Annotated in this window: 22 protein-coding genes and 2 pseudogenes (2 of these 24 running past the window's edge); 16 read left to right on the plus strand and 8 right to left on the minus strand. The window is 69.3% G+C overall.

Features of this window, described 5'->3' with window-relative positions:
- The 5 genes and pseudogenes from ACFVIV_RS02280 to ACFVIV_RS02300 all read left to right on the plus strand — a co-directional run.
- A pseudogene (locus tag ACFVIV_RS02280) lies at positions 1 to 13465 on the plus strand (non-ribosomal peptide synthase/polyketide synthase) (its annotated part extends 7136 nt beyond the left edge of the window); the annotation flags it as partial.
- 334 nt (positions 13466 to 13799) lie between these two features.
- Positions 13800 to 21182, plus strand: a complete 7383-nt coding sequence (locus tag ACFVIV_RS02285; RefSeq protein ID WP_379192940.1) for an amino acid adenylation domain-containing protein — start codon at positions 13800 to 13802, stop codon at positions 21180 to 21182.
- 129 nt (positions 21183 to 21311) lie between these two features.
- Positions 21312 to 38204, plus strand: a pseudogene (locus ACFVIV_RS02290) (amino acid adenylation domain-containing protein); the annotation flags it as partial.
- Between the two features lie 215 nt (positions 38205 to 38419).
- Positions 38420 to 39415, plus strand: a complete 996-nt coding sequence (locus ACFVIV_RS02295; RefSeq protein ID WP_379193110.1) for an alpha/beta hydrolase — start codon at positions 38420 to 38422, stop codon at positions 39413 to 39415.
- 260 nt (positions 39416 to 39675) lie between these two features.
- Positions 39676 to 39834 (plus strand): hypothetical protein, encoded by a 159-nt coding sequence (locus ACFVIV_RS02300; RefSeq protein WP_379192941.1) that lies wholly within the window; start codon positions 39676 to 39678, stop codon positions 39832 to 39834.
- A 213-nt stretch (positions 39835 to 40047) separates the two neighbouring features.
- On the opposite strand, the gene ACFVIV_RS02305 is transcribed toward ACFVIV_RS02300, so the two are convergent.
- Together ACFVIV_RS02305 and ACFVIV_RS02310 are read right to left on the minus strand one after the other, a co-directional pair.
- Positions 40048 to 41640 carry a nucleic acid/nucleotide deaminase domain-containing protein gene (locus tag ACFVIV_RS02305; RefSeq protein ID WP_379192942.1) on the minus strand — a complete coding sequence of 531 codons (1593 nt, stop codon included), beginning with the start codon at positions 41638 to 41640 and terminating at the stop codon, positions 40048 to 40050.
- A 153-nt stretch (positions 41641 to 41793) separates the two neighbouring features.
- The gene (locus tag ACFVIV_RS02310; protein ID WP_379192943.1) at positions 41794 to 43056 is read right to left on the minus strand and encodes a TetR/AcrR family transcriptional regulator; all 1263 of its coding nucleotides are present in this window, start codon (positions 43054 to 43056) and stop codon (positions 41794 to 41796) included.
- A 127-nt stretch (positions 43057 to 43183) separates the two neighbouring features.
- On the opposite strand from ACFVIV_RS02310, the gene ACFVIV_RS02315 reads away from it, so the two are divergent.
- Entirely contained in the window at positions 43184 to 43978 is a 795-nt protein-coding gene (locus ACFVIV_RS02315; RefSeq protein ID WP_379192944.1) for an enoyl-CoA hydratase-related protein, read from the plus strand.
- 33 nt (positions 43979 to 44011) lie between these two features.
- Here the strand turns inward: ACFVIV_RS02315 and ACFVIV_RS02320 are convergent, their stop codons facing one another.
- Positions 44012 to 45226, minus strand: coding sequence for an Nramp family divalent metal transporter (locus ACFVIV_RS02320; protein WP_379193111.1), 1215 nt, complete (start codon positions 45224 to 45226; stop codon positions 44012 to 44014).
- Between the two features lie 114 nt (positions 45227 to 45340).
- The gene (locus tag ACFVIV_RS02325) at positions 45341 to 46867 is read right to left on the minus strand and encodes an aldehyde dehydrogenase family protein (RefSeq protein WP_379192945.1); all 1527 of its coding nucleotides are present in this window, start codon (positions 46865 to 46867) and stop codon (positions 45341 to 45343) included.
- Positions 46868 to 47173: 306 nt separating this feature from the next.
- Here ACFVIV_RS02325 and ACFVIV_RS02330 point away from each other — a divergent pair, with 306 nt between their 5' ends.
- The 4 genes from ACFVIV_RS02330 to ACFVIV_RS02345 all read left to right on the plus strand — a co-directional run bounded on the left by ACFVIV_RS02330 (position 47174) and on the right by ACFVIV_RS02345 (position 51034).
- Positions 47174 to 48205 (plus strand): ATP-binding cassette domain-containing protein, encoded by a 1032-nt coding sequence (locus ACFVIV_RS02330; protein ID WP_379192946.1) that lies wholly within the window; start codon positions 47174 to 47176, stop codon positions 48203 to 48205.
- Complete coding sequence (locus ACFVIV_RS02335; protein ID WP_379192947.1) at positions 48202 to 49014, plus strand: ABC transporter permease; 813 nt, start codon at positions 48202 to 48204, stop codon at positions 49012 to 49014. The genes ACFVIV_RS02330 and ACFVIV_RS02335 overlap by 4 nt, the downstream gene beginning before the upstream one ends.
- Entirely contained in the window at positions 49011 to 49865 is an 855-nt protein-coding gene (locus ACFVIV_RS02340) for an ABC transporter permease (RefSeq protein WP_379192948.1), read from the plus strand. Before ACFVIV_RS02335 ends, ACFVIV_RS02340 begins: the two co-directional genes overlap by 4 nt.
- A gap of 143 nt (positions 49866 to 50008) precedes the next feature.
- Complete coding sequence (locus ACFVIV_RS02345; protein WP_379192949.1) at positions 50009 to 51034, plus strand: SDR family oxidoreductase; 1026 nt, start codon at positions 50009 to 50011, stop codon at positions 51032 to 51034.
- Positions 51035 to 51037: 3 nt separating this feature from the next.
- Here ACFVIV_RS02345 and ACFVIV_RS02350 read toward each other — a convergent pair whose 3' ends face one another.
- Positions 51038 to 52261 carry a lycopene cyclase family protein gene (locus ACFVIV_RS02350; RefSeq protein ID WP_379192950.1) on the minus strand — a complete coding sequence of 408 codons (1224 nt, stop codon included), beginning with the start codon at positions 52259 to 52261 and terminating at the stop codon, positions 51038 to 51040.
- Between the two features lie 119 nt (positions 52262 to 52380).
- Between ACFVIV_RS02350 and ACFVIV_RS02355 the strand changes: the two genes are divergently transcribed.
- Genes ACFVIV_RS02355 through ACFVIV_RS02370 form a run of 4 tightly spaced genes read left to right on the plus strand, consistent with a single transcriptional unit; the run spans position 52381 to position 55451 of the window.
- A complete protein-coding gene (locus ACFVIV_RS02355; protein WP_379192951.1) occupies positions 52381 to 52722 on the plus strand; it encodes a hypothetical protein in 342 nt (113 codons plus the stop codon).
- 4 nt (positions 52723 to 52726) lie between these two features.
- A complete protein-coding gene (locus tag ACFVIV_RS02360) occupies positions 52727 to 53068 on the plus strand; it encodes a hypothetical protein (RefSeq protein ID WP_379192952.1) in 342 nt (113 codons plus the stop codon).
- Positions 53065 to 54900, plus strand: a complete 1836-nt coding sequence (locus tag ACFVIV_RS02365; RefSeq protein WP_379192953.1) for an alpha/beta hydrolase — start codon at positions 53065 to 53067, stop codon at positions 54898 to 54900. Before ACFVIV_RS02360 ends, ACFVIV_RS02365 begins: the two co-directional genes overlap by 4 nt.
- The gene (locus ACFVIV_RS02370; protein ID WP_379192954.1) at positions 54897 to 55451 is read left to right on the plus strand and encodes a hypothetical protein; all 555 of its coding nucleotides are present in this window, start codon (positions 54897 to 54899) and stop codon (positions 55449 to 55451) included. Before ACFVIV_RS02365 ends, ACFVIV_RS02370 begins: the two co-directional genes overlap by 4 nt.
- A gap of 6 nt (positions 55452 to 55457) precedes the next feature.
- Here ACFVIV_RS02370 and ACFVIV_RS02375 read toward each other — a convergent pair whose 3' ends face one another.
- Genes ACFVIV_RS02375 through ACFVIV_RS02385 form a run of 3 tightly spaced genes read right to left on the minus strand, consistent with a single transcriptional unit; the run spans position 55458 to position 56494 of the window.
- Complete coding sequence (locus ACFVIV_RS02375) at positions 55458 to 55934, minus strand: hotdog fold domain-containing protein (protein WP_379192955.1); 477 nt, start codon at positions 55932 to 55934, stop codon at positions 55458 to 55460.
- Between the two features lie 42 nt (positions 55935 to 55976).
- Positions 55977 to 56285 carry a hypothetical protein gene (locus ACFVIV_RS02380; RefSeq protein WP_379192956.1) on the minus strand — a complete coding sequence of 103 codons (309 nt, stop codon included), beginning with the start codon at positions 56283 to 56285 and terminating at the stop codon, positions 55977 to 55979.
- Positions 56282 to 56494, minus strand: coding sequence for a hypothetical protein (locus ACFVIV_RS02385; protein WP_379192957.1), 213 nt, complete (start codon positions 56492 to 56494; stop codon positions 56282 to 56284). Before ACFVIV_RS02385 ends, ACFVIV_RS02380 begins: the two co-directional genes overlap by 4 nt.
- A 516-nt stretch (positions 56495 to 57010) precedes the next feature.
- Here ACFVIV_RS02385 and rpsJ point away from each other — a divergent pair.
- Both rpsJ and rplC read left to right on the plus strand, forming a co-directional pair.
- Positions 57011 to 57316, plus strand: coding sequence for a 30S ribosomal protein S10 (rpsJ, locus tag ACFVIV_RS02390; protein ID WP_003938093.1), 306 nt, complete (start codon positions 57011 to 57013; stop codon positions 57314 to 57316).
- A 14-nt stretch (positions 57317 to 57330) separates the two neighbouring features.
- Positions 57331 to 57671 carry the 5' portion of a 50S ribosomal protein L3 gene (gene rplC / locus ACFVIV_RS02395; RefSeq protein ID WP_067543715.1) on the plus strand. The gene runs 325 nt beyond the window's last position, so the window shows 341 of its 666 coding nt (coding positions 1-341); the start codon lies at positions 57331 to 57333; its stop codon lies beyond the right edge, outside the window.

The raw sequence follows: 57671 nt of genomic DNA on the forward strand, positions 1-57671 counted from the left end.
CAATTCGACCCTGTTCATGGTCGTGCACGCGGCCCTCGCGGTGCTGCTGGCGCGGCTGTCCGGCAGTTCGGACATCGCCGTGGGCGCCCCGATCGCGGGCCGTGGCGAGCGCGCGCTGGACGATCTGGTCGGCATGTTCGTCAATACCCTGACCCTGCGCACGCCGGTGAGCTCCGACGCCACCTTCGAGAGCCTCGTCGCGCTGGCGCGGGAAACCGACCTCAATGCCTTCGCCAATGCCGACATCCCCTTCGAACGCGTGGTGGAGGCGGTGGCTCCGGCCCGCTCCACCGCGCACAACCCGCTGTTCCAGGTGGCGCTGTCGTTCGACAATGCCGAGCAGGCCGCGCTGGAACTGCCGGGCCTGAGCATCGCGGCGCTCGACACCGGCGCGGCGGCAGCGAAATTCGACCTGCTGGTGCTCGCCGAACCCGGGCAGCGCGCCGACGGCACGCCCGGGGATCTGGTCATCTCCTTCACCTACGCGACCGATCTGTTCGACGAGCCGACCGTGGCCGCGTTCGGCCGCCGCTTCGGGCGGATTCTCGCGGCGGTGGCCGGTGATCCGGCCGTCGTCGTCGGCGATATCGACATTCTCGATGCCGGGGAGCGGCCCGTCGCGGCACTGCCCGTGGCCCGGGCCGCGACGGACATGCCGGTCGGCACCCTGCCGCAGCTGCTGGAAGCCGCCGTGGAGGCGAACCCGGACGGTCTCGCCCTGGTCTTCGCCGACGGCGATCGCACCCTGGCCGAGCTGGACTATCTCGAGCTCGACGCACGCACGTCCCGCCTGGCGCGACTGCTCATCGAGCGCGGCGTCGGGCCGGAAGACATTGTCGCGGTCGGGATTCCGCGATCCATCGAATCGGTGCTGGCCGTCTGGGCGGTCGCCAAGACCGGCGCCGCCTTCGTACCGGTCGACCCCAACTACCCGCCGGAGCGGGTGGCCTACCTGGTGGCCGACTCCGGCGCGCGGCTCGGCCTGACCGTGAGCGCGGCGCACGCGGGACTGCCCGAGGGGCTGGACTGGCTCGATATCGACGATGCCGCCTTCGCGGACGCGCTCGCGCAGCGGTCCGCCGCTCCCGTCACCGACGCCGATCGCGTGCGGCCCCTGCGCCCGGAGCACCCGGCCTATGTCATCTACACCTCGGGTTCCACCGGCCGCCCCAAGGGCGTGGTGGTGGCGCAGGCCGGTGTGTTCGCCTTCAGCGCCCACCAGCGCGAGACGCTGCACGCCATCGGGACAACCCGTACGCTGCACGTCATTTCGCCGTCCTTCGACGTCTCGGTGGCCGAACTGCTGCTGACCCTCGGCAGTGCGGGCACCATGGTGGTGGCCGCGCCGGAGGTGTACGGCGGTGCGGAACTCGCCGCCCTGCTGCACCGCGAGCGGGTGACGCACATGTTCATCACCCCGTCCGCGCTGGCCTCGGTGGATCCGGCCGGGCTGGACCGCCTGCGCACGGTGTGCGTGGCCGGTGAGGCCTGCCCGCCGGAGCTGGTGCGCCGCTGGGCGATTCCCGTCGCCGGCGGCCGCATGCGCCGGTTCGTCAACGGCTACGGCCCGACCGAGGCGACCATTATCGCCAATTACGGTGTGCAGGCGCCGGATCGGCCGGTGACCATCGGCCCGCCGGTGCCCGGCATGACGGAGTACGTCCTCGACGATCGACTACGGCCCGTGCCCACGGGCGTGACCGGTGAGCTGTATCTCGCCGGCATCCAGCTGGCCCGCGGGTACCTGGCGCGACCGGCGCTGACGGCGGATCGGTTCGTGGCCAACCCGTTCGGACCCGCCGGAGCCCGCCTCTACCGCACCGGCGACCTCGCGCGCTGGACCACCGCCGGCGAGGTGGAATACCTGGGCCGCAATGACTTCCAGGTCAAGGTGCGCGGCTTCCGGATCGAGCTGGGGGAAATCGACGCCCTGCTCGCCGGGCACGACACCGTCGACTTCGCCGTCACGGTCGGGCACCGAATGGACAGCGGCGCAACCATTCTGGTCGCCTACGTGCACGCCGCACCGGGCGCGGCGGTCGATACCGCGGAACTCACCGCCCTGGCCGCACGCACGCTGCCCGCGCACATGGTGCCCAATGTCATCATGGTGCTCGACACCATCCCGCTGACCCCGGTCGGCAAGCTGGATCGCCGCGCGCTCCCGGCTCCGCAGGTGCGGGCCAAGGAGTTCCGGGCCCCGGCGGGGCCGCGGGAGGAGCTGGTCGCGGAGGTCTTCGCGGCGCTGCTGCACCCGGACGATCCGGAGGCCCGGGTCGGCGCGGACGACGATTTCTTCGAACTCGGCGGCAACTCCCTGCTGGCCGCGCGGGCCATGGCGCGGATCAGCGCGGCGCTCGATACCCGGGTGCCCGCGCGAGTGCTGTTCGAGGCCTCCACCGTGGCCGGACTGGCCGCGCTGGTGGATCGGTCGGCCGGACAAGGCGACCGCAAGGCGCTGGTGGCGGGTCCGCGGCCGGAATCGGTGCCGCTGTCGCCCGCCCAGCAGCGCATGTGGCTGCTCAATCAGATCGATCCGGCCTCGGTCGCCTACAACATGCCGATCGCGGTGCGATTGTCGGGCGCATTGGACGTGGCCGCGCTGCGCGCCGCCATCACGGATGTGATCGCCCGCCACGAGATCCTGCGGACCGTCTACCCGCGCACCGAAACCGGTGCGGCGCAGGTGATCCTGCCCATCGCGGAGGCGACACCGGAACTCGACATCCGGTCCGTCACCGCCGATGGTCTGGTGGCCGAGCTGCGGCACCTGGTGGACACCGGCTTCGATGTGACCGCCGAAGTGCCGCTGCGCATCGCGCTGTTCGAAATCGACGGCGCCCCCGGCGAATTCGTGCTCGCACTGGTGATCCACCACATCTCCGGCGACGGTGCGTCGTTCGCGCCGCTCACCCGGGATCTGGTGACCGCCTACGCGGCTCGCACCACCGGGCAGGAACCCGCGTGGACGCCACTGGCGGTGCAGTACGCGGACTACACCCTCTGGCAGCGTGAGCTGCTGGGCAGCGAGGACGATCCGGAATCGCTCGCGGCCCGTCAGGTCGAGTACTGGCGGCGGACCCTCGCCGGTCTGCCCGATCAGCTGGAACTTCCGGCGGATCGGCCGCGCCCGGCGGTGCAGTCCTACGCCGGCGGCCGGGTGGAAATCGAGATCGACGCCGAAACCCACCGTGCGCTCGCCGATTTGGCCCGCACGGAAGGCGCGACACTGTTCATGGCCGTGCACACGGCCTTCGCACTGCTGCTGGCCCGGCTGTCCGGCACCGACGACATCGCCATCGGCACCCCCATGGCGGGCCGCGGCGAGGCCGTCCTCGACGACCTCATCGGCATGTTCGTCAACACCCTGGTGTTCCGCACCCGGGTCGACGACGGCGCGGCCTTCACCGACCTGCTGTCCCGCCAGCGCGAAGCCGACATCCAGGCCTTCGCCCACGCGGACGTGCCCTTCGAGCGCCTGGTCGAGGTGCTCAACCCGGTGCGCTCCGCGGCCCGGCACCCGCTGTTCCAGGTCGGCCTGTCGTTCCAGAACCTGGGCCGATCGGTCCTGGAACTACCCGGCCTCACCGTCGCCGGCCTGGACATCGACACCGAGATAACCCAGTTCGACCTGCACCTGATCGTCACCGACACCTACGACGCGACAGGCGAACCCACCGGCATCGCCGGCGTGTTCACCTACGCCACCGCACTGTTCGACCAGTCGACGGTGCAGGGCTTCGCGGATCGCTTCGTGCGCCTGCTCGGGGAGATCATCGCCGCACCCCACCGCGCGGTCGGGGATCTGGAACTGCTCGCTCCGGCCGAGCGAGCGGCGCTGTCGGCGTCCAACGCGACCGAACACCACGTGGACTCGGCAACGACCCTCGCCACCCTGCTGGACAAGGCCATGGTCGCCGCGCCCGATTCGGTTGCCCTCATTGCGGATTCGCCCGAAGGGCGGGTCGAGCTGACCTACGGCGAGCTGGCTGCCCGGGTGAATCGCCTGGCCCGGCACCTGATCTCGCTGGGCGTCGGCCCGGAGCAGCGGGTCGCCCTGGCGCTACGGCGGTCGGTGGATCTGGTCGTGGCCATGTACGCGGTCTCGGCCGCCGGTGGCGCGTACATGCCGGTCGACCCGGACCAGCCGGGGGAGCGGACCCGCTACATCCTGGAGACCGCCGCGCCGGTATGCGTGCTGACCACCGCCGCAGACGGTTTCGAGCTGGAACCCCTCAGCCAGGAGGCGCCCGGGAGCGATTCCCTCCGTCAGCCCGGCGCGCTTCTTGGCCGGGATCCGCGCCACGCTGGTGATGACGTCGCTGGTGTGGATTCCGGCCAACCCCATGCCGGAATGACGGATCAGGCAGCGGGCGAAGATCCGTCGGAGGCATTCCGCGAAGAGGCGCGCGGGAGCGATTCCCTTCGTCAGCCCGGCGCGCTTCTTGGCCGGGATCCGCGCCACGCCGGCAATGTCGTTGCGGGTGTGAATTCCGGCCAAACCCACGCCGGAATGACGGGGGCGGTGCTGCACGTCGATGCTCTCGACCTCTCGGGTTACTCGGACGCGCCGGTTACCGACGCCGATCGTGCTGCCCCGTTGCGGCCGTCCAATACCGCGTACGTGATCTTCACATCGGGTTCGACCGGCCGCCCGAAGGGCGTGGCGGTGTCGCATGCGGCCATCGTGAATCAGTTGCTCTGGAAGACGGCCGAATTCGGGCTGACGGCCGAGGATGCGGTGCTGCTCAAGACCGCCGCGACCTTCGATCTCTCGGTCTGGGAGTTCTGGTCGGCCGCCGTTGCCGGTGGCCGACTGGTGATCGCCGCGGCCGATGGACAGCGCGATCCGGCGTACCTGAACGAGCTCATTGCCCGGGAGCGCGTCACCACATTGCATGCGGTGCCGTCCATGCTCGACGTGCTGCTCACCGAATCCGGTGGAGCGCTGTCGGACTCGCTGCGGCGTGTGCTCGCCATCGGTGAGGCGCTGCCGCCCTCGGTGGCGCGGCGTTTCCGCGCCGCGAATGCCGGGGCCGGGCTGTTCAACCTGTACGGTCCGACCGAAACCGCCGTGTCGATCACCAGCCATGCCGTCGACGATGCCGACGAGCTGTCGGTGTCCATCGGTGCGCCGGTGTGGAACAGCCAGGTGCATGTGCTGGACCAGCGGCTGCATCCGGTGCCGGTGGGAGTCTCCGGTGAGCTGTACCTGGCCGGTGACCAGCTGGCACGGGGCTATTTCGGACGATCCGACCTCACGGCCGATCGTTTCGTGGCGAACCCGTTCCAGGACAATGGGTCTCGCATGTACCGCACCGGTGACTTGGTGGCGTGGAATGCCGCCGGTGAGCTGGAGTACCTGGGCCGCACCGACTTCCAGGTGAAGATCCGCGGCTTCCGCATAGAACTCGGTGAGATCGAGGCGGCGCTGCTGGCGCTGCCGGAGATCGCGCAGACGGCCGTGCTGGCCAGGGCCGATCAGCGCACCGGCGACCGCCTGGTCGCGTACCTGGTGCCCCAGCGCGCGGAGGGACGTCCCGCCCGTCATCGCGGCGCGCCGTTGACCGGGACCTCCGACAGCCTGGCGGATTCCGGCCGAGACCGCGCCGGAACGGCGACGGAAACCTCCGGCCGGGTGCTCGAGACGCTGGAGTCGGAGACGGATACCTCCGGCCCGGGGTTCGGGACGCTGGAGTCGAAGACGGATACGTCCAGCCCGGGGCTCGAGACGCTGGAGTCGGAGACGGAAATCTCCGGCCCGGGGTTCGGGACGCTGGAGTCGAAGACGGAAATCTCCGGCCCGGGGCTCGAGACGCTGGAGTCGGAGACGGAAAGTTCCGGCCGGGTGCTCGGCACGCTGGAGGCGGAGATCGATGTCGCGCGGGTGAAGTCGGCATTGTCGGCGGCGCTGCCGTCGTACATGGTGCCGGCGGCGTTCGTGGTGCTCGATGCGTTGCCGTTGAATGCCAATGGCAAGCTGGATCGGAAGGCGTTGCCGGAGCCGGAGTTCGAGGCCACGGTCTTCCGCGCGCCGACGACTCCGATCGAGCAGCTGGTGGCCGGTGTGTTCGCCGAGGTGCTGCACCTCGAGGGTGATGCGCCCATTGGTCTGGATGACGATTTCTTCGCGCGGGGCGGCAATTCGCTGCTCGCCACTCAGGTCGCGGCGCGGCTGGGTGCGGCGCTCGACACCCGGGTGCCGGTGCGCCTGCTGTTCGAGGCGGCGACGGTGGCGGCGCTGGCCGCGCGGGTGGAATTGGATGCGGGTTCCGGCGGGCGCAAGGCGCTGACGGCCGGGCCGCGGCCGGCGCAGATTCCGCTGTCGCCGGCGCAGCAGCGGATGTGGTTCCTCAACCGGTTCGACACCGAGTCGGCCGCCTACAACGTGCCGGTCGCGGTGCGGTTGTCCGGGGCGCTGGATGTGGACGCACTGCGGGCCGCGGTGGCGGATGTGGTTGCCAGGCACGAGATTCTGCGGACGATCTATCCGCAGACCGAGAACGGTCCGGTGCAGGTGATCCTGCCGCCCTCGCAGGCGGTGCCGGCACTCGAGGTTCGCGCTGTCGCGGTCGACGAGATCGCGGCCGCGGTGGTGGAGCTGAACTCGACCATCTTCGACGTCACCGTCGAGGTGCCGTTGCGGGTGGCACTGTTCGAGATCGCGGACGATGAATACGTCATCGCCATGGTCGTGCACCACATCTCGGCCGACGGTTCCTCGATGGGGCCGCTGACTCGGGATCTGATGACCGCGTACGCCTCTCGTGCCGTGGGCGTGGAACCGGCGTGGCCACCGCTCGCGGTGCAGTACGCCGATTACGCCGTGTGGCAGCGTGAACTGCTGGGCAGCGAGGACGATCCGGAGTCGCTGGCCGCCAAGCAGGTCGGCTACTGGAAGCAGGCGCTGGCCGGGCTGCCCGATCAGCTGGACCTGCCCGCCGATCGGCCCCGCCCCGCGGTGCAGTCCTTCCGGGGCGGTCGGGTCGAGGTGAGTATCGACGCCGATACGCATGCGGCACTGGCGGATCTGGCGCGCGCCGAAGGCGCGACGCTGTTCATGGTCGTGCACACCGCGCTCGCGGTGCTGCTGGCGCGGCTGTCCGGTACCGGCGATATCGTCATCGGCACGCCGACGGCGGGTCGTGGTGAGGCGGCGCTGGACGATCTGATCGGCATGTTCGTCAACACCCTGGTGTTCCGCACCGAGGTGGATGCCGGCGCGCCGTTCGCGGAACTGCTGAACCGCCAGCGGGAGACCGATATTCAGGCGTTCGCGCACGCGGACGTGCCGTTCGAGCGGCTGGTCGAGGTGCTCAACCCGGTGCGTTCCACCGCGCGGCACCCGCTGTTCCAGGTGGGCCTGTCGTTCCAGAATCTGGCCCAGTCCAGCCTGGAGCTACCCGGTCTCACGGTGTCCGGACTGGAGTTCGATACCGAACTCTCGCAGTTCGACCTGCATCTGATCGTCGCCGACCGATACGGCGAAACCGGTGCGGCCGAGGGCATTACGGGCTTCCTCACCTACGCGACCGACCTGTTCGATCATTCGACGGTGCAGGGCTTCGCGGATCGATTCGTGCGCCTGCTCGACGGGATCGTCGCCGCACCGCACACGGCCGTCGGAGATCTAGCTCTGCTGGCTCCGGCCGAGCAGCGGGAGCTGTTCGCGCGCAACGCGACCGAGCATATTGTGGATGAGGCGACGCTGGGCGCGTTGCTGGACAAGGCAGTTGCCGCTGCGCCCCGCGAGGTCGCGATCGTGGCCGACGGCCCGACCGACCGGGTCGAGCTGACCTACGGTGAGCTCGATGCCCGGGTGAACCGTTTGGCGCGGGAGCTCATCGCGCGGGGTATCGGTGCGGAAGATCGTGTGGCGCTGGCCATCCGGCGCTCCACCGATCTGGTGGTCGCGATGTATGCGGTGGCCAAGGCGGGTGCGGCGTATGTGCCGATCGATCCGGATCAGCCTGCCGAGCGGACCGGCTACATCCTGGAGTCCGCTGCTGTCGCGTGCGTGCTGACCACGAGCGGTGACGATTTCGAGGTCGATTCCTCTCGTCATCCCGGTCGTCATCCCGGCGCGCTTCTTGGCCGGGATCCACACGACGCCGGTGATGTCGTTGCCGGTGTGGATTCCGGCCAAACCCACGCCGGAATGACGGGGGCTGTGCTGCGCATCGACGAGCTGGATCTGTCGGGCTACTCGGATGCGCCGATCTCCGCCGACGAGCGGGTGCGGGAGCTGACGGCCGCGAATACGGCGTATGTCATCTTCACCTCCGGTTCGACCGGTCGCCCGAAGGGTGTCGCGGTGCCGCACGCTGCGGTGGTGAATCAGTTGCTGTGGAAGATGACCGAATTCGGTCTCGATCCGGCCGATGCGGTGTTGTTGAAGACGGCCGCCACGTTCGACTTGTCGGTGTGGGAGTTCTGGTCGGCTGTCGCGTGTGGTGGTCGCTTGGTTATCGCGACGCCGGATGGGCACAAGGATCCGGCGTACCTGAACGAGCTGATCGCGCGGGAGTGGGTGACCACGCTGCATGTGGTGCCGTCCATGCTCGACGCGCTGCTCACCGACGGGTTGCCGGATTCGCTGTGGCGCATCCTGGCCATCGGTGAGGCGTTGCCCGGTCCGTTGGCGCAGCGGGTGTTGCGGGAGAGCCCGCGTACCGAGCTGTTCAACCTGTATGGCCCGACCGAGGCCGCGGTCTCGATCACCAACCACCGAGTCACCGACGCGGACCAAGGATCGGTACCCATCGGCGCGCCCGTGTGGAACAGCCAGGTCTATGTCCTCGACGCGCGACTGCGACCGGTCCCGGCGGGGGTTTCCGGTGAGCTGTACCTGGCCGGTGCGCAGCTGGCGCACGGCTACTTCGGCCGCAGTGACCTGACTTCGGACCGGTTCGTCGCGAATCCGTTCGATGCCAATGGTTCTCGTATGTACCGGACCGGTGACCTGGTGGCGTGGAATGCCGCCGGTGAGCTGGAGTACCGCGGCCGCACCGACTTCCAGGTGAAGATCCGCGGCTTCCGCATCGAACTGGGTGAGATCGAGGCCGCGCTGCTGGCCCAGCCGGGGATCACCCAGGCCGTCGTGATCGCCAAATCGGATCGGCGTCTCGGTGACCGGCTCGTCGGCTACCTGGTATCCGCGGACGCGAATATCGATACGGCGCAAGTGAAGTCGGCGCTATCCGGCCTGCTCCCGTCGTACATGGTGCCGTCGGCGTTCGTGGTATTGGCGGCGCTGCCGCTCACCGTCAACGGCAAGCTGGATCGAAAGGCACTGCCGGAACCGGAATTCGAGACCACCGCCTTCCGCGCACCGGCCACCCCGATCGAGGAGATCGTGGCGGGCGTGTTCACCGATGTGCTCGGCGCCGAACAGGTGGGCGCGGACGACGACTTCTTCGCCCTGGGCGGCAACTCCCTGCTGGCCACCCAGGTGGCGGCCCGGCTCGGTGCGGCGTTCGGCGCCCGGGTCCCGGTGCGCGCCCTGTTCGAGGCGTCCACCGTCGCCGAGCTGGCCACGCATGTGGAGCGCTACCGCGATGCGGGCGACCGCATACCGCTCATCGCGGGACAGCGGCCCGAGCTGGTGCCGCTGTCCATGGCGCAGCAGCGCATGTGGTTCCTGAACCGGTTCGACAGCGCCTCGGCGGCCTACAACATCCCGGCCGCGGTCCGGCTGACCGGTGACCTCGACATCGCCGCGCTGCGGGCGGCGGTCCTGGATGTCGTGGCCCGGCACGAGGTGCTGCGCACCGTCTACCCGGATACGCCCACCGGCCCGGTGCAGCGGGTGCTGCCCGCCACCGCGGCGGCCCTGGAATTGACGCCGGAGGACGCCGACGCCGCGACCCTGCGCGAGCGGATCATCGAGGTGGTCTCGCGCGGCTTCGATGTCACCGCCGAGATTCCCTTGCGCGCCACCCTGTTCCGAATCGGCGACAACGATCATGTGATCGTGCTCGTGGCGCATCACATCAGCGCCGACGGCTGGTCCATGGCTCCGCTGACCCGGGATGTCATGCTCGCCTACGCCGCCCGGCTCGCCGGTGCGGCGCCGGACTGGGCCCCGCTGCCGGTGCAGTACGCGGACTACGCCATCTGGCAGCGCGCGGTGCTGGGCGCGGAGACCGATCCGGACAGCCTGATCTCCCGGCAGGCCGGCTACTGGCGCACCGCGCTGGCCGGGCTGCCCGATGAGCTGAGCCTGCCCGCGGACCGCCCGCGGCCGCCGGTGCAGTCCGGTTCCGGTGGGCGCGTGCACTTCTCGATCCCGCCCGAAATCCGGGAGGGGCTGCTGGAGCTGGCGCGCGGCCGCCAGGCCACGCCGTTCATGGTGGTGCACGCCGCCTTCGCGGCGCTGCTGGCGCGCCTGTCGGGCACCGACGATATCGCCATCGGCACCCCGGTCGCCGGGCGCGGCGAGGCCGAGCTCGACGATCTGGTCGGCATGTTCGTCAACACCCTGGTGTTGCGGACCCGCGTGCCCGGCGGAACCAGCTTCACCGAACTGGTCGAGGCCACCCGCGAGACCGATCTGCAAGCGTTCGCGCACGCCGATATTCCGTTCGAGCAGTTGGTGGAACTGCTGCGGCCGGAACGGTCCACGGCGCGCAATCCGCTGTTCCAGGTCATGCTGTCGTTCGCGAATCTGCCCGACACCACCTTGGAGCTGCCCGGATTGCGGGTCGGCGCGGTCGATTTCGACGCCGAGACCGAACAGGTCGATCTGTCGCTGACCATTCAGGACTCCGGAATCGCCGGCGGCGGCCTGGTCGCCATGCTGTCCTACACCCGGGATCTGTTCGACGAGAGCACCATCGAGCTGCTCGCCCAGCGGTTCGTGCGCCTGCTGGCGGGCCTGATCGCCGAACCCGACCGGGCGATCGGCGATATCGCGCTGCTGTCCGACCTCGAGCACGCCGAGCTGACCGGGATCACTGGTGCGCCGGTGGCCACCGCCGGACTCCTGCCCGAGTTGCTCGCCCATGGCGCGCACCGGTATCCGGATGCGGTCGCGGTCCGCGACCAAGGCGACTCGATCACCTACCGCGAGCTGGACGAGTACTCGAACCAGCTGGCGCGCTTGCTGATCGGGCGCGGTGTGGGCCCGGAGCGCTGCGTCGCCCTGGCCATGCCGCGGTCCTACGAGATGATCGCCGCCATCTGGGCGGTGGCCAAGACCGGCGCCGCCTTCGTGCCGATCGATCCGGGCTACCCCTGGGAGCGAATCCGGCACATGCTCGTCGATTCCGGCGCCGTGCTGGGTATCACCCTGTCCGAGTACAGCTCTCGGCTGCCCGGCGGCGTGGAGTGGTGGCTGGCCGATGATCCGGTCACCGAGGCGCTGTGCGAGAAGCGGTCCGCGGCGCCGGTCACGGACGCGGACCGGATCCGGCCGCTGCGGGCCGAGCACGCCGCGTACATGATCTACACCTCCGGCTCGACCGGCCTGCCCAAGGGCGTGACGGTCACCCACACCGGTCTGGGCGCCATGGTGGATGTCGCCGCCGGCCGGTATCGCCTCGAATCCGGGCACCGGATGCTGCAGGCCGGCTCGCCCAGCTTCGATCAGTCGATCGAGGAGTGGCTGGGGACCTTCCACCTGGGCGCGACGCTGGTGATCGTGCCCGCCGACATTATCGGCGGGGCCGAACTGGACGAGCTCATCGAGGCGGAACAGGTGACGCACACCGTCATCACCCCGGCCGTCCTGGGCACCCTGGACCCGGCGCGCGCGGACCGGCTCGAAATGGTCTCGGCGGGCGGCGATGTGACGACCCCCGAGCTGCTGGCGAAATGGCAGCCCGGCCGGCGGTACCTCAACGGCTACGGCCCGACCGAGATGACGATCGGCGCCACCTACGCGGAACTGTGTGCGGGAGAACGCATCACCATCGGCGAACCGGTCGCCGGTATGTGGGCGGCCGTCCTCGACGCCAGGCTGCGGCCGGTGCCCGCGGGCGTGGTCGGCGAGCTGTACCTCGCCGGTTCGGCCATGGCCCGCGGATATCACCGCCGGCCGGCGCTGACCGCGGAACGGTTCGTCGCCAACCCCTTCGACGCGTCCGGGGAGCGCATGTACCGCACCGGCGATCTGGTGCGCTGGGTCGGCACCAACGGCCGCCGCGAGCTGGAATACCTGGGCCGCACCGACTTCCAGGTGAAGATCCGCGGCCTGCGCATCGAACTCGGCGAGATCGACGCGGTGCTCGGGGCGCATCCGGACATCGCCTACGCGCACACGCTCGGCCGGGAGAACCCGTCCGGGGCAACGGTTCTGGTGTCCTACGTGCTGCCGGAACCGGACCGGATCGTGGATTCGGCCGCGCTGCTCGCGCACGCCGCCCGCAGCCTGCCGTCCCATATGGTCCCGGCCGCGGTGGTGGTGCTCGACGAGGTCCCGCTCACCCCGGTGGGCAAGCTGGACCGGAAGGCGCTGCCCGCACCGGTGTTCGCGGTCCGGGAGTTCCGCGCGCCGGGCACCCCGCGCGAGATCGCGGTCTGCGCCGCGTTCGCCGAGGTGCTCGGCACCGAGTCGATCGGGCTGGACGACAACTTCTTCGAGCACGGCGGCACCTCGCTCAGCGCGACGCGACTCGCGACCCTGCTGAGCGCCGCACTCGGCGAACGCGTTCCGGTGATGCTGCTGTTCACCGCGCCCACACCCGCGAATCTGATCGCCGCCCTGGGCGATTCGCCGGGCCTGCACGACGGCGAAGCCGCCTTCGAGGTCCTGCTCCCGCTGCGCGCCACCGGCACCGCACAGCCGCTGTTCTGCATTCACCCGATCGGCGGCATCGCCTGGTCCTTCGCGGGCCTGGCCGCGCACCTCGACGCGGATCGGCCGATCTACGGTCTGCAGTCCCCGGCGCTGCGCGCGGACGGCGAGCTGCCGGACTCGATCGAGGACTGGGCGCGCCGGTATGTGAAGGAGATCCGGGCCGTGCAGCCCGAGGGCCCGTATCACCTGCTGGGCTGGTCGCTCGGCGGTGTGCTCGCCCATGCCGTCGCGGTGCAGCTGCAGGACGAGGGCGCCGAGGTGGCGCTGCTGGCCATGATGGACAGCTACAACGAGAGCGGCGGCGAGTTCGCCGGTCTCGCGGACGCGCCCGCGATTCCGCTGGCGGAGGTGGCGGGCGGCCTGCTCGGCGAGCACGCGGCCGGGCTGGAGCTGGACGCGAATCTCGATCCGCGCGAGCTGGCCGGGCAATTGGCGCGGCTGCCGGAACCGTTCGCCTCGTTCGGATCCGATCGGATCACCCGGATCCTGGACGCGGCCTTGCGCTCGGCGCCGCTGCCGAGCCGGTACGCGGCACCCGTTTTCCGTGGTGACCTGGTGTATTTCAGTGCCGCCGAGGACGACCCGACGGGCCGCACGGGAGCGGCGACCTGGCAGAACGCAATCGAGGGCCCGGTATCGGTGTATCCGGTCCCGGCCACCCACTGGCGCATGACCGGTGAGCCCGCGCTGGCGCGAATTGCGGTGGTGCTGAGCGAAAGATGGGCGGGCGAGATCATGTGATGTGACGCAAATCACTTCTCTGCAACATGCCGAGGTCTTCGCGCCGATACAGGGTGAGTTCGCCCAGACCGTTCGGAATGCCGGAGCATGTACACGATGCGCACAGCGCATGGACGGTCGGGTGAGCCGTGTCCGCCACGGCGCGGGCTCGATACCATCAGTGCTCGGACCCGCGTTCGGCCGAGCGAGGATGAGGGACTTCGATCGGCCGGTCACCAGCGGCGCGGACCCAGCAAGACCGAGAGGTGAAGGTACATAGATGAACACTGCCCGCCGTTCCGTTCGCGGCAGCCGTCGTCGACGGTCGGGAGGCCTGCTGCTCGCGCAGCTGCTCACGGCCGCGGTCGAATCGGCGGCCGATGCGGTGGCGGTGCGGTTCAATGCCACCGGTGCGCCCGCCGACCAGCGTGAGATCACCTACCGCGACCTCGACGCGCAGTCCTCGCAGCTGGCACGGGCGCTGATCGCCAAGGGCATCGGTCCCGGCGATATGGTCGCCATCGGCATCACCCGATCCATCGAATCGGTGCTGGCCGTGTGGGCCGTCGCGAAGACCGGCGCGGCCTTCGTACCCGTCGATCCGGCCTATCCCGCCGATCGCATCGAGCATCTGCTGACCGACTCCGGCGCGGTGCTCGGCCTCACCACCGGGCAGTACCGGGCGGCGCTGGGCAATGCCACCTACTGGATCGAGCTCGACGATCCCATCCAGGCCGAGCGGATCGCGACCCATCCCGCGCATCCGGTCTCCTATGCCGACCGGGTGCGGCCGCTGACCGAACAGCATCCGGCCTATGTCATCTACACCTCCGGCTCCACCGGCAAGCCCAAGGGCGTGGTGGTCTCGCACACCGGCCTGGCCGGGCTGGTGGCCGCCGAGCGCGAGCACTACGACGTCACCGCGGATGCCCGCGTGCTGCACGTGTGCTCGCCGAGCTTCGACGTCTCGGTCCTGGAACTGCTGCTCACCTTCACCGCCGGGGCGACGCTGGTGGTCGCTCCCGCGGGCGTCTTCGGCGGCGTGGAGCTGGCGGAACTGCTGGCGCGCGAAGAGGTCACCCATGTGCTGATCACGCCCGGCGCGCTGGAATCGGTGGATCCGGCCGGCCTCGACGAGCTGACCACCGTGGTCGTCGCGGGTGACAAGTTCGGACCGGAACTGGTCGCGCGCTGGGCCACCGAGGACCGCCAATTCTTCAACGGCTACGGCCCCACCGAGGCCACGATTCTCGCCACCAGCACCGCGCCGCTGCTGCCGGGCGAGCCGGTGGTCATCGGCTCGGCCATTCCGGGCGTCGGCGCGTTCATCCTGGATTCGCGGCTGCGGCCGGTGCCCGACGGCGTGGTGGGCGAGCTGTACCTCTCGGGCCCGGCGCTGGCGCAGGGCTACAACCGGCGGCCCGGGCTCACCGCGGAACGCTTCGTGGCCAGCCCGTTCGGCGAGGCCACCGGGGTTCCGGGCGCGCGGCTGTACCGCACCGGTGACCTGGTGCGGCGTACCACCACCGCGAGCGGTGAATCGGATCCGGCCGGGGTCATCGAATACCTGGGCCGCTCCGATTTCCAGGTGAAGATCCGCGGCCTGCGCATCGAGCTCGGCGAGATCGACACCGCGCTGACCAGCTACCCGGAGGTGGATTACGCGGCCACGCTGGGCAAGACGCTGCCCTCCGGCGCGACCGCGCTCGTCTCCTATGTGCTGCCGCGCCCGGGCGCCACCGTCGACACCGCGGAACTGGCCGCCTTCGTCGGGGAGTCGTTGCCCGCGTACATGGTGCCCGCGGCCATTGTGGTGCTGGACGAGATTCCGCTGACGCCGGTCGGCAAGCTCGATCGCGACGCGCTGCCGGAGCCCGAGTTCGCGGCGCGGGAATTCCGGGCGCCGTCGACCCCGGCCGAGGAGGCCATTGCCGAGGTCTTCGCGACGCTGCTGATTCCGGACAACCCGGATGCCCGGGTGGGCGCCGACGACGATTTCTTCGAACTCGGCGGCAACTCGCTGCTGGCGGCGCAGGCCGCCGCCCGCATCGGCACCGCCCTGGACGTGCGGGTGCCGGTGCACGTGCTGTTCGAGGCGTCGACGGTGTCGGCGCTGGCGGCCCAGCTCGAGGGCGAGTCGGCTGCCGCCGGGCCCGCGCTGGGCGCCGTCGCGCGCCCAGAGCGGGTGCCGCTGTCGTTCGCGCAGCAGCGCATGTGGTTCCTCAACCGCTTCGATCCCGCCAGCGCCGTGGACAATATCCCGGTCGCGGTGCGCCTCAGCGGCGCCATCGATATCGAGGCGCTGCGCTCGGCTGCCGCGGATCTCGTTGCGCGGCACGAGGTCCTGCGCACCATCTACCCGGAAGTGGACGGCGAGGGCTACCAGCTGGTGCTGCCCCTCGACGATTCCCGTGCGCTGCCCGAACTCGCACTGCTCGAGGTACCGGCCGCCGAGGTCCCGGCACAGGTCGCCGCGGCCGTGGGCGCCGGCTTCGATGTGACCGCCGCACCGCCGATTCGGCTGCGGCTGTTGCGCATTGCCGACGAGGAGCATGTGCTCGTCGCGGTCATCCACCACATTGCCGGCGACGGCGTGTCCATGGGCCCGCTCACCCGCGATCTGGTGACCGCCTACGCCGAGCGCGCCCGCGGCGCCGCGCCGCAGTGGGCGCCGCTGGCCGTGCAGTACGCGGATTACGCGGTCTGGCAGCGGGAAACGCTGGGCCGCGAGGACGATCCGGAATCGCTGCTGGCCCAGCAGATCGGGTACTGGCGCGAAACCCTCGCCGATCTGCCCGATGAGCTGGTGCTGCCGTCGGATCGCCCGCGCCCGCCGGTCGCCTCCTACCGGGGCGGCACCTTCGCCTTCCGCATCGACGACGAGGTGTACGCGGCCGCACGGCATTTCGCCGAGGCCCGCAATATGACGCTGTTCATGGTCGTGCACGCCACCCTCGCGGTGCTGCTCGCGCGGCTGTCGGGCACCCGCGATATCGCCATCGGCACCCCGGTCGCCGGTCGCGGCGAGGCCGAACTCGACGATCTCATCGGCATGTTCGTCAATACCCTCGTGCTGCGCACCGATATCGATCCGGCCGCCGGCTTCGAGGATCTGCTGCGCCGGGTGCGCGAGGTGGACGTGCAGGCCTTCGGCCGCGCCGACGTGCCCTTCGAGCGCCTGGTCGAACTGCTCGATCCGGCCCGATCGCAGGCCCGCAACCCGCTGTTCCAGGTCATGCTGGCCTTCCAGAACATGGCGCAGACCCGGCTGGAGCTGCCCGGTCTCACCGTGGCCGCCGCCGATCTGGAGATCCCCTTCGCCAAGTTCGACCTGCAGCTCACCATGCAGGAGTCGCACGACGAGCGCGGCGAGGCCACCGGCCTGGCGGCCGAATTCTCCTATGCGCTGGATCTTTTCGACGAGGCCACGGTGGCCGGATTCGCCGAGGGCTTCCAGCGGGTGCTGGCCGCGGTGACCGCCGACCCGGCCAAGCCGGTCGGCGATATCCACCTGCTGACCGCCCTCGACCGGCAGCGGGTGCTCACCGACTGGAACGCCACACGGTTCGATGTGCGGACCGCGGTCGGACTGCCGCACGGCACCGCGCCGACGCTGGTGTCCATGTTCGAGGCGCAGGTCGCGGCCACCCCGGACGCGGTGGCGCTGGTGTTCGGCGATGAGCGCCTGACCTACCGCGAGCTGTCCGAGCGCGCCAACCGCCTGGCGCGCCGGCTCATGATGGGCGGCAACGGCCCCGGCCCGGGATCGCTTGTCGCCCTGGCCATGCGGCGCTCCACCGAGCTGGTCGTGGCCATGTATGCGGTGCTGCAGACCGGTGCGGGCTATGTGCCGCTGGACCCGGATCAGCCGCTCGAGCGCAATGGCCACATCCTCGACACCGCGCGCCCGCAGCTCGTCCTCACCACCACGCGCGACGGCTTCGTCGCCGGTGAGCACGAGATCCCGCTGCTGTACGTCGACGATATCGAGGAGGCGTGCCGGACCTACAGCCCCGCGCCGATCGCGAACTTCGAACGCACGCAACCCTTGCGGGCGGCCGACACCGCCTACGTCATCTTCACCTCCGGCTCGACCGGCCGCCCCAAGGGCGTGGCCGTCAGCCACGCGGCGATCGTCAACCGCCTGGTCTGGATGCAAGCCGAGTACCGGCTAAGCGGCGATGACGTCGTGCTGCAGAAGACCCCGGCCACCTTCGATGTGTCGGTGTGGGAGTTCTTCTGGCCCTTGCAGACCGGTGCGCGGCTCGTGGTCGCCAAGCCGGACGGGCACCGGGATCCGGTGTACCTGGCCCAGGTGATCGCCGAAGAAGCCGTCACCACTGTGCATTTCGTGCCGTCCATGCTCTCGGTCTTCGTGGGCGGTCTTCCATCCGTGGTTTCTGACCGGCCCAATCAACAGGACATTCCAGCCGGTGCATTGAAACTGCGTCAGGTGTTCGCCTCGGGCGAGGCGCTGCCCGCGCCGACCGCACACAAGCTGCGCGAGCTCACCGGCGCGCGCCTGCACAACCTCTACGGCCCGACCGAGGCCGCCGTCGACGTCACCTATCACGAGGTCACCGACGCCGACACCGTCTCGGTGCCGATCGGCCGCCCCGTCTTCAATACCCGGGTCTACGTGCTGGATTCGCGCCTGCACCCGGTGGCCCCCGGCATTGCGGGCGAGCTGTACCTGGCCGGCGACCAGCTCGCCACCGGCTATGTCGCGCGCACCGATCTCACCGCGGATCGCTTCGTGGCCAGCCCCTTCGGCCACGGCGAGCGCATGTACCGCACCGGCGACCTGGTCAAGTGGACGGCCACCGGGGAGCTGGAATACCTGGGCCGCACCGACTTCCAGGTGAAGCTGCGCGGGCTGCGCATCGAACTGGGCGAGATCGAGGCGGCGCTGCTGGCGCAGCCGGGCGTCGCGCAGTCGGTGGTGCTGGTGCGCACCGACGCCCACGCCGGCGATCAGCTCGTCGGCTATGTCGCGCGCGAGCCCGGCGCCGAGGTGGACGCCGATGCGGTGAAGGCCGCGCTGGCGCGCACTCTCCCGGCGTACATGGTCCCGGCGGCGGTGGCCGTGCTGGATGCCTTCCCGCTCAATGCCTCCGGCAAGCTGGACCGCAAGGCGCTCCCCGCCCCGGTCTTCGAGGCCAAGGTGTTCCGCGCGCCCGCCACCCCGATCGAGGAGATCGTCGCGGGCGTCTTCGCCGATCTGCTCGGCCTGGACCGGGTCGGCGCGGACGACGACTTCTTCGATATCGGCGGCAACTCCCTCGTCGCCACCCGCGCCGTCTCGCGCATCAACGAGGCCCTCGACGCCACCGTCTCGGTGCGCGAGCTGTTCGAGACCTCCACGGTGTCCGCGCTGGCCGGTCGCATCGTGCCCGGCGCCGCCGGCGGCGCGCGCCCGCCGCTGGTTGCGGGACAGCGCCCCGAGCGGGTGCCGCTCTCGCTGGCGCAGCAGCGCATGTGGGTGCTCAACCAGTTCGACACGGCCTCACCGGCTTACAACATCCCCATGGTCATCCGGCTCACCGGCACGCTCGACGTGGCCGCCCTGAGCCGGGCCGCCGAGGACGTGCTCGCCCGCCACGAGGTGCTGCGCACCCGCTACCCGGAATCCGGGCCGGGCGGCGCGCCGTACCAGGAGGTGCTGTCGGTCGCCGACGCCCTGCCCAGCGGCCTCGCGGTGGAGCGCGTCGGCGATATCGGCGCCCGGGTCGCCGAACTGGTCGGCACCGGATTCGATGTGGCCGCGGGCATTCCGGTGCGCATCGGCCTGCTCACCGGCGACGATCCGGACGACTACCTGCTCATCCTGGTGGCCCACCACATTGCCGCCGACGGCGCCTCCATGGCGCCGCTGGCCCGCGATCTGATGACCGCCTACCTGGCTCGCACCCGGGGCGAGAACCCGGGCTGGACCCCGCTCACGGTGCAGTACGCCGACTTCGCGGTGTGGCAGCGCGCCGTCATCGGCTCCGACGAGGACGCGGATTCCGTTGCCGCGCAACAGCTGGCGTACTGGCGCGAACAGCTGGACGGCCTGCCCGAGACGGCTCTGCTGCCGCTGGACCGGCCGCGGCCCGCGGTGGCCTCCATGGCGGGCGCCATTGTCGACTTCGCCGTCGGCGCCGAGGTGCACGCCGGGCTGAATCGCATTGCGCGCGAGCACAATGCCTCGCTGTTCATGGTGGTGCACGCCGCCATCGCGGTGCTGCTGGCCCGCATGTCGGGCAGCTCCGATATCGCCATCGGCACCCCGATCGCCGGCCGCGGCGAACGTGCGCTCGACGATCTGGTCGGCATGTTCGTCAACACCCTGACGCTGCGCACCGCCGTCGACACCGCGGCCTCCTTCGACGAATTGGTCGAACGCGCCCGCGAAACCGATCTGTCGGCCTTCGCCCACGCGGATGTGCCGTTCGAGCGGGTGGCCGAGGTGGCCGCGCCCGGCCGCGGTGCGGCGAACCCGCTGCTGCAGGTCGTGCTCGCCCTGCAGAACAACGAGACCGCGGTGCTGGAACTCCCCGGCCTGACCGTGGCCGCGCTGGACGCCGAACTGGCCGCCGCCAAGTTCGATCTGCAGATCGGCGTCGATCCGCTGCGCGCCGCGGACGGTACGCCGGGCGAGCTGGTCGTGGTGTTCTCCTATGCCACCGACCTTTTCGACGAGGCGACCATGGCGGCGCTCGGCCGCCGGCTGGAGCGCATCCTCACCGCCGTGGCCGCCGACCCGCACCTTCCGGTCGGCGATATCGACATCCTCGACGCCGCCGAACGCGAACGCGCCCAGGCCAGTACGCCGGTCGTGGCGCCGGCTCCGGCCAATGCCCGCGGTACCGCGCTGCCGCAATCGCTCTCGGCCGTGGTCGAGGACGATCCGGAGGGTCCGGCGCTGGCCTGGGGCGAGGAGGCGCTGAGCTACGGCGAACTCGATGCCCGCTCCTCGCGTCTGGCGCGGGTGCTGATCGGCCGCGGCAGCGGTCCGGGCACCGGCGTGGCGGTGCGGCTGGAACGCGGCATCGATCTGGCGGTGGCCCTGTGGGCGGTCCTCAAGTCGGGCGCCGCGGTGGTCCCGCTGGCGTCCGTCGACCGGCTCCCGCCGAGCGGCCTGGACGTGAAGGTCGGCCTGACGGTCGGCGCGCCGGTCTCGGCGCCGGGCATCGACTGGCTTTCGCTCGACGATCCGGCCGTGGTGGCCGAGATCGCGGCGGAATCGGCGCGACCGGTCACCTACGCCAACCGGACTCGCGCGCTCCGCGGTGAGGACACCGCCTTCGCCGCGCCGGGCGCCCGCGCCCTCAGCTACGACGGGCTGGCCGCGCTGGTCGACCGGGTGCGCGCGGAGGCGGAGCTGACCTTCGAATCGCGCACCGTCCACCTGGGCCGGGCACACGGCCCGCTGGCCGTGGTCGAACTGGTCGCGGCCGGCGCCGCCGGCGCGTCGATGATCCTGGCGGAGGCCGGAGTCGAGCTCACCGACGCGCTCGCCGACGAATGGGTCACCCATGTACTGGCCGAGCACGGCCGCCTCGCGCAGGTGGACGCGACCGCGCTCGAGGACCTGCGGGCCGTGATCGTCGACGCTGCCACGGTGGCGGACGCGTGGACGCAGGTCACGCTGGTCGCGCTGCCGAGCCTGGCCGAGTAACACGCCGCCGGGGCGCTCTCGATGGTTCTCGGGGGCGGTTCAGCGGCACGAGCATGACAGAACGGATGAGGACAGCTTCATGATTCGAGTGGTCGGGGCCCGGAACGAACTGATGCCGGTGATGTCGGCATGACCCGGACGGCTCGCGTACGTCCCACCCGGACCCGGCGTCCTCGAATCCCCACGCTGCCGCAGCTCATGGCCACCGCGGTGGAGGCCAATCCGGGCGGCACCGCCGTCGTGCTCGCCGACGCCGAGCGCACCCTCGGCACACTCGGCTATGCCGAACTCGACGATCGGTCGACCCGGCTGGCGCGGCTGCTCATCGACCGCGGCATCGGGCCCGAGGACCTGGTCGCCGTCGGCATCCGCCGCTCGCTCGAATCGGTGGTGGCGGTCTGGGCCGTCGCCAAGGCCGGCGCCGGTTTCGTCCCGGTCGATCCGAACTATCCGCCCGATCGCGTCGAGCACATGGTCGCCGATTCGGGTGCGGTGCTGGGCCTCACGGTCGCCGACACCCGCGGCGAACTGCCCGAGATCATCGATTGGCTGGCCATCGACACCGTCGACCTCGCCGACCACGCCAACGATCCGATCACCAATGCCGACCGGGTGCGGCCGCTGCGCGCCGAGCATCCGGCCTATGTCATCTACACCTCCGGGTCGACCGGTAAGCCCAAGGGCGTCATCGTCACCCACACCGGCCTGGCCGGATTCTGCGAGGTGCAGCGGGATTGGTACGGCGTCACCGCCGCCGACCGCACCCTGCACTTCGCCTCCCCGTCCTTCGACGCCTCGGTCCTCGAACTGCTGCTCGCCCTGGGCGGCGCGGCGACCATGGTCGTGGTCGCGCCCACCGTCTTCGGCGGCGCCGATCTGGCGGCCGTGCTGAAGCGCGAACGGGTGACCCATGCCTTCATCACCCCGGCCGCGCTGGCCTCGGTCGATCCGGTCGGGCTGGACGATTTCCGGGTCGTGGTGGTCGGCGGCGAGGCGGTGCCGCCGGATCTGGTGCAGCGCTGGGCGGCGCCGGGGCGCTCGTTCTGGAACGGCTACGGGCCGACCGAGACCACGATCATGACCAATATCGCCGAGCAGTCGGTGGATCGGCCGGTGCACATCGGGCCGGGCATTCCGACCGTCACGGCGTACGTGCTCGACGAGCGGCTGAAGAAGGCGCCCACGGGTGCGACGGGTGAGCTGTATCTGTCGAGCGCGCAGCTGGCGCGCGGTTATCACCAGCAGCCCGCGCTGACCGCCGCGCGATTCGTGGCGAATCCGTTCGATCCCAATGGCTCCCGGCTCTACCGCACCGGCGACCTGGTGCGCTGGACCGCCGACGGCACCATCGAATACCTGGGGCGCAACGACTTCCAGGTGAAGATCCGCGGCTTCCGCATCGAGCTCGGCGAGATCGACGCCGTGCTCGCCCAGCATCCGGCGGTGGATCTCGCCGTCACCGTGGGGCACGAGCTGCCTTCGGGCGGAACGGTTCTGGTGGCGTACGTGCACGCCACCGACGCCGGCGTGACCGCCGCGGAGCTGACCGCGCTGGCCGAGCGCAGCCTGCCCGCGCACATGGTCCCGACCGCGATCATGATGCTGGACCGCATTCCGCTCACGCCGGTCGGCAAGCTGGACCGGCGGGCGCTGCCGGAACCGGTGCTGCAGGCGCGGGAGTACCGCGCTCCGGAAACGCCTGTGCAGCAGATCATTGCCGAGGTCATGACCGAGGTGCTGCGCGCCGAGCGGGTCGGCCTGGACGACGACCTGTTCGCACTGGGCGCGGACAGCATTACCGCCATTCAGATCGTGTCGCGCGCGCGGGCGCGGGGCGTGGCCTTCCGGCCCAAGGACCTGTTCGAATCGCGCACGCTGGAGGCCCTCGCCGCCATTGCCGAGACGGTGGATCCCGGCCGGCCCGAAGAACAGCTGGCCACCGGGCCGCTGGTCGAGCTGAGCGACGACGAGCTGGCACGACTGCGCGAGAGCTACCCGAATCTGGCGGAGGTGTGGCCGCTCACGCCCTTGCAGTCCGGCATGCTCTTCCACGCGCAGCTGGCCGAATCCTCGGTCGACGCGTACATGGTGCAGTTCGCCATCGACATTCAGGGCGAGATCGAGGTCGAGCGGGTGCACGCGGCCGCGCAGGCCATGCTGGACCGGCACGTGAACCTGCGCGCGGCCTTCACCGAGGACGCGCACGGCAACCCGCTGCAGATCGTGGTCGACAGCGCCGAACTGCCGTGGGAATACACCGATCTCACCGCGCACGAACCCGCCGCGGCCCTGGCCGAGACCGAGCGGCTCATGGCGGCCGACATCGCGCGGCATTTCGATATGCGGACCGGACCGCTGCTGCGGATCACGCTGTTCCAGACCGCGGCCGACCGCTACCGGCTGTGCATCACCAGCCACCACATCCTCATCGACGGCTGGTCCATGCCGCTGCTCACGCAGGACATGCTGCTGCTGTACGCGGCCAATGGCGATGCCTCCCAGGTGCCGCCGGTGCGGCCGTACCGGGATTACCTGGCCTGGCTGGCCGCTCGCGATCACAGTGCGGCGCGGGAAGCCTGGCGGGAGGCGCTGGCCGGGTTCACCGAGCCGACGCCGCTGGCCGCGGTCGACCGGTCGCGGGAAATCTCTTCCGGCATCGGCGAAATCGGCTTCGATCTCAGCGCGGACGAGACCACCGCGCTCATGCGCGCCGCCGCCGACGCCGGGGTCACGCCCAATACCGTCGTGCAGGCCGCGTGGGGTCTGCTCATCGGGCGCAGCACCGATCGCGACGATGTGGTGTTCGGCGCCACCGTGTCCGGGCGTCCGCCGCAGCTGGCCGGCATCGAAACCATGGTCGGCCTGTTCCTCAATGCCATCCCGGTGCGCGTGCGGCTGGCGGCCACGGACACGCTCACCGACGTGCTGCGCGGACTCCAGCGCGAACAGGCGGCGCTGCTCGACCATCACCACGTCGGGCTGGGCGAGATCCAGGAGATCGCCGGAGTCGACGGGCTTTTCGACTCCATCGTGGTGTTCTCCTCCTACCCGGTCGACGGCGAATCCCTGGACGCGGCGGCCGAGCCGATCGACCAGGCCGGCATCCTCGGCGCCACCGCGGTCAACGGCACCCACTACCCGCTGACCGTCATGGTGCAGCCGGTGGGGGAGCAGCTGCGGTTCAACCTCAAGTACCTGCGCGACCTGTTCGACGAGGAGTCGGCCCGGGCCATCGCGCAACGACTTTCGGCGCTGGTGGGCCGGTTCGTCGCCGATCCGCGGGCGCGGGTCGCCGAGGTGGACGCCCTGCTCGACGGCGAGCGCACCGCGCTGGCGGCCGTCAATGCCACCGATGTGCCTGAGCTGCTCGACGATTCGACCCTGCTGTCGCTGTTCGACGCCCAGGTGGCGCGCACGCCGGACGCCCCCGCCATCCTGTTCGGCGACACCACGCTCACCTATCGCGAACTCGACGAGCGCGCCCGCCGGCTGGCACAGGAACTGGCGCTGCGCGGCGTCGGACCCGAGACCCGCGTGGCAGTGGCCATGCGGCGCAGCATCGAACTGGTCGTGGCCGTCTACGCCGTGCTGCGCGCCGGCGGCGCCTACGTGCCGGTCGATCCCGATCATCCGGCCGACCGCAACGAGTACGTGCTGGCCGGATCCGCCCCCATCTGCGTGCTGACCCGCACCGAGGACGGGTTCGAAACCGAGTCGGGCGTACCGCTGTTCTTCATCGACGCGCTCGCCGGTGCGCCGGCGTTCGTCGAGATCGCCCCGGCCGCCGTGCATCCGGACAACACCGCCTATGTCATCTACACCTCCGGGTCCACCGGCCGCCCCAAGGGCGTGGTGATCACCCACCGGCAGATGGCCAACCAGTTCCGCTGGGCGCAGCGGACCTACCCGCACACGACCGGCGATGTGGTGCTGCACAAGACGCCCATCACCTTCGATGTGTCCACGTGGGAGTTGTTCTGGCCGTTGCACACCGGCGCCGCGGTGGTCATCGCGGAACCGGACGGGCATCGCGATCCCGCCTACATCGCGCGGGCGATCGACGAATACTCGGTCACCGCACTGCATTTCGTGCCCTCCATGCTGGAGGCCTTCCTGGACGGCCCGGCCGGCGGGCATCCCTCGCTGCGCTGGGTGTTCGCCGCCGGTGAGGCGCTCTCGGCGGAGACCGCGACCAAGTTCGGTGCGGCCCTGCCGGATACGGACCTGGTCAACTGGTACGGCCCGGCCGAGGCGACGGTGGTGACGGCCCATCCGGCCGAGCACACCGCCGGTGTCGCGGTGCCGATCGGCAATCCGGTCGCCAATACCCGTGTCCTCGTGCTGGATCGGCAGCTGCGGCCGGTGCCCTTCGGCGCGGCCGGCGAGCTGTACGTCGCCGGTGTGCAGCTGGCGCGCGGATACTTCGGCGCTCCCGGCCTGACCGCCGAGCGGTTCGTAGCCCACGACGGCGGGGCGCGGCTGTACCGCACCGGCGACGTGGTGCGCTGGATCCCGGATCCGTCCGGGACCGGCCACGCGCTGGAATACCTGGGCCGCAGCGACTTCCAGGTGAAGCTGCGCGGCCAGCGCATCGAGCTCGGCGAGATCGAGACGGTGCTGCTCGGCCACGGCGCGGTGCATCGCGCCGCGGTATCCCTGGTGAAGGGCGCAACGGGCGACCGCCTGGTGGCGTACGTCGTCCTCGACGGCGAGGCCACCGACGCCGAACTGCTGGCGCACGTCCGCGAGACGCTGCCGTCCTACATGGTGCCCTCGGCCGTGGTGCGGTTGGATGCCATGCCGCTCAATGCCTCCGGCAAGCTGGACCGCAAGGCGCTGCCGGTGCCGGAGTTCCAGGCGCGCGCCTACCGGGAGCCCGCGACCGAGGCCGAGCGCACCGTGGCCGAGGTGTTCGCGGCCGTGCTGGGCTCCGAACGCGTCGGCGCGGACGACGACTTCTTCGAACTGGGCGGCAACTCGCTCAATGCCACCCAGGTGGTGGCGCGCCTGGGCGCCGCGCTCGGCGCGCGCGTGCCGGTGCGGGCCGTCTTCGAGGCGCCCACCGTCGCCGAACTCGCCGCCGCCCTCGGGACTCATACCGAGGCGCAGGCGCCGCCGCTGCGGCCCATGGACCGGCCGGAGCTGATCCCGCTGTCCTATGCCCAGCAGCGCATGTGGTTCCTCAACCGCTTCGAGCCCGAATCGGCCACCTACAACCTGCCCATCGCGCTGCGCATCACCGGCGCGCTCGATGTGCACGCATTGCGGTCCGCCGTGCGGGATCTGGTCGAGCGGCACGAGGTGCTGCGCACCGTCTACCCGGAGCACGAGGGCGTCGGCCACCAGGTGGTGCTCGCCCCGAGCGATCCCGACGCGCTGCCGGTGCTGCCGCTGCGCGATGTCACCGAGGACGAGATCCCGGCCGCCGTGGCCGAGGTCGCCTTCGCCCCCTTCGATGTGACCGCCACGCCGCCGCTGCGCCTGCGCCTGCTGCGCCTGTCCGCCGCGGATCACGTGCTCATCTGCGTGGTCCACCACATCGCCGGTGACGGCTTCTCCGGCGGCCCGTTGACCCGCGACCTCATGACCGCCTACCTCAGCCGCATTCAGGGCGTGCCGCCGCAGTGGTCGCCGCTCGCGGTGCAGTACGCCGACTTCGCGCTGTGGCAGCGTGAGAACCTGGGTGCGGAAAGCGATTCCACGTCGCTGCTGGCCCGCCAGCTCGACTACTGGCGCGAGACCCTGGCCGGACTGCCGGATCTGCTGGAACTGCCGACCGACCGGCCCCGGCCCGCCGTGGCCTCCGGCCGCGGCGCGACCGTCTCCTTCGATATCGACCCGCATGTGCACGGCGCCCTGGTCCGGGTTGCGCAGCAGCACAATTCGACGCTGTTCATGGTGGTGCACGCGGCCTTCGCCGCCCTGCTGGCCCGGACGTCGGGCAGCGGCGATATCGCCATCGGCGCGCCCATCGCGGGCCGCGGCGAGGCGGCGCTGGACGATCTCATCGGCATGTTCGTGAATACCCTGGTGCTGCGTGCCGAAGTCGATCCGGCCACCCGGTTCTCGGACCTGCTCGCCACCGTCCGCGGCACCGATCTGGCGGCCTTCGAACACGCCGACGCGCCGTTCGAACGCATTGTGGAACTGCTGGATCCGGCCCGCTCGCAGGCCCGGCACCCGCTGTTCCAGGTGGCGCTGACCCTGCAGAACATGGCGGCGACCAATCTGGAACTGCCCGGCGTCTCCGTCGCCGACGTGCAATTCGACGTGCCGGTCGCCAAGTTCGACCTGGACCTCACGCTCATCGAGCACACCACCGCCGACGGTGTGCCGCAGGGCATTTCGGCCGGGTTCACCTACGCGACCGATCTGTTCGACGCCGACACCGTGCACGCCTTCGCGCAGCGCCTGGTGCGCCTGCTGGTGGCCGTGGCCGCCAATCCGGACCGGGTCATCGGCGATATCGACCTGCTCGCCGTGGACGAGATCTGGCAGCTGCGCCAGGAGTGGAACGCCACCGCCGTCGAACTCGGCAATGCCACCCTGGTGGAGCTGTTCGGCCTGCAGGCGATGCGCACGCCCGAGGCCACGGCGCTGGTGTACACCGGCCCGGGGGAGCGGCGCGGGGAGCTGACCTACGGTGACTTCGCCGAGCGCGTGCACCGGCTGGCGCGGCATCTGATCGCACAGGGCGTCGGTCCGGAATCACTGGTGGCCCTGGGCATCCGGCGCTCGGTGGATCTGGTCGTGGCCATGTACGCGGTGCTGGAGGCCGGCGGCGCGTATGTGCCGCTGGATCTGGATCAGCCCGCGGAGCGGCTCGACTACGTGCTCGAGCTGGCGCGGCCCGCCGTCGTGATCACCAATGGGCGCGACTGGTACGAGAGCGCGTACCCGACCGTCAATCTGGATGTGCTGGATCTGACCCGCTACATCGGGATTCCGGTCACCGACGCCGAACGCCGTGCGCCGCTGCGGCCGTCGAATACCGCGTACGTGATCTTCACGTCGGGTTCGACCGGCCGCCCGAAGGGTGTGGCGGTGCCGCACGCGGCGGTGGTGAACCAGATCCGCTGGATCACCGCCGAATACGGCGTCGACGCCGACGATGTGGTGTTGTTCAAGACGCCGCAGACCTTCGATGTGTCGGTGTGGGAGTTGTTCGGGCCGTTGGCGACCGGTGGTCGCATGGTCGTGGCTACGCCGGATGGTCATCGGGATCCGCAGTATCTGGCGGAGGTGATTGCCGCCGAGCGGGTCACCATGACCTCGTTCGTGCCGTCCATGCTGACCGTGTTCGCGAGCAGCGTGCAGCCGGAGGCGCTGGCCTCGCTGCGGGCGCTGCTGGTCGCGGGTGAGGCGTTCACCGCCGATGCGGTGCAGGCCTTCCGGCGCATCAGCACCGCCGAACTGCACAACCTCTACGGCCCCACCGAATTCACCGTGCACGCCACCGCCGCGCCCGTCGCCGATGAGGTGCAGGGCGCGGTGCCGATCGGTTTCCCGGTGTGGAATTCCCAGGCCTACGTGCTGGATTCGCGGCTGCACCCGGTTCCGGCCGGGGTTCCGGGTGAGCTGTACCTGGCGGGCGAGCAGTTGGCGCGCGGCTACGTGGGCCGGGCGGACCTGACCGCGGATCGCTTCGTGGCCAACCCGTTCGACATCGGCGCGCGCATGTACCGCACCGGTGACCTGGTGCGGCGGACCGCTGATGGTTCGATCGTGTACCTGGGCCGCACCGACTTCCAGGTGAAGCTGCGCGGTCTGCGCATCGAACTCGGTGAGATCGAATCCGCGCTCACCGCACACGATTCCGTCGCGCAGGCCGTCGTGGTACTGCGCTCCGACGCGAACAGCGGCGACCGGCTGGTTGCCTATGTGGTGCCGTCCGGGACCACCGTCGCGGTCGATGCGCTGCGGGCGCACCTGTCCGCGCAGCTGCCGTCCTACATGGTCCCGGCCGCCATTGTCGCCCTCGATGCCATGCCGCTCAATGCCAACGGCAAACTCGATCGAAAGGCCCTGCCGGAACCGGAATTCGAGGCCCGGGCGTTCCGCGCCCCGGCCACCCCGGCGGAGGAGACGGTCGCGGCCGTCTACGCCGAGGTGCTCGGTCTCGACCAGCCGATCGGCGCCGACGACGACTTCTTCGAGCTCGGCGGCAACTCGCTGGTCGGCATTCGCGTGGTCGCCCGCCTCGGCGCGGCCCTGGACCTGCGGGTCCCGGTGCGCGTGCTGTTCGAGGCGCCCACCGTGGCCGCCCTGGCCGAACTGCTGGCATCGCAGACGGGCGCGCGCCGCCCCGCGCTGACGGCGGGGCCGCGGCCCGAACGCATTCCGCTGTCGCTGGCACAGCAGCGCATGTGGTTCCTCAACCGCTTCGACACCACCTCGACGGCTTATCATCTGCCGATCGCGCTGCGGCTCAGCGGAACACTCGACGTGGCCGCGCTGCGGCAGGCCGTGGCCGACATCATGGCCCGGCACGAGGTGCTGCGCACCGTGTACCCGGAGGCCGACGGCATCGCCCACCAGGTGGTGCTGCCCGCCGAGCAGGCCGTCGTCGAACTCGCCCCGGAGACCGTGGAACTCGCGGCGCTGCCGGAGCGCATCGGCGCGCTGCTCGCCGAGGGCTTCGACGTGACCGGCGAGATCCCCTTGCGGGTCACGCTGTTCCAGCTCGACGCCGAGGCCACCGAGCACGTGATCGTGCTGGTCGCGCATCACATCGCCGCCGACGGCTGGTCCATGGGCCCGCTGGCGCGGGACCTCATGACCGCCTACATCTCCCGATCGGCCGGATCCGAACCGCACTGGCGACCGCTGCCGGTGCAGTACGCGGACTACGCCCTGTGGCAGCGCGAAGTGCTTGGCTCCGAAGCGGATTCGGAGAGCCTGGTCGCCGCCCAGGCCGACTACTGGCGCACCCAGCTCGCCGACCTGCCGGACGAGCTGAACCTGCCCTCGGATCGGCCGCGCCCGCCGGTGCAGTCCTTCCGCGGCGGGGCGGTGACCTTCCCGATCTCCGCCGAGGTGCACGAGGGCCTGCGGCGTATCGCGCGCGAGCAGAACGCCACGGTGTTCATGGTCGTGCACAGCGCCCTCGCGGTGCTGCTGGCGCGGCTGTCGGGCACCGCGGACATCGCCATCGGCACGCCCATCGCCGGCCGCGGCGAAGCCGAACTCGACGACCTGATCGGCATGTTCGTCAACACCCTCGTGCTGCGCACGCAGGTGAACGGCGCCGAACCGTTCACCGAACTGCTGGCGCGCGCCAAGGACACCGATCTGCAGGCGTTCGCGCACGCCGACATCCCGTTCGAGCGCCTCGTCGAGGTGCTCAATCCGGAACGCTCCACCGCGCGCAACCCGCTGTTCCAGGTCGCGCTGTCGTTCCAGAACCTGCCCGAGAGCGATTTCGAGCTGCCCGGACTGCGCATCAGCGCACTCGAATCCGGCATCGAGACTTCGCAATTCGATCTCATGCTGACCATGCGCGACGCCGGCGACAATGGCATGGCCGCCATCGTCACCTATGCGCGGGACCTCTTCGACGAGGCCACCGTCGAGATGTTCGCGCAGCGCTTCGTCCGGCTGCTCGAGCAGATCATCGCGCGCCCGCAGCTGCCGGTCGGCGATCTCGACCTGCTCGACGCGGGCGAGACCGCCGATTTGACGACACGCACGGGCGCACCCGCGATTCCGGCGTCCACGCTGCCCGAGCTGATGGCCCGGGCCGTGGCGGCCAACCCGCGCGGCGCGGCGGTCTCCTTCGGCGGCCGCGCCTTCAGCTACGCCGATCTGGACGCGGCCTCCTCGAAACTGGCGCGCCTGCTCATCGCACGCGGCGCCGGACCGGAAACGCTGGTGGCCGTGGCCATTTCGCGGTCCATCGGCTCCGTGCTGGCCGTCTGGGCGGTGGCCAAGGCCGGTGCGGCCTTCGTGCCGATCGACCCGGAATACCCGGCCGAGCGCATTGCGCACATGATCAGCGATTCCGGCGCCACGCTCGGTGTCACCATTTCGGCGAAGGCGGTGCACCTGCCGGGGCTGGCGGGCCTGTCCGGCTGGATCTGCCTGGACGATCCGAAGGTCTCGGCCGAGGTCGAAGCGCAGTCGCCCGCACCGATTTCCGATGCGGACCGGTGGGGCAGCGTGCGGCCGGAGCACATCGCGTACGTCATCTACACCTCCGGCTCCACCGGCGTGCCCAAGGGCGTCGTGGTCACCCATGCGGGTCTGGCCAACTTCAGCGCCGAGCAGGTCGAGCGGTATGGGCTCGATTCCGATTCGCGGGCACTGCATTTCGCCTCGCCCTCGTTCGACGCCTCGGTGCTCGAATACCTACTGGCCCTCGGGGCGGCGGGCAGTCTCGTGGTCGTCCCGCCGGGCGTGTACGGCGGTGTGGAGCTTGCCGAGCTGATTCAGCGCGAGGGCGCCACGCACGCGTTCATCACCCCGGCGGCCCTGGCCTACCTCGATCCGGCCGGGCTGGATTCGCTGCGGGTGCTGGTCGCCGGTGGTGAGGCGGTGCCCGCCGATCTGGTCGCCAAGTGGGCGATTCCGTTGGCGGACGGCACGGTTCGCGCCTTCCACAATGGTTACGGCCCGACCGAGACCACCATCATGACCAATATCAGCGGTGCGCTCACCGACGGTGATCCGGTCACCATCGGCGGCCCGATCCGGGGCATGCACTCGCTGATCCTCGACGAGCGGCTGCGGCCGGTTCCGGTCGGCGTGGCGGGTGAGCTGTACCTGTCGGGTATTCAGCTGGCGCGCGGCTACCATGACCGGCCGGGTCTGACCGCGGATCGGTTCGTCGCGAATCCGTTCGCGGCGGGTGAGCGCATGTATCGCACCGGTGACGTGGTTCGCTGGACTCCCGCCGGTGAGGTGGAGTATGTGGGCCGCAACGACTTCCAGGTGAAGGTGCGCGGCTTCCGCATCGAACTCGGCGAGATCGACGCGGCACTGGCCGCCCACGAGAGCGTCGACTTCGCGGTCACCGTCGGCCACAAGACCGAGGCGGGCGCGACCATCCTGGCCTCGTACGTCCTGCCCGCACCGGGCCGGTCCATCGACATCCCGGCGCTCACCGAGCATGTCGCGGGCCGCCTGCCGGAATACATGGTGCCCACCGCCATTACGGTCCTGGACCGGGTGCCGCTGACCCCGGTCGGCAAGCTCGATCGCCGGGCGCTGCCCGAACCGGTGCTCGCGGTGCGTGAATTCCGCGCGCCCGCAGGCGATGTGGAAATCGCCGTCGCGCAGGTCTTCGCCGAGGTGCTCGGCGTGGACCGGGTCGGCGCGGACGACGATTTCTTCGCCCTCGGCGGCAACTCGCTGCTGGCCACCCAGGTGGCGGCGCGCATCGGCGCGGTCCTCGACACCCGGGCCGCGGTGCGGACCCTCTTCGAGGCGTCCACCGTGGCCGGCCTGGCCGCGCGCCTGGCCGAGCATGCCGGTGCGGGCGCCCGCACGGCGCTCACCCCGCAGGAACGGCCGGAATCCATTCCGCTCTCGCTCGCGCAGCAGCGCATGTGGTTCCTCAACCAGTTCGACACCGCCTCACCGGCCTACAACGTGCCGGTCGCGGTGCGGCTCACCGGCGAGCTGGATGCGGATGCGCTGCAGCGAGCCGTCGCCGATGTGATCGAACGGCACGAGACGCTGCGCACCGTGTATCCGGAGCGCGATGACGTTCCGGCACAGGTGATCCTGCCCGCCGCCGACGCCGTCCCGGATCTCACGCCGATCGCGGTCGATGCCGCCTCGGTGCGGGATCGGGTGATCGAGGTGGTCGCCGCCGGATTCGATGTCACGCGCGAACTTCCGTTCCGCGCCAAGCTGTTCCGCGTGGAAGCGGAGCAGCCCGAGCATGTGCTGGTCTTCACCGCCCACCACATCACCGCCGACGGCTGGTCCATGGCCCCGCTGACCCGCGATGTGGTCATCGCGTATGCGGCGCGTGTCAATGGGTCCGCCCCCGGCTGGCAGCCGCTGCCGGTGCAGTACGCGGACTACGCCATCTGGCAGCGCGAAGTCCTGGGCTCCGAACAGGATCCGGACAGCCTGGTGGCCACACAGGCCCGGTACTGGCGCGAGCAGCTCGCCGAACTGCCGGACGAGCTGAACCTGCCCGCGGATCGCCCGCGCCCGGCGGTGCAGTCCTTCCGCGGTGGGGCCGTGACCTTCCCGATCTCGGCCGAGGTGCAGGAGCCCCTGCAGCGCATTGCCCGCGAGAGCAACGCGACCATGTTCATGGTCCTGCACTCCGCGCTGGCCGTGCTGCTGGCGCGGCTGTCCGGCACCGCGGACATCGCCATCGGCGCGCCCGTCGCGGGCCGCGGCGAGGCCGAACTCGACGACCTGATCGGCATGTTCGTCAACACCCTGGCACTGCGCACGCAGGTCGACGGCTCCGAGTCGTTCACCGACCTGCTCGCCCGGGTCAAGGACACCGATCTGCAGGCGTTCGCGCACGCCGACATCCCGTTCGAGCGGCTGGTCGAACTGCTCAACCCGGAGCGCTCCACCGCCCGCCATCCGCTGTTCCAGGTGGCGCTGTCGTTCCAGAACCTCCCGGAGAGCTCCTTCGAGCTGCCCGGATTGCGGGTCTCCGCAGTCGATTTCGATGTGGAGATCGAGAAGTTCGACCTGCAGCTGACCGTGCAGGAATCCGCCGCGACCGGGATGTTCGCCATCCTCACCTACTCGCGGGACCTGTTCGACCAGCCGACGGTGGAGGGCTACGCGCAGCGGTTCACCCGCCTGCTCGAGCAGATCATCGCCGCGCCGCACGCGCCGGTGGGCGATCTGGAGATCCTGGCCGCCGACGAACGCGACTACCTGCTCGACCGCACGGGCGGACCGGAGGTGCCCCCGGCCACCCTGCCGGAACTGCTCGGCGCGGCGGCCACCGCCAACCCGGACGGCGACGCCGTCACCTACGCCGGGCGCACCCTCACCTACCGCCAGCTCGACGAGCTGTCCTCGCGCCTGGCGCGCGAGCTCATCGCGCACGGCGCCGGACCGGATGTGCGGGTGGCCATGGCCATTCCGCGTTCCATCGAATCGGTGCTGGGCATGTGGGCCATCACCAAGACCGGCGCCGGACTGGTCCCGGTCGACCCGAACTATCCGGCCGACCGCATCACGCACATGGTGTCCGACTCCGGGGTGGCCTTCGGCATCACGCTCACCGAACACCTGGGCGCGCTGCCCGCGCTGTCCGGGCGGTGGCTGGCGCTGGACGATCCGGAATTCGCGGCCGCGGTCGAAAACCGTTCGCCGGCCATTATTTCCAATATCGACCGGCCGGGGCGGCTGCGCCCGGGCAATATCGCCTACATCACCTACACCTCCGGCTCCACCGGCGTGCCCAAGGGCGTCGTGGTCACCCATGCCGGCCTGGCCAACTACAGCCGGGCCCAGCTCGACCGCTATCAGCTCGACTCGTCCTCGCGCACACTGCATTTCGCCTCGCCCAGCTTCGACGGCGCGATGATGGAGCTGCTGCTCGCGGCCGGTCCCGCCGCGACCATGGTGATCGTGCGACCCGGGATCTACGGCGGCGAGGAACTGGCCGAGGTCATTCGCTCCGAGCGCGTGACCCACGCCTTCATCACCACCGCGGCCGTGGCCACCATGGACCCGAGCGGCCTGGACAGCCTGAAGGTGCTCGCCGCCGGCGGCGAGGCCATGCCGGTCGACATGGTCGCCAAGTGGACGGTGCCGTTCGCCGACGGCGGTGTGCGCGCCTTCCACAATGTGTACGGGCCGACCGAGACCACCATCGTCACGAACATGAGCCACCCGCTCTCGGCGGGCGATCCGCTGGTGATCGGCGGAACCATCAGGGGTGTACGGGGACTCGTCCTGGACAACCGGTTGCGGCCGGTGCCGGAAGGGGTTTCGGGCGAGCTGTACCTGGCCGGCATCCAGCTGGCCCGCGGTTACCATGCGCGGCCGGGGCTCACCTCCGAGCGATTCGTGGCCAACCCCTACGAGCCGGGCGCGCGCATGTACCGCACCGGTGACGTGGTGCGCTGGCGGCGCGACGCCGAAGGCAATTCGGCCGTGGAATACGTGGGCCGCAACGACTTCCAGGTGAAGATCCGCGGCTTCCGCATCGAACTCGGCGAGGTCGACGCCGCGCTGGTGGCGCACGAGAGCGTCGATTTCGCGCTCACCGTCGGGCACCGGACCGACGCCGGATCCACCATCCTGGCGTCCTATGTGCTGCCCGTGGCCGGGCGCACCGTCGACGTGGCCGAGCTGCTGGAGTACCTGTCGGCGCGCCTGCCGGAATACATGGTGCCGACGGCCATCACGGTCCTGGACAAGCTGCCGCTCAACCCGGTCGGCAAGATCGACCGCAAGGCGCTGCCGGAACCCGTACTGCGGCAACGCGAATATCGCGGCCCGAGCACCCCGCTCGAGGAAAGCGTGGTCGCCACCATCGCCGAGGTGCTCGGCGTGGAACGCGTCGGCGTCGACGACGACTTCTTCGAACTCGGCGGCACCTCGCTGCTGGCCACCAAGGTCGTCAGCAAGCTGCGCGCCCTCACCGGCGCGGAGGTCATGGTCTCCTGGTTCTTCACCGGGCCGACCGCCGCCGGGCTGGCCGCGCAGATCACCGCCGCCCTCGACAGCGAGGTCGACTACGACGCGGGCACCGCCGCCGCGCTCGCGGTGGTGCTGCCCATCCGGGCGCACGGCACCCGCCCGCCGTTGTTCTGCCCGCCGCCCATGTCCGGCATGGCATGGATGTACGCCGGATTGGCGCGCGTGCTGCCGGAGGACCAGCCGATCATCGGCCTGCAGTCGCCCGCGTTCACCGAGGAGGACTACGCGCCCACCTCGCTCACCGAGATCGCGCGCCGGTACATCACCGAGATGAAAGCCATTCAGCCGGAAGGCCCGTACCGGTTGGCGGGCTTCTCGCTGGGCGGCACCCTCGCGCACGCCATCGCCACCGAACTTCAGGCCGACGGCGACCGGGTCGATGTGCTGGCCATCCTCGACACCTTCCCGGAGATGGAGTTCGACAAGTTCCGCGACTCCATCGTCGACGAGTTCGCGCAGCTCGGCATCGGCGCGGAGGCGTTCCCCGAGGAAGGCGACCTGCTCGATATCAGCGAGGACGCGCTGCGCGCCATGCACGCGGCCCTGCCGAGCGAGCTCGGCGTGCTGACCCTGGACCGGGTCCGGCGCATCTACCAGGGCGCGGTGCGCACCGTCATGCTGCGCGCCGAGCACCGCGCGGGCACCTACGACGGCGATCTCGAGCTGTTCTACGCCGAGGAACCCACCCCCGGTTACGACCAGCGCTCGCCCGAGGAATGGCGCAAGCACGTCACCGGCGCGATCACCGTGCACCGCATGCCGTTCCGGCATCAGCTCATGATCACCGCCGAGGCCTACGCCCTGAGCGGGCCGAAGCTGACCGAAATCCTCGAGCGCGCCGACCGGCCGCGCCAGACCGCCACGGTCCGGGTGCGGCGGGCCGAGCTGTTCGCGCCCGAGGCCGACGACACCGCTGCCGACGACACCGCCGACTGGGCCACCACCGCCGTGCTGCCGGTGGTGAACTTCGACGACCCGGCCCCGGAGGTGAAGCTCCGGACCAAGGAGCCCGAACCCGCGCCCGTCGCCTTGCCGCCGGTCATGGGTCCGAGACTCACCGCGGTCGGCGATGTCTCGCCGCTGCCCGCCGGTGCGGTCGGCCTGCTGGAGATCGAACCGTCCGGGCTGTGGGTGCGCGCCATCACCCTCGATATCGCCGCCGATATCTCCGGCACCCGGGTGCGCCGCTCGGTGGCCTCTCTGCTGGACCGCCACCCGGCGCTGTGGGCGCGGCTGCGACGCACCAATGACAGTGTGGTGCTGGACATTCCGAACCAGCCCGCGCAGGGCGCGGCCGCGGTGTGGCAGCTGGACCCGTCCGTCGAGGCGGTGGGCGATCCCATCGAGGCCGTCATCGCGGCGGCCGCGGCGGAACTGGATCCGGAGAAGGGCTACCACGTCCGCTTCGTACTGCTGGAGAACGTGCCGGCCGACCCGAAGCGCGATCCGGAGGATCAGCCCGCGGCCCTGCTGGTCGTGGTCGCCAACGGCTTGGTGGTGGACGACGCCTCGTGGCGCACCATCATCGAGGATCTCACCGCGTCCTGGTCCGGCGGGCACGCCACCCCGCCCAGCGCCGACGCCCACCCGGTCGGCATTGCCCGCGGCCTCGCCGTGCGCGCCGCCGATACCGGCACCGTCGACGAATTGGGTTGGTGGCGAATGGAGTTGGCCGGGGCTGAACCGGGGCTCGCGCCCGGGGACGTGCCCGGCGACGGTCCCGACGCGCTCGGCCGCGGCCGGGTGTCGGTCTCCATCACCGGTGAGGGCGCGGCCGCCGTGGACGCGGTGGCCCGCCGCTACAACGCCACCATCGACGAGGTGCTGCTGTCCGCGCTCGCCGTCGCCCTGCTCGACGAGGGCGGCGCGGGCGCGCGGCGGACCACCGGCTCGGTGGTCCGCCTGATCGCCGACGGCCGCCTGGCCGGTGATCCCGCCGGGCAGCGCACGGTCGGCGCGTTCAGCACCAGTTACCCGTTCGCGCTGCGCCTCGACGGGGTCGATTTCGCGGAGGTCCGCCAGGGCGGTCCGGCCGCCGGTTCGGTGCTGCGGCAGATCCGCGACCGGTGCCGGGCGGTGCCGTCCCAGGGTGTCGGCTTCGGGTTGCTCCAGTACCTGAACCCGGCCACCGCCGCCGAGACGGCCGGGCTTCCGGTCGGCCGCATCGGCTTCCGGTACCGGGATCTGCGACCCGCCCGGGTTTATCCGGAACCGGTGGCCGATGATCTCTACCTGGATCTGACCGTGGACACCAGCCAGGACGGCCTCGTCGCCCGCTTCGACTTCGCGGGCGCGGTGCTGGAACTGGAACAGGTGAAGCGGCTCGTCGAGGGCTGGGTGCAGGCGCTGGGCGGACTCGCCGAACACGGCCGTGCGACCAATCCGTAATATTGTCCGCTGTCGCGGCGCTGTGATAGGCCGTATGGTCTGACGGGGGATGGAGGCGCCCGGGACACCGGGCGCCGTGGGCGATCGACCGAAACACGAACCGAAGTGAAGGTGTGAAATTGATTCGTCGATATGGTCGGGACGGGGTTGTGAGTCGCCGGTTCGGTGCACGGGCCGCCGCCTTCATCGCCGCCACGGCGGTCCTCGGAGGTCTGGTGTCCGGTGTCGGCGCCACTACGGCGTCCGCGTCCGACCCGATCATCGACAATAAGAAACTCCTCGCCGATCCCGTCGCGCCCGACGGCTCCAAGATCACCAAGGCGGAGATGAAGGACGACCGGAACATCCGGTTGTACGTCTACTCCGCGGCCATGGACGCCACCTACCCCATCGATGTGCAGCGCCCCGCCGACGCCTCCGTGCCGCGCCCGGTGCTGTACCTGCTCAATGGCGCCGGCGGCGGCCAGGACTCCGCCTCCTGGGTGAAGAAGACCAATATCGTCGGCGGCTTCCTCGGCGACAAGAACGTGAACGTGGTCCAGCCCATCGGCGGCAAGTGGAGCTACTACACCGACTGGCAGCAGGACGATCCCGAGCTCGGCCGCAACAAGTGGACGACCTTCTTCACCGAAGAGCTGCCCCCGCTGATCGACGCCGCCCTCGGCACCAACGGCGTCAACGCCATCGCCGGCATCTCCACCTCCGGCACCACCGTCCTCCAGCTCCCCGAGATCAAGCCCGGCCTGTTCAAGGCCGCCGCCGCCTACTCCGGGTGCGCCCAGTTCGCCGATCCGGTAGGCCGCGAATTCATGCGCCTGACCGTAGAAACCTGGGGCGGCGGCAAACTCGAGAACATGTACGGCCCCGAGGATTCCCCCGCCTGGACCGAAAACGACCCGGTGGTCAATGCCGAAAAGCTCCGCGGCACCGACCTCTACATCTCCACCGGCTCCGGCCTCCCCGGCCAATACGACGTCCTCAACGGCGAACACGCCCTGCCCGGCGCCTACGGTCTCGCCAACCAACTCATCATCGGCGGCGTAATCGAAGCCGGCACCCAATACTGCACCGCCAACCTCAAAACCAAACTCGACTCCCTCGGCATCCCCGCCACCTACAACTTCCGCGCCACCGGCACTCACTCCTGGGGCTACTGGAACGACGAATTCCTCAACTCCTGGCCGGTCCTGGCCCGCGGCCTGGGTATCTGAGGCCCGGCCTCACAGACATGACGACCGCCCCGGCTGAACACCGGGGCGGTCGTCGTTTGTCCGGAGGTGATCGGCCTGGTCAATTGGCGGCAACCCGGAGATCTGTGCGCGCCGGCCCGTCCGGCGGAAGCACGGTCACTGCACTCCACAGCTGGCATGCGAGCATGGTGATCGGTTGTTTCTTCATCCAGAGTCCCTGTGCTTCAGCGGGTTCCATGCGATGCTGGTCATGTAGGACGTCCAGCTCAGAAAGGATTCGCATGGCCGACAACAATCCGAATTCCTCCCAGGACGGCGACTATCTTGTCGGGGTGGGCATAGCGGACGTAACGGGGCCGGCCTCCGAAGGCTCTTCCACGGAAGTCGCCGCTGCCGAACCCGAAGGTGTGCAGTCCACCCCGGAGCAGCCCGAGAGCTAACGACCCGGACAACGTTGGTGTGGTAGCCCGCGTGTTGGGGTGACCGAATCGGCCGTGCGGGAACGGGTTCGGGTGAGCGCCCGTGTCACCCGAACGCGCAGTAATCCCTCCGGCATGTGAAATGACTTCGACCGGGAATTGGTGGCGGCAAAGCGCGAGAAGGGTTCGCCACCAGTTCCCGGTCGATGGTGTTTCAGAGCGCCTGGCCGAGGGTTACTTCGTTGTGCCGCCGGCTTGTTCGATGAGTAGTTTCAGGACATCGGCGGCGGCGACGGCGGTTTGGTTGTCGTCGGACCAGGGGATCGAATAGGTAACCGGCACAGTTGATCCCAGTTGTTGTTCGAGCATGGGGCCGCAGGTGGTGCACGGTTGGCGCTCGCTGTAGAGCTCGGTGATCTGCTCGGGGGTGAAGCCTCGCTCGATGAGCTGTTTGGCGATGTCCTGCTCGGCGTAGTTGCCGGGACCGGTGCTCATGCCGATGATCAGCGGGCCGGTCTTGGGGTCGTTCCAGTTCGGTACACGCGCGACGGCAACGTTCTTTGCGTTGTCCGCCCCTGCGGCGTTGCGGGCCTGTAGGGCGGCTCGGCTCAGATCGTCGCTGTTGTAAGGGACCTGTCTGTAGGGCGGCAGGTTGCGGATGGCGTTCTGCTGGTTGCGGATTCCGCCGACGGCCTTGTCGATCTCGGCCTGGGCGGTGGCCAGCGCCTGCACCTGCACGCTGGCGTTGTAGGGAATGCTGTAGGTGATCGTCACGTCCCGGCCCTGGGCTTGCGCCTGCGCATCGGCTTCGGCCTGCTTGCGGGCCTTGATCCCGGCGACAATGGGCGCGACGCTGCCATCGACGCAGCTGAGCACCCCGCTGCCATTGATCGGAATGGTCTGGGCGGCACTGCAACCCGCGGCGGGCTGCCCGTCGACCGTGACCGTCGCCTGCATGGTGGCGGCGACGCTGCCCGTCACGGTGGCGCCATTGGTCGCGGTGGCCGAGCTGGTGACATTCACCGTGACCGTGCACGCGGTATCGGAGCAGTCGATATTGCCGGAGCGGTTGAAGTCGAGTTCGATGCCGATGTTGAGGGCGTTGTGGAGTGATTGGGTGGCGGCGACGAGGTCGTCGTAGGCGCGGTCGCGGTCGGTGGGGGAGAGCAGGCCGAAGACGATGGCGCCGGAATCCGGTATCTGCGCGCCGATTTCGCTGTCACCGGTCCAGGAGGTGGACTCGGGGGTCGGATCCAGTCGCAGGACGCGATAGGGTGCCTTCTCCGTCACTGCCAGCACACCGGCCGGGGTCTCCACTTGGAGGGCGTCCTCATTGCCGACGCGCACTCGCGCAGTCGGATCTCCGTCTCGCGGAAAGTCGATGGTCTGCCGCAATGCCGTCATGAGGGCGCCGGCCAGATCGTGGGGCTTCAGGTTTCCGGCCGGCACGGCGGCGAGGTCCGGATTTCCGGTGACCCAGCGGCCGGCCACCGACGCGGCATCCATTCCGGCGGGCAGATTCGACAGGAGAACGTTCTGCGGCGGTTTGACGTAGGTCTTGTCGCCCAGCGTCAGGACCTCGGTCTGCTGCCCGGCCTCGGTGATCTTGCCGAGCGCCTCCCCGCCGGAGGTGGCGCTGATATCCCAGTTCCCGCCGGTGGCACCGGTTCCGGTGTAGCGCACCACCGACTGCGTCATGAGATCCAGCACGGCGGAGTAGAACGGCACCTTGTTCTGTGCGGCGATCGGATTACCGGGCACGGTCGAACAGCCCGCCGTGACGAGCACTCCCGTGAGCAGCGCACCGAGCACGGCGGTTCTGCTCACCCGTGATCCACAGAGACGCGAACGCATGAACCATCCCCCTTGTGACCCTGTCGCATTTCACCCCATGCGGGACGGTTGCCGAATCTATCCGATCTCGTGGCGATATGCCGCGTGTGCGCCGATGTCTGCCCGGTCACACCGGATGCGCGGGGACTATTCGGGCTGGGACTCTTCAGGATTGGCGCCCAGCAGCACCGCGTGCATGAGCGCCGCCACGCGGGCCATGCTCTGCGGCCGCATATCGAAGCGAATGCGCCGCCCCACATCGATGACCTGGCCGATGGCGGCGTGCACCCGGAATCGGGCCTCCACCTGATCGCCTTCGAGCAGGTTGGCCCACTCCAGCACGTTCTGCCGCTGAATCGAGCGCAGCCGATGCTGTTCGGAGGCGGGCAGATTGGAGAACTCGGCGAAGTACACCGGCAGGATCTCCGGCATGGCGAAGGTCATGCGCGCGAACCGGTCGGCAATGCGCACCGCGGCATCCGGGCGGCTGGTGGCCTCGGACAGCGCCTCGGCATTGGCGATGGCCACCCGCTCGCCGGTGCGGTGGAAGGCGGCCGCGAGCAGATCGGACTTGCTGCTGAAGTAGCGGTACACGCTGGAGGCATTGATGCCGGCGGCCGCGCCGATCTCCTCGATGCTGGCCTCGTGATAGCCCTGCCGCCCGAAGATGCGAATGGCCTCGGTGAGCAGCTGTTCCCGCTTGGAGATGACCGGCAGCCCGCGCACGACCCCGTCACCGGTGACGGGCGGCGCGGCCGGCGGCAGATCGGCGCGCAGGATGTCCCAGCAGATGTCGTTGAGCAGGCTCACCAGTCGCGCGTTGGACAGTGCCGTGCGATGGCCGGTAATGCTGCCGACCGCGCTGAGCACGGCCGCGGCCCGCAGCTTCACGTCCTCGGCCGGCGCGTCGGGATACAGCGCGGCGACCGCGGTCTCGAAGGTCTCGTGCAGATCCATATAGATGACGCGAATCCGCGCGCGATCCTCCGGCTCGAGATACCGTCGCTCCCACCGATACAGACCGCCCTCGCGGCGGCGCTCGATGGTGTGCTCGGCAATGCCGCGGATCAGCGCGGTGAGTCGCGGTTCCGGTTCCAGCTTCGGATCGTCGGCCGTTTTGGCGGCGTCGAGCAACTGCTGGGCGCCCATCTCGGCGGCCGCGACGAGCAAGGCGTACTTATTGGTGAAGTGCCGGTAGAGCGCGGGCCCGGAAATGCCGACCTCGGCGGCGATCTCGTCCACGCCGACGGGGTGATAGCCCCGCTCAGCGAAGGCACGGGCGGCGACGCCCACGATCTGCGCCTTGCGATTCTTGGGCCGCCGCCGCGGTCCGGGCTCGCTGTCGGATCGCCCCGGATGGCTTTCCGATCGCACGGAAGCGAGTCCTGCCTCGCTGCGATCGGCGACCATGCACTTTCTCCTTCTCCAACGGCACCGGCTGTTGACAGTACCGGACGAGTGATCCTAAGTTAACCACAATTCGCACAACTGAACACATCGTGCGGCTAATTCACGGCACGCCGGGGCAGGAGCAGTCATGACCGATACAGCTACGACGCCGGGCTATACCGCGGTGCTGGACGGGCGGGTGCTGCGCATCACCATCACCAATCCGAAGCGGAAGAACGCGATCAGCTACGACACGATGCTCGGCCTCGGCGACACGGTGCGGGCGGCCGCGGACAACCCAGCCGTCCGGGTGATCGTCGTGACCGGTGAAGGCGGCGATTTCTGCACCGGCGCGGACCTGTCGGCACAGGCGGATTACGACGCCCGCGGCATCACCAACGCCCTGATCTTGGATGCCGCCAATGCCATGACCAGGTCCATCGTGGAGTCGCCGCTCCCGGTCATCGCCCGCATGAAGGGCGCGACCGCCGGGGTCGGCGTGGCCGTCGCCCTGGCCGCGGACTTCACCTACGCCGCCGAGGACTCCTACCTGCTGCTGGCTTTCATCAATATCGGGCTCATGCCCGACGGCGGCGCCGCCGCCATGGTCGCCGCGGCGGCCGGGCGCCCGCTGGCCGCCGAAATGGCGCTGCTCGGCGAGCGACTGCCGGTCACCGAGGCCAAGAAGTACGGCCTCATCACCGGCGTCTACCCGGAAGCGGACCTCGATGCCAAGGTCGAGGCCGTCGCCGACAAGCTCGCCCACGGCCCGCGCCGCGCCCTCGAGCTCACCAAGCGCGCTCTCAACCGCGCGGTGCTGCCCACGCTGGAAGCCGCCCTCGCCGAGGAGCAGGCCGGTCAGGTCGAGCTCCTGGACTCCGCCGATTTCGCCGAAGGCGTGGCCGCCATGCTGGGCAAGCGCAAGGCGGTCTTCGCCGAGTAGCGATCGGCCGCCCCCTGCACGGCCGGACCGCCCTCAGCTTCCGGTGACGGTCAAATAGATCAGGGCGATATTGAGCGCGGTGATGATCGCCGCGACCAGCCACGCCAGCGCCGTGGTGACGCGATGGTTGACGTCCGCGCCCATGAGCGCGCGATCGCTGGTGAACCGCACCAGCGGGATGAGCGCGAACGGGATGCCGAACGACAGCACCACCTGCGAAATGATCAGCGCCCGAGTCGGATCGACGCCGAGCGCCAGAATGGCGAGCGCGGGAATCAGCGTGACCAGCCGCCGCAGCAGCAACGGGATGCGGCGGCGCAGCAGCCCCTGCATGATCATCGCTCCGGCGTAGGCGCCCACCGAGGTCGAGGCCAGGCCCGAGGCCAGCAGGCCGATCGCGAGCAGCAGTCCGGCGGCGGGGCCGAGCGTGTCGCGCACCGCGGCATGGGCGGATTCGATGGAATCCACATCCTCGCGACCGCGCAGGGTGCTCGCCGCCATGAGCAGCATGGCCAGGTTCACGGTGCCCGCCAGCAGCATGGCCAGGCCGACATCGATGCGGGTGATCCGAAGCAGGCGAGCGCGAATGGGCCCCGCCTCCGGATTCCCGTGCCGGTCCCGCGCCAGCCCCGAGTGCAGATACACCGCGTGCGGCATGACGGTCGCGCCGATCATGGCGGCGGCCAGCAGCACGCTCTCGGTGCCCTCGAAACGCGGCACCAGCCCGCCGATCGTCCCCGACGCCGACGGCGGTGAAATCACCACGGAGGCAAGGAATCCAATGGCGATAATGGCCAGCATCCCGGTGATCAACCGCTCGAACGGCTGCTGCCCGCGCCGATTCTGCACCGCCAGCAGACCCAGCGACACCACGCCGGTGATAACGCCACCCACAATCAAGGGCAGCCCGAACAGCAGCTGCAAGGCGATCGCCCCGCCGACGACCTCCGCGAGATCCGTTGCCATGGCCACGGTCTCGGCCTGCCCCCAATAGGCCAGCCGCACCGGCCGGCTCGCCTTGTCCCGCACCGCCTCCGGCAATGACATCCCCGTCACCAACCCGAGCTTGGCCGACAGGAACTGCACCAGCCCCGCCATCACATTGGCCATGACGATGACCCACACCAGCAGGTACCCGAACTGCGCCCCCGCGCTGATATTGGACGCCACATTGCCCGGATCCACATACGCGATCGCTGCGACGAAGGCGGGCCCCAACAAGACCATGGCCGATCTGGCGCGCTGCATCGTGCTTCGTCGTACGGCCAGATCTGTGCTCACACCAGGAGTTTAAGGGTAACCGAACTTTTTGTTGCGACCGGCCCCAGAAATCCGACCGTCAGCCCGTAATCGCACGGTATCTCACACGCGGTGCCGGAAGCGGAACAGTGCCCGCGCCATGCGCAGCCGGCGCGGCTGATGCTCGAAGGTCCCCAGCCCGGCCGGATCCCGCCGCTTCTCGGTGATGGTCTGGGCGCGGGCGAATTCGCGCAGCGTATCGGCGTCGCGAATGCGGCCCGGGCCGTTCACGCCGTAGACCGGGGTGCTGTTGACCGTCACCAGATCGGTGCGCAGCCGGACCGCGAACTCCGGCACGCTGCGCACGTCGCGGGTGAATACCGCTACCGGGAGCGGTCTTTCGCGGGCGTTCACGCGTTCGACGGCCTCGTCCATGGAGGCCACGCGGTTCACCACCAGCACCGGGCCGACGGCGTCGCCGGTAATGGCGAGGCTGACCTCCGGGACCTCGGTGAGCACAATGGGCTCGATATAGGGTTCGCGCAGGGATTCGAGGCTGCCCACCACCGCGCGGCCGCCGCGGGCGACGGCATCGCGGACCTGACGGCGCACGGTGTCGATATGGGATTCGATCACCATGGGACCGTAGGAGGCCCGGCGGTCCGCGCCGGGACGCAGGCGGCGGGCCTGATCGGCGACCATTTCCAGGAACGGCTCGTACACCGATTCGGCCACGTAGACGCATCGGACACCGGCCGGATGCTGGCCGGAGTTGGCCATGGCGCCGTACACCGCGGCCGCGGCGGCGGTATCGAGGCGGGCATCGACCTGGACCACCATGGATCCGCGGCCGCTCTCCTCGACGATCAGGGGAGTGGCCGATTGCGCGCACAGTGCCCGCACCTCGCGCGCGCCCGCGGCGGAGCCGGTGTAGGTGATCTTGTCCAGCCGGGCCCGGCAGAGTGCGGCGGCGGTTCCGCTGTCACCGGTGACCACTTGGAGCACAGGCTGATTCGGTGCGAGCCGGGTCCAGGTGTCGGCGAGCCAGGCGCCGACGCCGGGGGTGAGCTCACTGGGTTTGAAGACCACCGCATTGCCCGCGCCCATGGCGGCGGCGATCGAATTCATCGGGGTGAGAACCGGATTGTGCCAGGGCCCGAGCACGCCCACCACGCCCAGCGGCAGGTGGCCGACGGTGCCGGGCCGGTCGCGGCGCAACCACGCGGCGGCCCGGGTGGACCGGCCCAGCGTCCGCTCGGCATGGCGCGCAACCCAATCCAGATGTTCGACCGCGAGCGTCACCTCGATGGCGGCGTCCATGCGCGGCTTGCCGGTCTCGCTGCTGACCAGCTCCACCAGATCGCGGGTGCCGCGCGCGATGGTGCGCTTCCAATCCAGCAGCCAGCGCTTGCGGCCGGCGAATCCGATTGCCGCCCACCACTGTTCGGCGGTGCGGGCGGAGCGCACGGCGCGGGTCAGCTCGCCCGCGCCCATCATGGCGAAATCGCCGACGACCTCCCCGGTGCGCGGATCGAAGGAGGTCAGCACCTTGGCCCGGCCGGCGGTGGTGCGTCCTGCGGTGCGCCCGGTGGGTCCTGGTGTTCGCGGCCCGGCAGGCTCTGGTGCTCGCGACTGCGCGGACTCGGCCATGGTTACCCTCTCGTGGCCATGTGAATGTCTCCCCGTGAGGCCAGACTATGGTTCGAGGCGCAGATGCGACAAGGCAGCGAAATTCCTGCATACCGGCCGGTCTGTGCCACGAACAGCGGCTATGCGGAGACCAATTGGTTTGTGACCAAGGACACGTTTTACCGAGCGCCGCTTCAGATCAGAAACGGCCCCGAACCAGTTGCGCCGGTAACATCAGCCGCGGTGGAGCGGATCATCCCCGAAGGGATGTGGGGACCTGCCGAACGGGGTGACTCGATTGCCCGCCCAGCCGATAGTGGAGAGTTGATGCCCAGCTTGGACAAACCGGATTCGCAACCAGCCGACGCACAGCACGCGGGGAGCGAACCGGCGGTATATGTCGAAGACGTTCGCAAGTCCTTCGGCGATGTGCACGCGCTGCAGGGCATCAGCTTCACCGCCGAGCGCGGGCGCGTGCTCGGCATTCTCGGACCCAATGGCGCGGGCAAGACCACCACGGTCAAGATCCTGTCGACCCTGCTGCGGCCGGACTCCGGCATCGCGCGGATCGCCGGGCACGATGTGCGCAAGGATCCCGCCGCGGTCCGGCGCTCCATCATGATGACCGGACAGTACGCGGCGCTCGACGAAAACCTTTCCGGGCGCGAGAACCTCGAACTGTTCGGGCGGCTCATGGGCCTCGGGCGCAAGGACGCGCGGCAACGCGCCGACACCCTGCTCGAGGAATTCGATCTCACCAGCGCCGGGCGGCGGGCCGTGCGGCACTACTCCGGCGGTATGCGCCGCCGCGTCGACATCGCCTGCGGGCTGGTGGTCCGGCCCGAGGTCGTCTTCCTCGACGAACCCACCACCGGTCTGGATCCGCGCAGCCGCCAGGGCGTCTGGGATCTGGTGACCGCGCTCAAGAACCAGGGCATCACCGTCCTGCTGACCACGCAGTACCTCGAAGAGGCCGACGTGCTCAGCGACAACATCATCGTCATCGACAAGGGCACCGTCATCGCCGAGGGCACCGCGGACGCGCTCAAGGAGAAGACCGGCGGCAGCTACTGCGAGATCGTGCCGCTGGACCCGTCGCACCTGAGCAAGGTCGCCGACGCGCTGGGCGATCTGGTGCCGGCCGCGGTGCGGGCGGAAATCGCTGGCAGCGACCGGCTTTCGATTCCGGCGCCGGAGGGCGCGGCCACGCTGTCCGAGGCGCTGCGGCGGCTCGACAGCGCCGGCATCCAACTCGCCGACATCGGGCTGCGGCGGCCCTCGCTCGACGATGTGTTCCTCTCGCTCACCGGGCACTCGGGGCACTCCGAGCAGTCCGAGAACTCCGGGGACACCGCATGAGCGCGCCCGCCGTCGAGGCGCGCCGGGATCTGTTCGCCGATGTCGGGCACGCCAAACCCTCCAGCTTCGCGCAGTGGCGGGCGCTGACCGGGCGCATCGTCTGGGTCATGGCCACCAAGGGCGAGCTCATCGTCGCGGTCATCACGCCGCTGGTGTTCACCCTCGGGTTCTATCTGCCGCTCAAATACGTCATGCAGTTCCGCGGTATCGACTACGCGCAGTTCGTCATGCCGATCATCGTGCTGCAGACCATGTCGTTCACCATGATGTCGAATGCGCAGCTGGCGGCGTTCGAAGCCATGACCGGACTGAACACGCGCATGCAGACCATGCCCATCGGAAAGCTGGTGCCGCTGCTGTCGCGGGTGTCGGCCGGGCTGGTGCGGTCGGTGGTCTCGCTCATCGCGGCCATCGGCTGGGGGCACATGATCGGCTTCCGGTTCGACGCCGGCTGGGGGCAGGCCGCGCTGTTCTGCGGTTTCTCCCTCGCCGTCGGCACCGTGCTGGCGCTGGGCGCGGACGCGCTCGGGTCGCTGACCAAGAGCCCGGAATCGCTGAGTCAGGCCTTGACCTTGCCGACCTTGATCTTCGGCATGCTGTCCTGCGGATTCGTGCCGGAATCCGGCTTCCCCGCGTGGATTCGGCCGTTCGTGCGCAATCAGCCGATTTCGCAATTCTCCTTCGCGCTGCGGGACATGGCCGCGGGCGGCGTCACCTGGGAAGTGTTCTGGGTGCCCTTGGTGTGGTTGGTCGGGCTCGCGGTCGTCTTCGCGCCGCTGGCGGTCTGGGCGGGTGTGAGGCGATCATGAGTGCTGTCATCGAAACTCCCGCCCAGGATTGGGCGGGGCATCAGCCGCTGCCGCGGGTGCGGCCGCGGTCGGAGAAGACGCTGTCGATCTGGGTGGAGCAGAGCCTCATCCAGTGCAAGCGACTGCTGATCGGATGGGCGCGCGACCCCGCGACCACCATTCAGACGCTGATCTACCCGGCGGCCACGCTGCTCATGTTCCGTGTGGTGCTGGGTGATTCGATCACCGCGGCCACCGGGATGCCCAGCATCTACGGCACCACGCCGATGGTCATGCTGGTGGCGGCCATGTCCGGGTCGGTGGTGAGCGCGCTGGGGTTCAAGGCCGAGAAGGCGACCGGCCTGCTCGGCAGATTCTGGACCATGCCCGTGCACCGCGCGGCCGGACTGACCGGGCGGCTCATGGCCGAGGCGGTCCGGGTCCTGGTCACCTCGCTGTTCGTGCTGGTCGTCGGGGTCTGCCTGGGCTTCAAGTTCTGGTACGGGCCCGCCGCTTCCCTTGCCATGCTCGGGATTCCGATCCTGTTCGGCATCGGGTTCGCGGTCATGGTGACGGCGCTGGCCACGTTCTCCGAGGGCGTGATGCTGGTGAGCATCGTCGGCATCATCAATACGCTGCTGATGTTCTTCAACTCCGGATTCGTGCCGGTGTTCGCGTACCCGCGGTGGTTGCAGGCGACGGTGGAGAACCAGCCGATGAGTACGGCCATCGATGCCATGCGCGGGCTGGCCTACGACGGGCCGATCGCCACGCCGCTGATCAAGACGGTGGCGTGGACGGTCGGGATGATCGTGGTCTTCGCGTACCCGGCGATTCGCGGATACCGCAAGGCGGCCGAAACCGGGGCCTGAGCGGCACTCCCTGCCAATCGATTCCAGCCGCCCGCTCCTCCTCGACCAATCCCGGCGATCCGCATGTCGGTGCGGATCGCCGGGTATGACCGTTCCGACCGGTCTTGACCGGAGTGTGCCTTGCGTCACGATAGGGTAGGCGCATGGCTTACCTGGTTACCGGGGCGACTGGGTTTATTGGTCGGTTTCTTGTCCCCGAACTTCTCAAACGCGACGGCGATATCCATGTCCTGGTCCGGCCGGGGGAGGATTCGGTGCTGCGTTTCAACCGCTGCATGCGGATGTGGGACGCACCCGGGCGGGTGCGGCCCGTCCGCGGCGATCTCAGCGCACCCGGGCTCGGCATCGATCCGGCCTGGATCGATGCGAATCGCGGGTCGATCGACCACATCGTTCATCTGGCGGCGGGCTACGACTCGGTGCCGCCCGGCGGCGGGACCCGGCGGGTCACCGAACTGGCCGCCGCCTTGGAAGCGGGCCAGCTGCACCATGTTTCAACGGTGCAGGTCGCGGGCGACTTCGAGGGCGCGTTCACCGAGAACATGTTCGATGTCGGTCAACTGCTGCCCACCTCGTATCAGCGCGCCATGCTGAAGGCCGAACAGGTCGTGCGGGAATCGGGCGTGCCGTGGCGCATCTACCGTCCGTCGATCGTCATCGGCCACTCCCGCACCGGCGAGATCGATCGCATCGACGGGCCGTACTACTTCTTCCGCCTGCTGCGCATGGCCGCCCAGCTGCCGCGCATCCTGCCCGTCGTGGCTCCGAAGCTGGGCGAAACCAATATCGTCCCCGTCGATTTCGTGGCGCGGGCGCTCGATCACATCGCCCATCAGCACGATGCCGACCACACCACCTACCACCTGGTCGATCCGCGCCGCCAGACCGTCGCCGAGGTCTTCAACCTCTTCGCCGACGAGGCCGGCGCGCCGCATCTGGTCGAGGTCATGCCCAAGCAGACCCTCGACATGACCCTGCGCGTGCCCGGCATGGGCTGGGCGCTGCGCCAGGTGGGCCTGCCCATGGACGTCATCGAGCACAGCGAGTTCTCCTGCCGCTTCGACTGCCGCCACACCGGCGCCGCCCTCGCGGGCAGCGATATCAAGGTGCCGCCGCTGGCCGGCTACGCGCCCATTATCTGGAAGTACTGGATCGAGAACTGGGTCTGATCGTCAGGGGGTGGGGGAGTCCTCGTGATCGGGAACCTCCCACCGGCTGCCCGGCTCCGGACGCCCGAAATCCCAGTCCACCCAGCGATTCCGGTTCGTCCACCCGACCAGGTCGTACCGCCACCGGAACGGCCAGGTCGTCGCCACCGTCATGAACAATGCCGACCCCAGCGCCGTGTAATCGTCGTGCGCGGACAACAGCGCGCGCTGCTGCCGCGGCGGGCGCGTGAAGAACGCGTCGAACATGGCGATCGACTGATCGGTCGTGAGCCGGCCCAGTCCGTACACGCCTCGCATCCGCATCCAGTACACCAGCCGCGCCTGCCAGGGCCACATGGCCTCGATCGGATCCGCGCCCTGCTGCAACGCATTCAGTGCGGTATCGACCAGCGAAAGCGAGTCCGCCACACAGTATCCGGTGATCGGATGCATCATCCCGCCCCGCGACCCGAACGGAATCACCTGCCCGAGACCGGCTTTCGGCGGCCGATCATCGAGCGGATAGTGCGCCGCCTCGGTCGGCTCCTCACCCTTCAGTCGAATCCCATGCGCCGCAAGCCGATTCAAGGTGCGCCTGCGTAGCTCGTGCTGCGGCATGCCACCCCGCAACCCCAGGCTGGTCTCCTCGAAAATCACGGTCCCATCGCCCAGCGGCACGGCATAAAGGAATGACGGCGGCTCATTCGGCCCCGCCCCGTTCTCCGCCCGCCAATCCAGCATGAGCCCTTCGCCCGGCGTCACCATGGGCGCGGCGACATCCTCATCCACGAAAATCCCGTGCGCACTGGCACTGCGCCGCTTCCCCGGCGACCCCTGCCCGCGGGTATCGAACACCGCCGCCGCCCGCACCTCGGTCCCATCGGCCAGCTCCACCCGATGCGCCTCGACGGCCCGCGCCCGCGCGGCGATCACCGTGGCGTCGTCCAACGGCAGCGCATCCCGCAACCCCTGCTTGGACAGCACGCAATACGGCCGCGGAATCCGATGCTCCGTCTTGGTCCACACCGCCGGCTTCTCGATCCGGCTGGCAATCGCACTCTGCGGCAACCACTCCGGCAGCTCATCCACCCAGCACGAATAGGTCGGCCCCCACAACCGCTCCGGCCGCGGATCCACCGCCACCACCGTCAACCCCGCCCGCATCGCCCGATGCGCCAGCGCCCGCCCGGTAGGGCCGAGCCCCACCACGCACACGTCGGCCTCGCTGCCAACCTCCCGGCCACTCATGCCTCGCATTCAACCGTCCCTATTGGCTCCCCGCCAGCCCCCACCCCGTCTCACCAGCCCCGATCCATGCGGTCCTGCTATCGTGCAAACTTCGAGCTACTACCCGATCCGGGGGTCCGATGAGGAACGACAGCGATCCACTGGAACACCGCACCGCCCAACTCACCGAAGCGCTGACCACGGCCCGCTCCCGCGCCCAATCCCGCAGCGGCCTGCTGTGGGTGGACGCCTGCGCCGACGGCGACCTGATCATCCATGTCGACAACGACGCGCTGTCCCTCGGCGGCGACGAACTCAGCCGCCAGCTCATCGCCCTCGCAGCCCAGGCCCTCGCCGCCGCCCGAGACCGGGCCCGCACCGCCCTGGCCGAATTCCGCGCCGACCCCCACATCGACGAGGCCGTCTGGCAGACCCGCGACGCCATGAACCGCCCCCTACCCCAGCACCTACCCGGCCGGTGACCCCATGAGCAGCCGACTAGCCGACTCCCTGAGCATCGACCAGGCCGACGCCCTCTCCCTGGCCACCACCACGCGCACCCACGGCAAAGACCTCGCGACCGCCACCCCCGGCGGCCACCCCATCGGCCACGCCGCCCCCGCCGTCGCATCCGCCTTCACCGGCTTCCGCTTGGGCAGCGTCTGCGCCACCCGCTCGCGGGACACCGCCGACGCCTTCGAGGCTGTGGGCCAGGCGCTGGAGAAAATCGGCAACAACACCGTGCTCTGTGTCGACGCCTTCCACCACACCGACCACGCCGTGCGGCTGAACATCCTGTCGGCCACCACCCACCTCCCGGTGCCATGACCGCCGCCCCCGTCACCAAATCCCAGGCCTACGCCATCACCCCCGAGTCCCTCGCCCCCCAAGCAGCCGAGTGGACCACCCTCCGCGACACCCTCCAACTCGCCCTCGACCAATCCACCCGCGACTACGAAGCCTCCACCGCCTACTGGATAGGCGCAGCCGGCGACCGCGCCCGCACCGCCACCACCGAAACCGTCACCACCGCCCGCAAAGCAGTAGACGCCCTGACCGCCGCCGCAACCGCCGCCACCACCGGCCAATCCAAAATCACCACCGCCAAACAGGTGACAACCGCCGCCATCGACCTAACCGAACAACAAAAATTCAAAGTCGCCGAAGACGGCACCGTAACCGCCCCCGACGCCCGCCTCTCCCTCCCCGCCGACGCCACCGCCGACGACATCACCAAAGCCCAAGCCGCCCTCGACTACCGAGCCAAACACTTCTACGAACCCCCCATCAAGGCAGCCCTAGCCGGCCTGGGCCAGATCATCGAAGACACCGCCACCGCCATAGACACCGCCTTCCAATCCATCGGCGACGTCAAAACGCTTCCGGCGGGCCTCCCGGTAAAACTCGGCGAACGCAGCCAACAGGTCCAAGACATCATCGACGGCAAAGCCGAACTCCCCGGCGACCCAAAGACCTTCCACGACTACTGGGCCACCCTCACCCAAGAAGACAAGGACGCCCTCTGGCTCCACGACCAATACCTCGGCAACCGAGACGGCATGCCCGACCTCGAACGCGACCACTACAACCGCCTGAAGCTCCAGGACGAATTGACCCGTGCCGCAGCGGCTCACAATGAGGTCGCGCAACTGACCGCGCAGCATCCGGATTGGGCGAAGTACACCGGAACCAGCAAAGAGGCGGATTCCTGGTTGGCAACTCAATCCGGCTACTCGGAATGGAAAGCGAAGTGGGATAACGCCCAGCGCCGGGTGGATCGCCACGACGATCTCAGCAAGATCAACGAGGTCCTCGCGGACAAGAACGATCCCGACCGGCTGTTGCTGCACCTGGACAGCCAGACCGGAGACCGCGTGCATACCGCCGTGGCCGACGGCAATCCCGATACCGCAAGCCACGTCACAACCTACGTTCCGGGCACCGGTTCCGAGCCGTCGAAGATGGGTGCGGATATGGAGCGCGTCGATCTGATGACGGAACAGGCCAAGGCCGGGGGCGCTCCGAAACCGGTGACAATCGCCTGGTTCGGTTATGACGCGCCACCCGGGCTCGGTGATGCGACCGATCAGAAGTACGCCGATGCGGCGGCACCCGCGCTGGACCGATTCCAAGAGGGCCTGCGCGTCACGCACGAAGGGCCGCCGTCCCGGAATACCGTGCTCGGGCACAGTTACGGAACCACCGTGGTCGGCGATGCGGCCTCACATGGCCGGACGTTGGACGCCGACGCAGTGGTCTTCGTGGCAAGTCCGGGCACCACCGTCGACCACGCGACCGATCTCAGTCTGACGGGCGTGCCCGATGGGCAGGAGTACCTGCATGTTTTCGCCACGAAGGCGGAGAACGATCCCGTCCCGCTGTACCCGAAGGTTTCCTGGTCGCCATGGACCGACGACTACGGTCGCGACCCCACCGACTCGAAATTCGGGGCTCAGACATTCACATCCGACCCGGGCACGCGTGGTGTGCTGATCCCGGCTCTCACCCACAGCCTGGCATTCATTCCGACGCAGCTGATCGGTGCCGGAGACGACTACAGCACCGATGCGCACAGCGAGTACTGGAACCCCCAGTCGAAGTCGCTGGTCAATATGGGCTACATCATCGCCGGCGATCTCCGGAAGGTGGACTACGAATGATCCGAGCTCGATTCGTCGTCATGCTCGCGGTGGCGTTGGCCGCCGCAACCGGATGCGGTTCGAAAGGATCCAACGACGTGGACGTGGACAGCTCCCTCACGGCTCAACGCGCACAGCAGCGGGTCTATGAACTGATGACAGACACCCTGAAGGGCCTCCCCGGTGGAGTAGCGCTGTCGAAAGAGCCCGGCAATCCGCAGCTCGCGAAGTTCGACAAGCCCTACCCGCTCACCGTGCCGTGCTGGGACGGCAACCTCCAGTCCGACGGTCCGCGCTACGTGCGCATCCCATACTGGGTCGTCGGTCTACCAGCCGGTGGAACCAGGGACTACTTCGACCGGATCACGCGCGTCTGGCAGGAACATGATTGGCGGACAGTGAATTCCACCGACTGGATCCTCATCGTGGAAACCGGCGACGGCTACACCTTGCAGCTCCAGGACGCGGACAAGGGAGACGGCTCCTTGAGCATCACGGGCAGTTCGCCCTGCATCCCGCAATCGGCACTGGAGCCCCTCGACCCCGACCCGCTCGAGATCAAAGCGCTGTAAACACCACTACTTCGGCGTCACCCAGGTGGTGATGTCGGCGTGGACTACTTCCAGGCCGGACTTGTCGTAGATGGAGACGGGGACGATCAGGTCCTGGCCTTCGGTGATCTTGTCGAAGTCGGGGACTTCGGGGAGCTTTGCCACTGCGCGGAGGCCGGAGTTGGCTTTGGCCAGGTACTGGACGTTCATGGCTTTGGGGATCCAGCGGTGGGTGCCGGGGACCGTGGCTTCGGAGAGCATGCCCATGGCTACTTCGGCGAGGTTGCAGGCGGCGATGGCGTGGAAGGTGCTGAGGTGGTTGTGGATGCCGAACCATTTGGGGGCGGTTACTTCGCAGAGGCCGGGTTCGAGGCGGACGACGGTGGGGAGGACGGTGCCGAAGTAGGGGACTCGGGCCACCATGCCCAGGGAGAAGAGGGTGTGGCCGAGGCGGTTGTCGGGGAGCTTCTTCCAGCCGCGGTAGGTGGCGGTCTCGTTCGTCATAATGCCGATCTTACTCTGAAGTAAGTTCGGCACCAGACGTGACTACGGGAGGCTCAACAGTCGGCGTAGTGCTCGATCGATGCTGTCCATGATGTTCGCGTCCGCGGTAAACAGCAGCTCTCGCAGGTTTTCCGGGTTGATGCGGGAGATGTTCAGGCATTTGGCATAGAGGCCGTTTCCGACGGCGACGCTTAGTGAAAGTGCGACGTTCTCGCTGATCGGCACTACGTCGGTCACGTCGATGCAGACGCACGCGCCCTCGGCGTTGACGGGATCCGCACTGACGATGAGAACGTTTCGGATGCGTCCGAGTGCCTGGTACGCGCGCACCTCGCCGCGAGCATGGCTCAAGATCGGAATTCCTCCATCTCTGCGTCGCGGTCCTCATGGGAAATGAACGCGGCAGGTGCTTTGCGTTCGGCGGCCAGTTCCATACGGACGGCGGCGCGGAGCAGGGCCTCTTCGCACACCTTCGCCACCCACGCGGAAACGTTGCCGTTCGCCTCTGCCTTGATCGCTTCGGTTAGGTCGTCGGGCAGTCGAACCGTCATCTTTGCCATACTTCGGAGCCTACTCGCGGTCCGACACGTAGTCCGAGTGATTGATGGGGACTCACCGGCGTGACGCGCCCGGGCGGGTCACTCGGTCGCACCCGATGTGAGCAGGGCCATTGGGGGATCGGGTGGGGGAGGGGGCGATTTGAACTCGGGTTGCGCCTCGAGGCATACTATTCGGGTTGCCCGCACCAGGTTGCGTCGTTTCCGTTGGAAACGTGCAGGTGGCGGGTGAGTATGACCCAATTTTGCACCCCGCTGATTGCGGCGTGGGTGCGTCCGGGACAATGTTCCGAGGCCATAGAGGATTTATCTCCGGGGCCGAGGAATGAGCGGCGAGGCGACACGCCCGACCGCGTGGACCGGATGAACCATGACAGATGAACAGCGGCGATGGATCGGGCCCAAGGGCCGGTCGTGTGGTGGCTGATGCGTCTTCGTGTGTTCGGGCTGTGCAAATGAGGGTGTCTTGGAAGCGAGAGCTTCTGGGGCACAACGCAAGCGGAGAAAAGGACACTCAGCGTGGCGGGACAGAAGATCCGCATCAGGCTCAAGGCCTACGACCATGAGGCGATCGACGCGTCTGCGCGCAAGATCGTCGAGACGGTGACCCGCACCGGCGCACGTGTCGTCGGTCCGGTGCCGTTGCCGACCGAGAAGAACGTGTACTGCGTCATCCGTTCGCCGCACAAGTACAAGGACTCGCGCGAACACTTCGAGATGCGTACGCACAAGCGGCTTATCGACATCCTCGACCCGACGCCGAAGACGGTTGACGCGCTCATGCGCATCGACCTGCCGGCCAGCGTCGACGTCAACATTCAGTGACGGGGACTTCGAATATGACTGACAACAAGACTCGTCCGGCCGCGGGCATCCTGGGCACCAAGCTCGGCATGACCCAGGTCTTCGACGAAAAGAACCGCGTCGTTCCGGTGACCGTCGTCAAGGCCGGCCCGAACGTCGTTACGCAGATTCGCACCGTTGAGCGCGACGGCTACTCCGCCGTCCAGGTCGCCTTCGGCGCCATCGACCCGCGCAAGGTGAACAAGCCGGTCTCCGGCCAGTTCGCCAAGGCCGGCGTCACCCCGCGTCGCCACATCGCGGAGCTCCGCGTCGCCGACGCCTCGGCCTTCGAGGTCGGCCAGGAGATCAACGCGGACGCCTTCGAAGAGGGCAGCTA

Origin of the sequence: Nocardia sp. NPDC127526 (genome assembly GCF_042672265.1) — a bacterium.
Taxonomy (GTDB): Bacteria; Actinomycetota; Actinomycetes; order Mycobacteriales; family Mycobacteriaceae; genus Nocardia.

Excerpts from the sequence above, each read along its gene's own strand:
- ACFVIV_RS02325 (WP_379192945.1), bottom strand. The coding sequence starts at position 46,867 with ATGGCCGAGTCCGCGCAGTCGCGAGCACCAGAGCCTGCCGGGCCGCGA.
- ACFVIV_RS02355 (WP_379192951.1), top strand. The coding sequence starts at position 52,381 with ATGAGGAACGACAGCGATCCACTGGAACACCGCACCGCCCAACTCACC.
- ACFVIV_RS02375 (WP_379192955.1), bottom strand. The coding sequence starts at position 55,934 with ATGACGAACGAGACCGCCACCTACCGCGGCTGGAAGAAGCTCCCCGAC.
- ACFVIV_RS02365 (WP_379192953.1), top strand. The coding sequence starts at position 53,065 with ATGACCGCCGCCCCCGTCACCAAATCCCAGGCCTACGCCATCACCCCC.
- ACFVIV_RS02340 (WP_379192948.1), top strand. The coding sequence starts at position 49,011 with ATGAGTGCTGTCATCGAAACTCCCGCCCAGGATTGGGCGGGGCATCAG.
- ACFVIV_RS02320 (WP_379193111.1), bottom strand. The coding sequence starts at position 45,226 with ATGCAGCGCGCCAGATCGGCCATGGTCTTGTTGGGGCCCGCCTTCGTC.
- ACFVIV_RS02285 (WP_379192940.1), top strand. The coding sequence starts at position 13,800 with ATGAACACTGCCCGCCGTTCCGTTCGCGGCAGCCGTCGTCGACGGTCG.
- ACFVIV_RS02300 (WP_379192941.1), top strand. The coding sequence starts at position 39,676 with ATGGCCGACAACAATCCGAATTCCTCCCAGGACGGCGACTATCTTGTC.
- ACFVIV_RS02350 (WP_379192950.1), bottom strand. The coding sequence starts at position 52,261 with ATGAGTGGCCGGGAGGTTGGCAGCGAGGCCGACGTGTGCGTGGTGGGG.
- ACFVIV_RS02370 (WP_379192954.1), top strand. The coding sequence starts at position 54,897 with ATGATCCGAGCTCGATTCGTCGTCATGCTCGCGGTGGCGTTGGCCGCC.
- ACFVIV_RS02360 (WP_379192952.1), top strand. The coding sequence starts at position 52,727 with ATGAGCAGCCGACTAGCCGACTCCCTGAGCATCGACCAGGCCGACGCC.
- ACFVIV_RS02310 (WP_379192943.1), bottom strand. The coding sequence starts at position 43,056 with ATGGTCGCCGATCGCAGCGAGGCAGGACTCGCTTCCGTGCGATCGGAA.
- ACFVIV_RS02315 (WP_379192944.1), top strand. The coding sequence starts at position 43,184 with ATGACCGATACAGCTACGACGCCGGGCTATACCGCGGTGCTGGACGGG.
- ACFVIV_RS02330 (WP_379192946.1), top strand. The coding sequence starts at position 47,174 with ATGCCCAGCTTGGACAAACCGGATTCGCAACCAGCCGACGCACAGCAC.
- ACFVIV_RS02335 (WP_379192947.1), top strand. The coding sequence starts at position 48,202 with ATGAGCGCGCCCGCCGTCGAGGCGCGCCGGGATCTGTTCGCCGATGTC.
- ACFVIV_RS02345 (WP_379192949.1), top strand. The coding sequence starts at position 50,009 with ATGGCTTACCTGGTTACCGGGGCGACTGGGTTTATTGGTCGGTTTCTT.
- ACFVIV_RS02385 (WP_379192957.1), bottom strand. The coding sequence starts at position 56,494 with ATGGCAAAGATGACGGTTCGACTGCCCGACGACCTAACCGAAGCGATC.